53 protein-coding genes and 1 riboswitch (2 of these 54 only partly in view) are annotated in these 57,333 nt (G+C 51.8%); of the genes, 35 read left to right on the top strand and 18 right to left on the bottom strand.

The window, feature by feature from the left end; genetic code table 11:
• Together B212_RS0125140 and B212_RS0125135 are read right to left on the bottom strand one after the other, a co-directional pair.
• Positions 1-177: the 5' portion of a thiamine-binding protein gene (locus tag B212_RS0125140; RefSeq protein ID WP_019913979.1), read on the bottom strand. Its footprint begins 117 nt before the window's first position; only the first 177 of its 294 coding nucleotides appear in the window; it begins with the start codon at positions 175-177; its stop codon lies off the left edge, out of view.
• A 48-nt stretch (positions 178-225) separates the two neighbouring features.
• Positions 226-1,293, bottom strand: a complete 1,068-nt coding sequence (locus B212_RS0125135; protein WP_019913978.1) for an ABC transporter substrate-binding protein — start codon at positions 1,291-1,293, stop codon at positions 226-228.
• A 122-nt stretch (positions 1,294-1,415) separates the two neighbouring features.
• Positions 1,416-1,528, bottom strand: a riboswitch (TPP riboswitch).
• A gap of 178 nt (positions 1,529-1,706) precedes the next feature.
• Here B212_RS0125135 and B212_RS0125130 point away from each other — a divergent pair.
• From B212_RS0125130 to B212_RS0125095, 8 genes are all read left to right on the top strand, one after another.
• Positions 1,707-2,147, top strand: coding sequence for a pyridoxamine 5'-phosphate oxidase family protein (locus tag B212_RS0125130; RefSeq protein WP_019913977.1), 441 nt, complete (start codon positions 1,707-1,709; stop codon positions 2,145-2,147).
• A gap of 159 nt (positions 2,148-2,306) precedes the next feature.
• Entirely contained in the window at positions 2,307-2,981 is a 675-nt protein-coding gene (locus B212_RS0125125; RefSeq protein WP_019913976.1) for a response regulator transcription factor, read from the top strand.
• Between the two features lie 5 nt (positions 2,982-2,986).
• On the top strand, positions 2,987-4,414 hold the full coding sequence (locus B212_RS32410; protein WP_019913975.1) for a sensor histidine kinase: 1,428 nt from the start codon (positions 2,987-2,989) through the stop codon (positions 4,412-4,414).
• Positions 4,415-4,473: 59 nt separating this feature from the next.
• Complete coding sequence (locus tag B212_RS0125115; RefSeq protein WP_019913974.1) at positions 4,474-5,388, top strand: ABC transporter ATP-binding protein; 915 nt, start codon at positions 4,474-4,476, stop codon at positions 5,386-5,388.
• A complete protein-coding gene (locus B212_RS0125110; protein ID WP_019913973.1) occupies positions 5,385-6,101 on the top strand; it encodes an ABC transporter permease in 717 nt (238 codons plus the stop codon). The genes B212_RS0125115 and B212_RS0125110 overlap by 4 nt, the downstream gene beginning before the upstream one ends.
• Positions 6,102-6,103: 2 nt before the next feature.
• Positions 6,104-6,844, top strand: a complete 741-nt coding sequence (locus B212_RS0125105) for an ABC transporter permease (RefSeq protein ID WP_019913972.1) — start codon at positions 6,104-6,106, stop codon at positions 6,842-6,844.
• Positions 6,845-6,985: 141 nt separating this feature from the next.
• Positions 6,986-7,351: an ArsR/SmtB family transcription factor gene (locus B212_RS0125100; protein WP_019913970.1), complete on the top strand. Its 366-nt coding sequence runs from the start codon at positions 6,986-6,988 to the stop codon at positions 7,349-7,351.
• Positions 7,352-7,400: 49 nt separating this feature from the next.
• Entirely contained in the window at positions 7,401-8,165 is a 765-nt protein-coding gene (locus tag B212_RS0125095) for a hypothetical protein (protein ID WP_019913968.1), read from the top strand.
• A 41-nt stretch (positions 8,166-8,206) separates the two neighbouring features.
• Here B212_RS0125095 and B212_RS0125090 read toward each other — a convergent pair whose 3' ends face one another.
• Positions 8,207-9,151: a cation diffusion facilitator family transporter gene (locus B212_RS0125090; protein ID WP_028531037.1), complete on the bottom strand. Its 945-nt coding sequence runs from the start codon at positions 9,149-9,151 to the stop codon at positions 8,207-8,209.
• Between the two features lie 325 nt (positions 9,152-9,476).
• Here B212_RS0125090 and B212_RS0125085 point away from each other — a divergent pair, with 325 nt between their 5' ends.
• Positions 9,477-11,846, top strand: coding sequence for a heavy metal translocating P-type ATPase (locus B212_RS0125085; RefSeq protein WP_019913965.1), 2,370 nt, complete (start codon positions 9,477-9,479; stop codon positions 11,844-11,846).
• 197 nt (positions 11,847-12,043) lie between these two features.
• Complete coding sequence (locus tag B212_RS0125080; RefSeq protein ID WP_019913964.1) at positions 12,044-14,071, top strand: methyl-accepting chemotaxis protein; 2,028 nt, start codon at positions 12,044-12,046, stop codon at positions 14,069-14,071.
• Positions 14,072-14,152: 81 nt separating this feature from the next.
• Here the strand turns inward: B212_RS0125080 and B212_RS0125075 are convergent, their stop codons facing one another.
• The 3 genes from B212_RS0125075 to B212_RS0125065 all read right to left on the bottom strand — a co-directional run bounded on the left by B212_RS0125075 (position 14,153) and on the right by B212_RS0125065 (position 16,404).
• Positions 14,153-15,115: an L-lactate dehydrogenase gene (locus B212_RS0125075; RefSeq protein ID WP_019913963.1), complete on the bottom strand. Its 963-nt coding sequence runs from the start codon at positions 15,113-15,115 to the stop codon at positions 14,153-14,155.
• A gap of 334 nt (positions 15,116-15,449) precedes the next feature.
• Positions 15,450-15,956, bottom strand: coding sequence for a CcdC family protein (locus B212_RS0125070; protein ID WP_019913962.1), 507 nt, complete (start codon positions 15,954-15,956; stop codon positions 15,450-15,452).
• Positions 15,957-16,143: 187 nt separating this feature from the next.
• On the bottom strand, positions 16,144-16,404 hold the full coding sequence (locus B212_RS0125065; protein WP_019913961.1) for a GlsB/YeaQ/YmgE family stress response membrane protein: 261 nt from the start codon (positions 16,402-16,404) through the stop codon (positions 16,144-16,146).
• 181 nt (positions 16,405-16,585) lie between these two features.
• Here B212_RS0125065 and B212_RS0125060 point away from each other — a divergent pair, with 181 nt between their 5' ends.
• On the top strand, positions 16,586-17,635 hold the full coding sequence (locus B212_RS0125060) for a lactonase family protein (RefSeq protein WP_019913960.1): 1,050 nt from the start codon (positions 16,586-16,588) through the stop codon (positions 17,633-17,635).
• Between the two features lie 165 nt (positions 17,636-17,800).
• Here the strand turns inward: B212_RS0125060 and B212_RS0125055 are convergent, their stop codons facing one another.
• The gene (locus B212_RS0125055; protein WP_019913959.1) at positions 17,801-18,253 is read right to left on the bottom strand and encodes a DUF4362 domain-containing protein; all 453 of its coding nucleotides are present in this window, start codon (positions 18,251-18,253) and stop codon (positions 17,801-17,803) included.
• A 341-nt stretch (positions 18,254-18,594) separates the two neighbouring features.
• On the opposite strand from B212_RS0125055, the gene B212_RS34770 reads away from it, so the two are divergent.
• Positions 18,595-19,197, top strand: coding sequence for a M57 family metalloprotease (locus B212_RS34770; protein WP_156830212.1), 603 nt, complete (start codon positions 18,595-18,597; stop codon positions 19,195-19,197).
• A gap of 24 nt (positions 19,198-19,221) precedes the next feature.
• Positions 19,222-19,827, top strand: coding sequence for a hypothetical protein (locus B212_RS33445; protein ID WP_019913958.1), 606 nt, complete (start codon positions 19,222-19,224; stop codon positions 19,825-19,827).
• A gap of 394 nt (positions 19,828-20,221) precedes the next feature.
• Here B212_RS33445 and B212_RS32400 read toward each other — a convergent pair whose 3' ends face one another.
• Entirely contained in the window at positions 20,222-22,516 is a 2,295-nt protein-coding gene (locus B212_RS32400; RefSeq protein ID WP_019913956.1) for an alpha/beta hydrolase family protein, read from the bottom strand.
• Positions 22,517-22,724: 208 nt separating this feature from the next.
• On the opposite strand from B212_RS32400, the gene B212_RS0125035 reads away from it, so the two are divergent.
• Positions 22,725-23,072, top strand: a complete 348-nt coding sequence (locus B212_RS0125035) for a VOC family protein (protein WP_028531036.1) — start codon at positions 22,725-22,727, stop codon at positions 23,070-23,072.
• 132 nt (positions 23,073-23,204) lie between these two features.
• Here B212_RS0125035 and B212_RS0125030 read toward each other — a convergent pair whose 3' ends face one another.
• Positions 23,205-24,011, bottom strand: coding sequence for a class I SAM-dependent methyltransferase (locus B212_RS0125030; protein WP_019913954.1), 807 nt, complete (start codon positions 24,009-24,011; stop codon positions 23,205-23,207).
• Positions 24,012-24,394: 383 nt separating this feature from the next.
• Here B212_RS0125030 and B212_RS0125025 point away from each other — a divergent pair, with 383 nt between their 5' ends.
• Both B212_RS0125025 and cysT read left to right on the top strand, forming a co-directional pair.
• Complete coding sequence (locus B212_RS0125025; protein ID WP_019913953.1) at positions 24,395-25,510, top strand: sulfate ABC transporter substrate-binding protein; 1,116 nt, start codon at positions 24,395-24,397, stop codon at positions 25,508-25,510.
• Positions 25,511-25,610: 100 nt separating this feature from the next.
• Positions 25,611-26,453, top strand: coding sequence for a sulfate ABC transporter permease subunit CysT (cysT, locus tag B212_RS0125020; RefSeq protein ID WP_019913952.1), 843 nt, complete (start codon positions 25,611-25,613; stop codon positions 26,451-26,453).
• A 112-nt stretch (positions 26,454-26,565) separates the two neighbouring features.
• On the opposite strand, the gene B212_RS0125015 is transcribed toward cysT, so the two are convergent.
• A complete protein-coding gene (locus B212_RS0125015) occupies positions 26,566-27,426 on the bottom strand; it encodes an IS3 family transposase (protein WP_232231538.1) in 861 nt (286 codons plus the stop codon).
• Positions 27,427-27,437: 11 nt separating this feature from the next.
• Positions 27,438-27,755 (bottom strand): transposase, encoded by a 318-nt coding sequence (locus B212_RS0125010; RefSeq protein WP_019909631.1) that lies wholly within the window; start codon positions 27,753-27,755, stop codon positions 27,438-27,440.
• 287 nt (positions 27,756-28,042) lie between these two features.
• On the opposite strand from B212_RS0125010, the gene cysW reads away from it, so the two are divergent.
• The 3 genes from cysW to B212_RS0124995 all read left to right on the top strand — a co-directional run bounded on the left by cysW (position 28,043) and on the right by B212_RS0124995 (position 30,635).
• Positions 28,043-28,906 carry a sulfate ABC transporter permease subunit CysW gene (gene cysW / locus B212_RS0125005; RefSeq protein ID WP_019913951.1) on the top strand — a complete coding sequence of 288 codons (864 nt, stop codon included), beginning with the start codon at positions 28,043-28,045 and terminating at the stop codon, positions 28,904-28,906.
• A 103-nt stretch (positions 28,907-29,009) separates the two neighbouring features.
• The gene (locus B212_RS0125000; protein WP_019913948.1) at positions 29,010-29,231 is read left to right on the top strand and encodes a YezD family protein; all 222 of its coding nucleotides are present in this window, start codon (positions 29,010-29,012) and stop codon (positions 29,229-29,231) included.
• A 162-nt stretch (positions 29,232-29,393) separates the two neighbouring features.
• A complete protein-coding gene (locus tag B212_RS0124995) occupies positions 29,394-30,635 on the top strand; it encodes an ISL3 family transposase (RefSeq protein WP_019909810.1) in 1,242 nt (413 codons plus the stop codon).
• A gap of 98 nt (positions 30,636-30,733) precedes the next feature.
• Here the strand turns inward: B212_RS0124995 and B212_RS0124990 are convergent, their stop codons facing one another.
• The gene (locus tag B212_RS0124990) at positions 30,734-31,042 is read right to left on the bottom strand and encodes a hypothetical protein (RefSeq protein ID WP_019913947.1); all 309 of its coding nucleotides are present in this window, start codon (positions 31,040-31,042) and stop codon (positions 30,734-30,736) included.
• Positions 31,043-31,242: 200 nt separating this feature from the next.
• On the opposite strand from B212_RS0124990, the gene B212_RS0124985 reads away from it, so the two are divergent.
• The 4 genes from B212_RS0124985 (at position 31,243) to B212_RS0124970 (ending at position 36,290) form a co-directional block, all read left to right on the top strand.
• The gene (locus tag B212_RS0124985) at positions 31,243-31,650 is read left to right on the top strand and encodes a GNAT family N-acetyltransferase (RefSeq protein WP_019913946.1); all 408 of its coding nucleotides are present in this window, start codon (positions 31,243-31,245) and stop codon (positions 31,648-31,650) included.
• Between the two features lie 44 nt (positions 31,651-31,694).
• On the top strand, positions 31,695-32,327 hold the full coding sequence (locus B212_RS0124980; protein WP_019913945.1) for an NAD(P)-dependent oxidoreductase: 633 nt from the start codon (positions 31,695-31,697) through the stop codon (positions 32,325-32,327).
• Between the two features lie 204 nt (positions 32,328-32,531).
• Positions 32,532-34,007 carry a peptide MFS transporter gene (locus B212_RS0124975; protein ID WP_019913942.1) on the top strand — a complete coding sequence of 492 codons (1,476 nt, stop codon included), beginning with the start codon at positions 32,532-32,534 and terminating at the stop codon, positions 34,005-34,007.
• Positions 34,008-34,064: 57 nt separating this feature from the next.
• Positions 34,065-36,290 (top strand): alpha-galactosidase, encoded by a 2,226-nt coding sequence (locus B212_RS0124970; RefSeq protein WP_019913939.1) that lies wholly within the window; start codon positions 34,065-34,067, stop codon positions 36,288-36,290.
• 69 nt (positions 36,291-36,359) lie between these two features.
• Here the strand turns inward: B212_RS0124970 and B212_RS0124965 are convergent, their stop codons facing one another.
• Together B212_RS0124965 and B212_RS0124960 are read right to left on the bottom strand one after the other, a co-directional pair.
• A complete protein-coding gene (locus B212_RS0124965) occupies positions 36,360-37,412 on the bottom strand; it encodes a hypothetical protein (RefSeq protein ID WP_019913938.1) in 1,053 nt (350 codons plus the stop codon).
• A 113-nt stretch (positions 37,413-37,525) separates the two neighbouring features.
• The gene (locus B212_RS0124960; RefSeq protein WP_019913937.1) at positions 37,526-38,383 is read right to left on the bottom strand and encodes a helix-turn-helix domain-containing protein; all 858 of its coding nucleotides are present in this window, start codon (positions 38,381-38,383) and stop codon (positions 37,526-37,528) included.
• A gap of 145 nt (positions 38,384-38,528) precedes the next feature.
• On the opposite strand from B212_RS0124960, the gene B212_RS0124955 reads away from it, so the two are divergent.
• The 3 genes from B212_RS0124955 (at position 38,529) to B212_RS0124945 (ending at position 43,996) form a co-directional block, all read left to right on the top strand.
• A complete protein-coding gene (locus tag B212_RS0124955) occupies positions 38,529-40,808 on the top strand; it encodes a beta-L-arabinofuranosidase domain-containing protein (protein WP_019913936.1) in 2,280 nt (759 codons plus the stop codon).
• A gap of 124 nt (positions 40,809-40,932) precedes the next feature.
• Positions 40,933-42,006, top strand: a complete 1,074-nt coding sequence (locus tag B212_RS0124950; RefSeq protein ID WP_019913935.1) for a M24 family metallopeptidase — start codon at positions 40,933-40,935, stop codon at positions 42,004-42,006.
• A gap of 133 nt (positions 42,007-42,139) precedes the next feature.
• On the top strand, positions 42,140-43,996 hold the full coding sequence (locus B212_RS0124945; RefSeq protein ID WP_019913934.1) for a bifunctional ADP-dependent NAD(P)H-hydrate dehydratase/NAD(P)H-hydrate epimerase: 1,857 nt from the start codon (positions 42,140-42,142) through the stop codon (positions 43,994-43,996).
• A 7-nt stretch (positions 43,997-44,003) separates the two neighbouring features.
• Here the strand turns inward: B212_RS0124945 and B212_RS33440 are convergent, their stop codons facing one another.
• Positions 44,004-44,459 (bottom strand): hypothetical protein, encoded by a 456-nt coding sequence (locus B212_RS33440; RefSeq protein WP_019913933.1) that lies wholly within the window; start codon positions 44,457-44,459, stop codon positions 44,004-44,006.
• Positions 44,460-44,667: 208 nt separating this feature from the next.
• Here B212_RS33440 and B212_RS0124935 point away from each other — a divergent pair, with 208 nt between their 5' ends.
• From B212_RS0124935 to sdaAA, 4 genes are all read left to right on the top strand, one after another.
• Complete coding sequence (locus B212_RS0124935) at positions 44,668-45,252, top strand: DUF4269 domain-containing protein (protein ID WP_019913932.1); 585 nt, start codon at positions 44,668-44,670, stop codon at positions 45,250-45,252.
• A gap of 25 nt (positions 45,253-45,277) precedes the next feature.
• Positions 45,278-45,697: a GNAT family N-acetyltransferase gene (locus tag B212_RS0124930; RefSeq protein WP_019913931.1), complete on the top strand. Its 420-nt coding sequence runs from the start codon at positions 45,278-45,280 to the stop codon at positions 45,695-45,697.
• A gap of 860 nt (positions 45,698-46,557) precedes the next feature.
• A complete protein-coding gene (gene sdaAB / locus B212_RS0124920) occupies positions 46,558-47,268 on the top strand; it encodes an L-serine ammonia-lyase, iron-sulfur-dependent subunit beta (protein WP_019913929.1) in 711 nt (236 codons plus the stop codon).
• Entirely contained in the window at positions 47,265-48,143 is an 879-nt protein-coding gene (gene sdaAA / locus B212_RS0124915) for an L-serine ammonia-lyase, iron-sulfur-dependent, subunit alpha (RefSeq protein ID WP_019913928.1), read from the top strand. The genes sdaAB and sdaAA overlap by 4 nt, the downstream gene beginning before the upstream one ends.
• A gap of 53 nt (positions 48,144-48,196) precedes the next feature.
• On the opposite strand, the gene B212_RS0124910 is transcribed toward sdaAA, so the two are convergent.
• The gene (locus B212_RS0124910) at positions 48,197-48,499 is read right to left on the bottom strand and encodes a hypothetical protein (protein ID WP_019913927.1); all 303 of its coding nucleotides are present in this window, start codon (positions 48,497-48,499) and stop codon (positions 48,197-48,199) included.
• 61 nt (positions 48,500-48,560) lie between these two features.
• Here B212_RS0124910 and B212_RS0124905 point away from each other — a divergent pair, with 61 nt between their 5' ends.
• Positions 48,561-48,752, top strand: coding sequence for a YwbE family protein (locus B212_RS0124905; protein ID WP_019913926.1), 192 nt, complete (start codon positions 48,561-48,563; stop codon positions 48,750-48,752).
• A 196-nt stretch (positions 48,753-48,948) separates the two neighbouring features.
• Here B212_RS0124905 and B212_RS0124900 read toward each other — a convergent pair whose 3' ends face one another.
• Complete coding sequence (locus B212_RS0124900; protein WP_036670071.1) at positions 48,949-49,629, bottom strand: HNH endonuclease; 681 nt, start codon at positions 49,627-49,629, stop codon at positions 48,949-48,951.
• 235 nt (positions 49,630-49,864) lie between these two features.
• Between B212_RS0124900 and B212_RS0124895 the strand changes: the two genes are divergently transcribed.
• From B212_RS0124895 to B212_RS0124885, 3 genes are all read left to right on the top strand, one after another.
• The gene (locus B212_RS0124895) at positions 49,865-50,338 is read left to right on the top strand and encodes a hypothetical protein (RefSeq protein WP_028531034.1); all 474 of its coding nucleotides are present in this window, start codon (positions 49,865-49,867) and stop codon (positions 50,336-50,338) included.
• 63 nt (positions 50,339-50,401) lie between these two features.
• Entirely contained in the window at positions 50,402-51,421 is a 1,020-nt protein-coding gene (locus tag B212_RS0124890) for a LacI family DNA-binding transcriptional regulator (RefSeq protein ID WP_019913923.1), read from the top strand.
• Positions 51,422-51,495: 74 nt separating this feature from the next.
• On the top strand, positions 51,496-54,723 hold the full coding sequence (locus B212_RS0124885) for a hypothetical protein (protein ID WP_019913922.1): 3,228 nt from the start codon (positions 51,496-51,498) through the stop codon (positions 54,721-54,723).
• Positions 54,724-55,335: 612 nt separating this feature from the next.
• Here B212_RS0124885 and B212_RS33435 read toward each other — a convergent pair.
• Entirely contained in the window at positions 55,336-56,106 is a 771-nt protein-coding gene (locus tag B212_RS33435; RefSeq protein ID WP_019913921.1) for a hypothetical protein, read from the bottom strand.
• 264 nt (positions 56,107-56,370) lie between these two features.
• Between B212_RS33435 and B212_RS0124875 the strand changes: the two genes are divergently transcribed.
• Positions 56,371-57,333 carry the 5' portion of an ABC transporter permease subunit gene (locus B212_RS0124875; RefSeq protein ID WP_019913920.1) on the top strand. Its footprint extends 27 nt past the window's final position, so 963 of the gene's 990 nt are visible here — the first part of the coding sequence; it begins with the start codon at positions 56,371-56,373; its stop codon lies beyond the right edge, outside the window.

Raw genomic sequence — 57,333 nt, 5'->3', positions numbered from 1 at the left:
GCGGACCACTTCAAGCAGCTCTTCCAGCTCACCCTCCATCGTTGTCTCCAGCGGGTTCACCTGGTGTTTCACACCGGATTGCTGAATAACTTCTATGGCTTTGTCCACATAAGGGATGGAGTCCTCGTTGTTCGGAGTTTTGGGGATGACTTGAATGCTGAGCAGTGTATTTGCCATGCGGGTCAGATCCTTTCGATTTTGAAATTAAATTATAAGGTTTTTAGCCTACTTGCTCTCCGGTAAAAAATCATTCGTGAACGCCGAAGCGGCATCCAGCGGCTTATCCAGCAGCTTCAGGCCGTACATCCAGTCGGCATAATTCTGCCAGATTTCAGTCTTCTGTTCGCCCCAGCGGGCGGCATCGTCCTTGTATTTCGGGCTGAGCCATTTCTGGCTGGCGAGAACCAGCTTGGGATCAAGATCAGGCACGGCTTTGGACAAAATAGCGGCAGCCTCCTCCGGCTTGTCAATGGCGTATTGATATCCTTTCGACGTAGCTGCAAGGAATGCCTTCACCACTTCGGGGTGCTCGGCAATTTCCTTCTCGCTTGTGGTAAGTACCGGGGTGTAGTAATCCAACTGCGGCGCGTAATCCTTCAGATACAGCATATCCAGCGGTTCGCCGCGCAGCTCGGCTTCAATGCCGGTCCATGCGTAGAAAATCCAGGCGAAATCAATGTCCCGCTTCACGGCGGTGAAGAAGTCGGCTTCGCCGATATTGACCAGCTTCACTTTTTTGACATCTCCGCCTTCGGGGTCCATAATCGCCTTCATTGCCGCTTCCTCGGCAGGTGAGCCCCAGCCCCCGTAGGTTTTGCCCTCGAAATCCTTCGGCGTCTTGATATTGCGGTCCTTCGGCGCGGCAAAGCCTGAGGTATTATGCTGAATAATTGCAGCGATCGACACAAGCGGCACACCCTGCAGACGGGCCAGCGTGAGCGCCTCCTGGGCACTGATGCCAAAAGCGGCTTCGCCCGACGTTACCATCGTATCGGCTCCCGCCGATCCAGGCTGCACGATTTCTACATCGAGGCCTTCTTCCTTGTAGTATCCCAGCTCTTTAGCCGCATAGAGGCCGGTATGGTTCGTATTCGGCGTCCAGTCGAGCGCAACCTTGATTTTGGTCAGCGCCTTGGGGGTTTCCGTGCCTGCGGCCGTTGCTTCAGGGGAAGCAGTGCTGCCCTCAGACGGTGCAGCGGCATTGCCGCCATTACCGTTATTGCTGCCGCAGCCGGCCATGACGATAACCAGCATGCAACTGATGCAGAGCATGAGTGTTTTTTTGACTGCCATTTCTTCTCTCCTTCCAGCTTAGCCTCAGTCTTCCAATTACTGATGATGTTCATACCAAAAAAGCGCCCCGGAGACCGGGACGCCTATGTAACGTAAGGTGGGTTCGCTTCGGGCCGCGGGCGGCTGTAAGCAGGTGACGATTCCTACGCTGGCATTATCCAGATCAGGTATAAGGGTCAGTATCTTTAAGGGATACAATCTCAGCCGGCCAATTCCAGCACCCCTGGTACTATGAAGTTATGGGCATTGCTGTGTTCTTACGCTGTATTATAGCTGTCCCCTCCGGTGTTGTCCAGTAGCGGAACCTTTAAATGGCACGGGAAGGAATTCAAGTCCATCGGAAAGGGTACACTAACCTGACGCAAATTTTTCAGCAAAAAACAAAATGGTATTAGAAGGGAGCTATTTCAACAATGGACAACAGAGAGCTGGAGCAGGCGATCATCAAAGCGCTGGATGACAACAAATTCGGTTCCTTCGGTACGGTTGAAGCCGGCAACAAACCCAAGGTGCGGTATATGGCCGTATTTCATGACGGACTTCGTATCTATCTGGCAACGAACCGCAAGACACATAAAGTAGAGGAACTGAAGGATAACCCGCATGCTTGTCTGCTGCTTGGATATGAGCAAGGCGGCGGTAAGGATGTGCTGGAGATTGAGGCCACGGCCGACGTTACCAAGGATGAGGGGCTGCGCTCCAAAGTATGGAACAAAGAGCTGGAAAAGTGGTTCAAAGGACCGGATGATCCCGATTATGTGATCCTTGAGCTTACGCCGACACGGATAGAGTATCTGGGGAAAAACAAGGAAAACGGAGTTTGGCAGGGCTCCGCGGCACTCTCCGGGAAATAGGCATTGAAGGCAGCACAGGGCCATCTTGAACCTTAGGGTTTGAGGTGGCCTTTTTGCCGAAATAGAGCGCTGCTGCCCTGCATACGCTTCCGGCAATGGCTGGTGCTGGCTTATGGAAAATCATGCTATACTTTTTTGCAAAGAAAGGATTTGAGGCTGATGAGCGTTACATTGTTATATGTTGAAGATGACCGGGAGATTGGCAGCGCTGTCTCCGCGGATCTGCGTGAGCGGGAATATGCCGTCCGCTGGCTGGAAAGCGGTGAAGGTGCGGCAGAAGCTGCGGCTGGCTGCCAGCTTGCGATTCTCGATGTGATGCTGCCGGGTCTGGATGGCTTCACCGTCGGTCAGCGGCTGAAGCGGACCTATCCGAATCTGCCCATTCTGATGCTCTCGGCCCGGACCTCGATTGATGATAAGCTTCAGGGTCTGGAGTTCGCCGATGATTATTTAACGAAGCCGTTTCACCCCGATGAGCTGGCCGCGCGGATTGAGGTGTTGCTAAGACGGACGGGAGCAGCCGCGTCTGTGCCGCTGACACTGAAGCACCTCATGGTATACGAAGGCGACAACCGGATTATTGAGGCGGACACCGGCAAGGAAATTTTGCTTACCGGCAAGCAGTTTCAAATTTTCTCCTATTTGCTGCGCCATCTCGGCCAGATTTTAACGAAAGAGCAGATCTACGAGGCCGTCTGGGGAGAGAGCTATATAGAGGGTGACAAGACACTCATGGTGCATATCCGTTACCTGCGCGAGAAGCTGGAGCTTGATCCGGCCGCGCCGGAGATCATTGAGACGGTCCGGGGGATCGGCTACAGGGTAAGGGCATGAGGGGGATGGGCCGTTTTCGCAGGCTGCACAGTTCGCTTCTCTCCCGTTACCTGCTGATCATTATGGCAGCGCTGCTGTTTATTCCCGTTGTTCTTCCGTTGACGATAGGAATGTATGGCTTCTTCAATGTATTGACCGGGAAAGAAACGCCGAAGGACTATGCGCTGTATGACAGTATTCAAGAATTGGAGAGCATATGGCATAAGGAAGCGGAGGGGCTTCTGGGCAAACCGCCCGAGCTGATTAATGAGCGATTGCGGGCGTTAAGCAGCACCTACAGCCTGGCTTCGATGTTCTGGGTAGACGGAGCCGGGCGAACCCGGCTGTCGCTGGAGTCTGCCGATCCGAAGCTGTGGCAACAGAATGAGCGGTACTCCGTACCCCCGCAATGGACTGCTGCAGCGGCAATTTCCTTCATGAAAAAGAGTACGGACCTGGAGCCGCTTGCTATTGTAGCTTTTGTGGGAGATCAGCCCGAAGCCGGAGAAGGTTTTATGGTGATGCAGATTCCCGCCGCCGTCAGGGCCAGAAATAATTTTGAAGGGCTTGATTTGTGGTACACGGTAGGCATGATTACATTTTTTATTGGATTCATTATTGTATCGCTGCTGTTCTTTATCCAAATCCGCAAAAGGCTGCTGCGTCTGGAGACGGCTATGGTCTTCACAGGAGATGCCGGCCTGCCTGAGTCCATTCCTCCGGGAAAGCCGGATGAGATTGGCCGTCTGGATGCAGCCTTCAATACGATGGTCACGGAGCTTACTGCAAGCCGTGCGCGTGAGGCGGAAGAGGAGGGGCTGCGCAAACGTCTCGTCTCGGATTTGTCGCATGATCTGCGGACACCCCTTACCGTCATCCGCAGCCATCTTCATGTGCTGGGCAAGGAATCACTGACGTCCCGGGGCCAGGAATCGCTGAAGCTGATGGATGATCGGATTGAGGGCCTTGGCGGGCTAATCGAGAATTTGCTGTCCTATAACCTGTTAAGCAGCGGACGGATGAAGCTGAATCTGGAGCGCAAGGATGTGCTGAGACTGCTGCGGGAGATTGCTGCGGCTTGGTACCCGCTGTGGGAGAAGGAGGGGTTTCAGATTGAAATTGATCTGGAAGCTGAACCGCTGTATTGGACAGTGGATGAGAGCTGGTTCCGCCGCATTCTGGATAATCTGCTGCAAAATATTGTCCGCCATGCACGGAGCGGCCTCTATGTGCGCGTGGCAGCGGAGGTCCGGGACGGCGAGCGGGTAATTGTCATCAGCGACCACGGCAGCGGCATTGGCAGTGCCACCGACTCTAAGGGAGCGGGCTTGGGTTTGTCCATCGTTGATCTGCTGCTCAAGCGGATGAAGCTGGATTGGAGGGTGGACAGCACCAGACAAGGCACCAGCATCGTCATTGTGAACCTGGAGCAAGAAAATTTAAACAAAACTTAAACTTGCTGCCGCCGTGCTTTTAACCTCGGGACGTTATGCTGGTTACCGAGGTGAAGAGAATGAAGGAAACAGTGATCGAAACAAGGGATTTATTGAAGGAATACCGCGGCCGGGCTGCGGTGGAGCATTTGAACCTGAATATAAGCAAAGGGGAAATCTACGGTTTTCTCGGGCCGAACGGAGCGGGCAAAACTACGACCATCCGCATGCTGCTGGGACTGATTAAGCCAACCTCGGGAGGCATTGAAATTTTTGGGCAGGAGCTTCGGCGGAATAAGCTTCAAATTCTGCGCAAGGTGGGGTCGCTGGTGGAATCCCCATCCTATTACGGCCATCTGAGCGCCCTGGACAATCTGGAAGCCATCCGCCGCATTCTTGACGTACCGAAGTCGCGTATCGCTGAAGTGTTGAACATCGTTTCTCTAACAGGGGAAGAAAAGCGGCCCGTAAAGGGCTTCTCGCTCGGCATGAAGCAGCGGCTTGGCATTGCCGCTGCGCTGCTGGGCGGCCCGGAGCTGCTGATTCTCGACGAGCCAACCAACGGTCTTGACCCCTCGGGTATCCAGGAGATCCGCTCGCTGATCAAGCGGCTCCCTGAGGAAGAAGGGATAACCGTCCTTGTATCCAGCCATCTGCTGAGCGAAATTGAGCAAATGGCGGGCACCGTCGGCATTATCCGTTCGGGACGGATGGTCTATCAGGATACGATTGCCCACCTGCAGCAGCAGGCGGCGGGTGATCTCCGCCTTGCCGTATCCGAGCCGGAAGAAGCGCTGGCTCTGGCTATCCGGCGGGGCTGCGGAGGAACGCTCCAGGAAGGGCGCTTGACGCTGCCCCGGATGAGCGATACCCGGGTGGCGCTGTTAGTCAAGGAGCTGGTCGAGAACGGCCATGCGATCTACCGGGTGGAGGAACACAGACAATCCCTCGAAGAGTTCTTCCTGCAGGTGGTTGAAGGAGGGCAGTCCTTATGATGTGGCGGTCATTCTCAGCGGATTGGCTGAAAATCCGCGGCAAAGGGCTTTGGTTCCTGGTCTTCCTCGGCCCGGTTGGACTAATTGCGATGCAGGGGCTGAATTTCGGAATCCGCTTGGATTATCTGACGAAGCAATATCAGTCTGATCTATGGGGCGGACTGCTTGATAACATAGCCAGTTTTGTGCCGATCGCGCTCTATCTGGGCGGCACGCTGATCTGCTCGCTGATGGCGAATGTGGAGCATCAGACAAGCTCATGGAAGCAATTGCTGGCGCTGCCCATTTCCCGCACAGCCGTGTTTATGTCCAAGCTGCTGCTGTGTCTGCTGCTTGTCGCGGTCTCCTGCCTGCTGTTGTCAATTGGCACTGTAGGTTTGGGATATCTGCTTGGCTTCGGAGATCAGCCGGTTCCCTATGCGAAGGTGATGCAAATCGGGTTTGCCTCCTATGCTGCGGCACTGCCTGTGATCTCCTTGCAGCTATGGCTTTCCCTGTCCAGCCGCAACCAGACCCTGCCCGTTTCGTGTGGGATTGCTCTGTCGCTAGGCAGTACTTTCTCGTCATTTCTGTCCGGATGGTTTCCCTTGACCTGGCCTAATTTGGCCTGGAGTGCTCCCCGGCCCTGGCTGTTTAGCGCGGCCGGGCTGCTGCTGGGACTGCTGCTGTTGCTGCCGGGTGCCCTGCATTTCGCGCGAAAGGATGTGAATTGACCATGAGAATCTTCTGGAGGGTTCTGTCCGCAGAGAGACTGAAGATATCCAAATCCTTCGTGTGGCTGCTGGTCATTGGCAGTCCGGTGATCGCCCTGCTCATTGGTGGACTCAGCAATATGGAGGAGTATGGGGAGCCTATCACCTGGCAGGTGCTGCTTAGTGTTATGTCCGCGGTTCATGCTATTTTTTTTCTTCCGGTCCTTTCGGGCATATTTGCGGCACTGATCTGCCGGGCCGAGCATGCCGACGGCGGCTGGAAAATGCTGCTCTCGCTGCCCGTGACGCGCTCTTCTGTATATTTTGCAAAATATACTATGGTTATGGGGCTGCTAGCGGCTGTCCAGATACTGTTTCTTGCGGCACTGCTCGGCATGGGGGTGGTGCGCGGGGTGGCCGGGCCTCTACCTTGGCCGCTGATCTTGTCCAGCGTATTCGGCGGCTGGTTCGCCTGCCTGCCGCTGGCTGCATTGCAGCTCGCAGTATCGCTGAGCTGGAGCAGCTTTGGCGCTCCGCTGGCGCTGAATGTGAGCCTGACCATACCCAATATGCTGATCGTCAATTCGTCCACTTACGGACCGTATTATCCCTGGGTTCAGCCGGTGCTGGCAATGTCGCCTTTTGGAGAGGAACGCTTTGGAGCCTTTAATTTGCCTATGGAAAGTCTGCTGCTCGTCGTATCCGGCAGTCTGATTATCTTTATGGCGGCAGGTCTGGTCTCCTTTTGGCGCAAGGCAGTTTAATCCTGCCTTTTGCCGCTTCCAACTCTTTCCAGCTTGGGTCTGCCTTCATGGACATCGGGTGAAGTTTTGCTATAATTAATCGTAGAAGATACTATTAACTATCGGTAAAACTGTGATGACTATATGGAGGAGGGCGAGAGCATGGAGCCAGCAGCACTTGAAGAATGCGACAACACATGCAACGGTTCGGAGCTGGAACCGGAATCTATGGCGTTGATCCTGCCGGACCGCGGGACAACGGATAAAATGGCGGAGATGTTCAAGGCACTGGGCGACCCGACAAGGGTGCGGCTGATTTATGCCTTGTCGCAAAGAGAGCTGTGCGTACACGATCTGTCGACTATTCTCGACATGGGACAGTCGGCGGTATCCCACCAGCTCCGTTATCTGCGCAATTTGCGGATCGTCAAGCGCCGCAAGGAAGGTAAGACGGTGTATTATTCGCTGAACGATGCCCATGTGGAGCAGATTTTTCTGCAGACGCATGAGCATATCCGGCACGAATAGATGATCTGGAAGCACGTGAGCGGCTGAGAGCGTGTGAATAACGGCAGCAATGCCGTTAAATCAGGTGCAAGCACCCGAGAACGCTGAAACAACGGCAGAAACGCCGTTGTTGGGCGTGCCGAGGCTTGAAGTAGCGAGAATAACGGCAGCAATGCCGTTGTTGGGCGTGCCGAGGCTTGAAGTAGCGGGAATAACGGCAGAAACGCCGTTGTTAGGCGCGCTGATGCCGGAAGTGGCGGAATTAACGGCAGAAATGCCGTTGTTGAGTGTGCCGAGGCTTGAAGTAGCGGGAATAACGGCAGCAATGCCGTTGTTGGGCGTGCCGAGGCTTGAAGTAGCGGGAATAACGGCAGCAATGCCGTTGTTAGGCGCGCTGATGCCGGAAGCGGCGGAATTAACGGCAGAAACGCCGTTGTTAGGCGCGCTGATGCCGGAAGTGGCAGAATTAACGGCAGAAATGCCGTTGTTGAGTGTGCCGAGGCTTGAAGTAGCGGGAATAACGGCAGAAACGCCGTTGTTAGGCGCGCTGATGCCGGAAGTGGCAGAATTAACGGCAGAAATGCCGTTGTTGGGCGTGCCGAGGCTTGAAGTAGCGGGAATAACGGCAGAAACGCCGTTGTTAGGCGCGCTGATGCCGGAAGTGGCAGAATTAACGGCAGAAATGCCGTTGTTGGGCGTGCCGAGGCTTGAAGTAGCGGGAATAACGGCAGAAACGCCGTTGTTAGGCGCGCTGATGCCGGAAGTGCCGGAATTAACGGCAGAAATGCCGTTATATGCAAGAGGCTGTTCCCTTTGCAGTTTGAAATCTGCTTAGGGAACAGCCTCTTTTTTACATATCGCGCATCCCGCTCCCAGCTACACCCGCAGCTCTCCGTGCCGCAAAGCGGAATTCTCGATCTGGAGCGTGGCATGCTGGATGTTGAACTTCTCCTCCACGAGAGTGACGGCCTGCTGGAGAATGCTGTGGGGGTCCGCATGATCCTCAATCCGCACATGACCGCTGAGCGCGTCCAGTCCCGAAGTAATGGTCCATGCATGCAGGTCGTGAACATCAATCACACCCTTAATCTCCAGTAGCGCCTCCTTAACCTCATTGGTATCCATAGAGGAAGGCGTTCCCTCCATCAGAATATGAAAGGCTTGCTTCAAGACGCCCCAAGCGCCTCTAAGGATGAGCAGAGCTACAAGCACACTGATGATCGGATCGGCGATATACCAGGAGAACAGGTTCATAACCAGCCCGGCCAGCAGCGCTCCGACTGAGCCCAGGGCATCGCCTATAATGTGCAGGTAGGCGCTGCGGATGTTGAGATTGTCTTTGGTATCGCTTTTTCGCATTAAGGACCATGCACTGATCAGATTAGCCAGCAATCCGATGGAAGCTATGATCATCATTGTACCGCTGGCCACCACCGGCGGGGCGAAGAAACGCTGATACGCTTCCCAAATAATAAATCCGGCAATAACAAACAGGGTCACACCGTTAAACAATGCAGCCATAACCTCGAACCGGTGGAAGCCGTAAGAATTCTTCGAGGACGGAGGTCTGACAGCAACAATCATGGCGACGAGACTTAGCGCCAGCGAAGCTGTATCGCTCAGCATATGTCCGGAGTCGGAGAGCAAGGCCAGGCTGTCTGTGATAAGTCCTCCGAAGAACTCAAGGAACATAATGCCCCCGGTAATGATTAAGGCGATCAGCAGGCCCTTTTTGTTATTTGGCGCGTGAGAATGAGAGTGTGAATGAGAATGGGAGTGGCCGGAGTGGCTGTGCCCATGGTCATGATTATGATTATGTATATCTCCGTGCTCGTGATCATGATCTTTATGATCGTGCGCATGACCTTGATGATCCTGCGGGTTGAGGCTGCTTGGCCCTGGATGCTTTTGATTATTCATTTGAATGGCCCCTTCCAAGTAAACATATGAATGACTGCTCATATATCAATATTATCCGGGATGCTGACAAAATACAAGTACTCATTCTTATCTTTATAATTGAGAAAAAGGGGAAAAACTATGCAATCTGTGCATTGACACTCCGAGATTGAGGGACATATAATGTGTGTAAGTAAACATATGAACAAATACTCATATATAGAATTATCCAAGGGAGATGAGTCATTTGAATGCGGTTCAAGGGAATGTCAAACGCCAGTGGGTGCTGGAAGGGCTGGATTGTGCCAATTGCGCCATGAAAATTGAAAACAAGGTCAAGAAGATTGAGGGAGTATCGTCTTGTTCTGTGAACTTTGCCATGAAGATGATGACGCTGGAGACGGCGGCAGCGGATGCCGAAGCCGTATCGGAAGAAGCGCAGCGGACCGTTACGAAGTTGGAGCCGCATGTGAAGCTCAAGGAGGTCAAAGCCAAGGCTAGAGCTGTGCGGAGAAGTGTGCAGACTGGGTTAGGAGATCACCTTCATGTGGAGCATGAGCATGCAGCCGGTGACGGCCATGATACCCATGCCCATACACACAGCCACGATGAGCACGGACACGCCCATGCCCATAATGAACATAACCATGATGCGCACAGCCACGCCCACGCACATAGCCACGAAGCCCATGCCCACAGTCATGACGCAGCCGAAAGTCACAGTCACGGGGACGCACATGGCCATAGCCATGAGCATGGCGAAGGCGAGACGCGCCGGATTCTGCTGCGCCTGGGCGGCGGGGCGATCCTTGCTGCGGCCGGAATGTTCCTGCCGGTCAGCGGGATCGCGGAGCTGCTGATCTTCCTGGCCGCCTACCTGGTGGTCGGCGGCGAAGTGGTCTGGTCGGCGGCACGGAATATTGTCCGGGGGCAGGTTTTTGATGAGAACTTCCTGATGGCGCTGGCGACAATAGGCGCGTTTGCCATTGGGGAGTACCCGGAAGGCGTTGCCGTTATGCTGTTTTATCAGATCGGGGAGCTGTTCCAGGGGATGGCTGTCAACCGTTCGCGCCGCTCCATCACGGCGCTGATGGACATTCGCCCTGAATTTGCCTATCTGAAGGAAGGCGGGAACCTGAGACAGGTCTCGCCGGAAGAGGTGGAGATTGGCGATCACATTGTGGTTAGACCAGGCGAGAAGGTTCCGCTGGACGGAACGATTCTGGAGGGCAGCGCGATGATGGATACCTCGGCGCTTACCGGAGAATCGGTGCCGCGTTCCTCCGAGCCGGGCAGCAAGGTGCTGAGCGGTTTTATTAACCGGAATGGTGTAGTTACGATTGAGGTCACCCAGACCTTCGGGGAATCGGCGGTATCCAAAATTCTGGAGCTGGTACAGAACGCCTCCAACAATAAAGCGAAAACAGAGAACTTCATTACCAAGTTTGCCAGGGGCTATACACCTGTAGTGGTTATTACCGCGCTGCTGCTGGCCGTTATCCCGCCGCTTGTGCTCAGCGGTGCAACGTTCTCGGACTGGATCTACCGTGCACTGGTATTTCTCGTAATCTCCTGCCCTTGTGCGCTTGTCGTTTCGATTCCGCTCGGCTTCTTCGGCGGTATCGGCGCAGCCTCCAAGAACGGGATTCTCGTCAAAGGCAGCAACTTCCTTGAAGCGCTCAACGATGTAAAGGTTGTTGTGTTCGATAAGACAGGTACCTTGACCAAAGGCCAGTTCAAAGTAACGGGCATCTATCCTTCCCAAGGAATCGGGGAGAGCGAGCTGCTGCGGACGGCTGCCTATGCGGAGAGTCATTCCAGCCATCCGATTGCCGAATCTATCCGGGCGGCCTACGGTGAGGAGATTTCCGCCGAAGCTGTCTCGGACTATAACGAAATTTCCGGCCACGGCATCGCGGTTACTGTAGAAGGTAAATCTGTACTGGCCGGGAATGCTCGGCTGATGGAACGTGAAGGCATTGCCAGCCGGACGCCGGAGCAGAGCGGAACAGTGGTCCATGTTGCCATAGATAAGCGGTATGCGGGCTATCTGGTCATCGCTGATGAAGTGAAAGAGGATTCCCTTCAGGCGGTTCAAGCCCTTGGACGGCTTGGCGTTCATAGAACGGTGATGCTGACCGGTGATGCAGGAGCAGTTGCGGAAGCGGTTGGTAAGGAGCTGGGCATTACGGAGGTTCATGCGGAGCTCCTGCCCCAGCACAAGGTGGAGGCTATTGAGAAGCTGGCGCGGGAGAAATCACAGAAGGAGAAAATCATTTTTGTCGGCGACGGCATTAATGATACGCCGGTGCTGGCGAGAGCGGATGTCGGTATTGCTATGGGTGGACTGGGTTCGGATGCGGCAATTGAAGCGGCGGATATTGTAATTATGACCGACGAGCCTTCAAAAATTGCTACAGCCATCGGGATTGCCAAGCGCACGCGGGTAATCGTCTGGCAGAATATTATTTTTGCCCTGGCAGTGAAGGCTATCTTCTTGGGGCTGGGCGCATTCGGAATCGCCACAATGTGGGAAGCTGTTTTCTCCGATGTGGGGGTAACCGTGCTTGCGGTACTGAATAGTGTCCGGGCTTTGCAGGTGCCAAAATTAGACTAAAGTAGGGAATCTGTAAACAGTTTATCCGCAAATTATACGAAAAAGTAAGTCTCAACCTCCTAAAAAGTGGGTCTTGAGGCTTATTTTTTATGACTATTGTATGAAATATATATGTCAATTGTCTGTTCTTGCCGATATAACACTATAGATTTACAGCATATGGAAGCTCATATTTAGCTTTGCTGGGAGGAAATAAGGTGGATAACACAGAATTGCCTGAAGTTGTGAAAATGAAAGCAAAAGGAAGAAAATCAGCATCCGTACAAACCAAATGGTCGCTTGTGATTCTTGCCATTTCCATTGTGCCCTTGCTGGGAGTGACGATCTTTTTTATGCAGTATTTCGGCGGTGTGACAAGGTCGGACAGTGAGGAACTGGCGCAAAAAATCCTCGATATGAACACCACAAGGATTGATGAGTGGCTGAAGACCAGAACCTCGGCGGTGCAGGAGCTTATCACACAGCACCCGGAATTTGACACTACCCAGCCGAAGAGTATTTTTCCGGTCGTTGCGGTACTGGAGGAGAGCGACAAGCAATCAGAAGGCTACAGCGTAATCAATAAAGATGGCCTGCTGACCAATGCGATGGATCTGACGGCTGACATGGGGAAATCTGCTTATTTTCTGAAAGCTAAAGAAACCCTGAAGCCGGCTGTTTCCGACATGTCTTATCTGGAGCCGCTGAAAAAGTACATCATCCCGATTCTTGTTCCTGTCGTGGACAAGCAGAAGCAATTCTCCGGGGGAATCGCCTTTTCGGTTACGCCCGACATTCTGATGGAAATGGCGAAGAACATCCATGTCGCTGACTCAGGATACGGCTATGTAGTCTCGGGTAAAGGCGATTATTATGCCTATTCGGATAAGAGCCGGATCGGTAAAAATATGGCCGACTACGCTAAGAAGCCGGAATTGAAGGCGGCAGTCAAAGCCATACTGGGCCGGGAAAGCGGCTCTGAGATCTACAAGGGCGAAGATGGAAAGGAAGTCATTACATACTTCAAGACAATCCCGGATACGGATTGGAAGCTGCTGATTACGGTTCCGAAAAGCGAAATTTTCGCCAAGGTGAATTCCGCTCAGAACTTCGCAACTTTTTTAATCATCGGTATCATTCTGCTTGTTATCATTATTTCCCTGTACCTTACCCGTTTGGCGGTTAAGCCGCTTGTGGCGGTCTCCAGTGTAATGAAAAGAGTGGCTGCAGGCCATCTGAGTGAGAGAGTGGCCGTCCGCTCGGGCGACGAAATCGGTCAAATGAGCGAGAGCATCAATGATATGATTACCTCCTTATCCGGCATTGTCGGCACAATCGACGAGACCGTGCTGCAGGTAGCCAGCTCCGCTGAAGGCCTGCTGGAATACGCCAATGAATCCTCCGCTACCTCTGCGGAAATTGCAATCGTGATCGAAGAGGTGGCGCAAGGCATGGGGGAACAATTCAAAAGCTCAGAGCAGTCGGCGCGGGCAACGGAAGAGATGGCCGTAGGACTGCAGAGAATTGCGGAATCCTCAGTGAATGTGTCCGACCAGGCAGAGTCGGTCAGCGCGGAGGTCGACAATGGCTATCTCGAAATTCAATCCACGCTTGAGCAGATGACGGTCATCAGCACGACTGCGGGCCAGACTGCGGAGCTGATCGGCACACTGACGCATCAATCGGTACAGATCGGTCAAATTGTCGACGTAATTTCGGAGATTTCCAACCAGACCGGGCTGCTGTCGCTTAATGCTTCCATAGAGGCTGCCAGAGCAGGCGAGCATGGCCGGGGCTTCGGAGTCGTGGCGAATGAAGTGAAGAAGCTGGCGGAGCGGACCAATACGTCTATCGTTCATATTGTGGAGCTGATCAAAGAAATACAAGCCTCCACAACCAATGCGGCGGTATCTATGGAAAAGAGTATTGCTGAAATCGGCGACGGAATGGACAAAATGAAGAAGGTCGGAGTTTCTTTTGACCATATCCGTACTTCGATACGTGAGGTTTCCATGCAAATTCAGGACGTCTCCGCGATCAACGAAGAGATGTCTGCTGGAACGGAAGAGATTACAGCCTCAGTAACGGATATGCTGACGATTGCCAAGGATTCGGCCGACAATGCCAATATGGTATCGGAAGCTTCCGGTGATCAGATGGAGCTGATGAAGAAGGTCGTAACCTCGGCACAATCACTGAATGATATGATGTCCACCCTGAAGGGCGAGATCGAGAAATTCCGCTAATTCACTAATTGGCATAAAAAAACACCCCTCTATTTCACGCGTATCAGCGCGAAGAATAGAGGGGTGTTTCTACTTGGAGTTTTATACCTTCTCCCCGAGGCGAAGGCTGTCTATGCCGCGGCGGATGATGCTGCAGGAGGCATCCAGCTTGGCGGCTTCCTCGGCGTTCAGGTTCAGCTCCAGCAGCTCCTGAATGCCGCCGCTGCCGATGATGGCAGGCGCTCCGATACATACGCCCCTTTGCCCGTACTCGCCGTCCAGAATGGAGGAGACTGCAATAATCTTGTGCTCATCATTCAGAATGGAGCGGGTAATGAAGGCCAGCGCGCTTCCGATGCCGAAATGCGTCGAGCCTTTGCGGGTAAAAATTTCCCATCCCGCATCCTTGGTCTTGCGGGCGATATCCTCCAGATCGAGCGTGCTGAACCGCTCGCGGTGCTGCTCCATAATCTGCAGAATCGGCTTGCCGCCGATGGTGACATGGGACCAGGCGACAAATTGCGATTCGCCATGTTCACCCAGAGCGTAGCCGTTGACGCTGCGGGGATCTATAGTGAATACCTCCGACAGCAGCGTTTTCAGGCGCGCGGAGTCGATGGAGGTTCCGGTGCCGATGACTCGGTGGCGCGGCAGGCCGGATATTTTCCATACCATATAGGTGACAATATCAACAGGATTGGCGGCAACCACAAAGATGCCATCAAATCCGCCGGCCATAATCTCTGTAATGATCTCTTTAGTTATAACTGCAGCGGCATCCAGAACGTCCAGCCTGCTCTGTCCCGGCTTGGGATTGGCGCCCGCTGTCAGAATGACAACATCCATTCCTGCGCAATCGCTCGCGGTGCCGGCATATACTTTGGTGCGTGTTCCGGCGAAGTCCATGCAGTGGGAGAGATCAAGCGCTTGTGCCATTGCACGGTCATAGGTGCGGTCAATCATCATGATTTCGTCGCATATGGCCTGATTGACCATAGAATAGGCACAACTGGAGCCGACCATGCCTGAGCCGACGATCGCCACTTTTCTTGATTTACTTTTCAATTACCTTGTCCTCACTCTCTAAAAGTAATACCAGCCTTTACTCCCGTGAGAAGTCTCAAGGGTAGCCAAAGGTTAAGTATGCTTATATTCTAACTGATCTCATCGTAAGTTACCTGACATGAGAAGCAAAAAAAGGCTGTTATCCTGTTCGAATTCTGTCACAAATGACATGAGCAGTTAGAAATGGCTGATCTGGTTCTCTACTATTGTATGCAGACCGGGCAAAAAGGAGTAGCTGCGGGACAGGCAAGGCATTATAAAAAGAGCATTCAGGCACCTGCGAAGGTCTCAAATGCTCTTTGTGTATAGCTCACATGAATGGTCCTGTCCGTGGTTACCCCCGGGGCTGGGACAAGGTTACCTGCGGCGGAGCCATAAGGGTGTAGCGCTTATACATGAATAACCTCCAGTGCACAATCATGCCGAAGGCCAGGATGAAGAATAAGCCGCCTGACTGCGGAATGGTGACATACTGATTGATAAATTCATGCAGCACGGTACGGATCAGCAGCAGCCCTAGCAGGATGAAGGCAAAGCTTTTGGAGCGCTGGGCATAAATTAGCCCGTTCCGTTCTTCAAATTTGGTGCTGCGCATCAGCGGATACGCAAAAATAAACCAGCCGACCAGGAAAGCCGCAGCCGCCCACCACCAGGGAAATCTGACTTCAGGTACAACGAACATGGCAAAACCTGTAGACATGCCGAGCGGGGGAATCCATATTTTGCGGATCGTCACGGGGCGTGCGCTTGCCTTCAGACGGATAAAAATAACCATCAGCGCCATGAAAATAGCCCCTACAGTGGAACCGATATGCAGAAATGAAGGGTTGAAATTAGCCATGACTCACTTTCCTTTCTGTGATTTGCGTCACTTATTTTTCCATTATAGCAGAAAAATAAAGGCAAAACATTGAACGGTTTCCGCCATAATTCATCGAGCCGGCTTCCTGTAACGCTGACAAACGCACATCAACCCGCCATGGAGGAGCTTGGCGGGTTGATGAGAATATCTATTATAGGCTAACCGCTTAAGAGCGGCTGCGTCCACCGGCTGAACGAAGAATCAGGCTGATGATAAAGATTAGAACAATAGCCCCGATTAGCGAAGGGAAGACGTAGAAATCGCTGACCTTGGGTCCCCAGTTTCCCAGCAGCATGCCGCCGAGCCATGAACCGAGAATACCGGCGATAATGTTGCCGATTACGCCGCCTGGAATATCCCTGCCCATAATCAGGCCTGCCAGCCAGCCAATTACGCCGCCTACAATCAACATCCATAATAAACTCATCGTGAATCAGCTCCTTTGTGTTTACTATCTCCGATGGTTACTATTAACCTTATGATTGATGTTTCAACCAGAATACAATAATATCGGTCACCTGATATTCACAATTTCAGTGTGTTATAGTGAAAAATATACGGGTGCTGCAGGACAACCCGTTAATATACAATTCAAAGGAGCCGCTGCCATGCATCAGCCTAATGAAGTACTGTTCTATGTGGGGACCTACAATACCGCAGACCGAAATTCGATTCTGCTTGCCGCTTTGAACAAGGATACAGGGGAAATGAGAATAATGAACAGCACGAAGGGCATTGAGAATCCGTCATATCTGGCTGTGAACAGCCCGGGAACTGTGCTGTATGCTGTGAGTGAGAAGGATGAAGGCGAGATCCATGCTTTTGCCATTGAGCCAGGCAGCAAAGCTCTGCGTCCGCTGGGCGGCAGACAGACGCATGGGGGCGCCCCTTGCTACGTCTCGGTCTCTCCGCAGGGGGATTACGTATTCGTCGCCAATTATATGGGGGGCAATGTCAATATGTTCCCGGTAAATGCCGACGGTTCACTTCAGGAGAGGTCCTCCCAGGTGCAGCATGAAGGCTCGGGAATCCGCGAGGACCGGCAGGAAGCGCCGCATCCCCATTCCGTCATTCCGGACAGCAGCGGAGAGCGGGTGCTGGTCTGCGATCTTGGCCTGGATCAGATTGTGTTCTACCATGCTCAGGACGGCAAGCTGATCCCTCACCGCGAAGTGCCGCTGCCGCCAGGATCAGGGCCGCGTCATTTGGCCTGCCATCCGTCAGGGCAATGGCTCTATCTGATAAATGAGCTGAACAGCACGATCACTGTGTTCGTGAATGATGAGCAGGCTGGAAATCTGCAAATCCTGCAGAATCTAAGTTCCCTGCCTGACCATTATGCGGCAGGAAGCGATGATACCGCCGCCGATATCCATGTCTCTCCATGCGGACGGTTTCTGTATGCCTCCAACCGCGGGCATGACAGCATTGCGCTGTTCCATATTGAGGCATCCACCGGCCTGCTGAAGCCGGTCGATTGGGTAATGTCCGGCGGCCGCACGCCGCGAAATTTCGCCATAATCGGCGGGATGCTGCTCGCAGCCAATCAGAACAGCGATAACATTGTTTCCTTTAGAATTGATAGCGAGAGCGGCAGGCTGATTCCTACAGGGAATGAGCTGGCGGTTCCGTCACCGGTCTGCCTGAAGGTTGTGTAAAAATATAAGAAATAAGAAGTGCCTCCCATTCGCCCAATTCGCAGCGGGGTGGGAGGCACTTTTATAATAATGCTGTATAATTAGCTCGGTTAGCAATTTAGACTCACACATTGGACCTTACAGTGAATTGGACAGAGATTCGTCAATTATTTAGAAAAAATAGTCCTAATCTTTCTTTTCAATATTTAATATTTTCAACTTTTCATCGGGATCGAAATCGACACAATTACTAAGCAATATGTTGTAAAATTCATTAGTTTCTACTTTCTCGATTTTCTGACAATAATAATTCGTTGTTTTTGCTGTACTTAATGCGTCTCTGCTGTTGTCAATGCTCCAAGTGATTGTCTTACCGTCCGTATATACATCGTTGATCACAAAACCACTATCAATTGGACGAGGGATTAACATTAAGTAATCAGATTTTCTATGGTTAAAGTTATCTATAAAATGATCTATTTTTTTCAAATCATTATTATCAAAATTCAATAAAATAGGAAGATTACTTGACACGTAAGTGTTTTTTACTTTTTCTTTATGAGTATTCACCAACAAAAAAAATAATAAAACTACCAATAAAATATTTATTAATAGTAATATTCGGTTTGATTTATTCATATTATCTCTCCTTGGAGGATTTAGGTCTGATACTATTCAATAAAAATCTGCAGATCATAATTTGTTGATCTTTAAAGTTATTTCAAGAATAGAAAGAATTTCACATTCTTGATTTACAATCATAGCATACTTTTATACACAAAGCTTATTTTATCCCCAAAATTAATATAGCTATTTATAAAATTGTACATGTGTTAATATATGTAATATATAATACAGAAATTTCCTCTTAGATGATAGTATCTTGCTAGATGAGGAAAATAAAAAGGAGATGACAGCCATCCAAAAAAACATCCACAACTTACCGATTTAAAATCTTCTAAAAAACAGGAGGCGTATTTATGAGAAAAAGAATTTGTATAATAAGTTTATGCAGCATTATTTCCTTTACTTTATTTTCATTTTTAGCTCATGCGGAGCCTTTTGGTTGGAAATGGAATAGTTCAAAAATATCTAATGGTAAATTAATACTCAATATAAACGGTGATTATGTTTCCAGTTCATACAATGATAAAGTTCAATCTGCTATAAGTGCTTGGAATGGATCTGGAGCTCATGTGACTCTTACTGGAACTGGTTTTTCGAGCTCATATGTTGATATGACTTCTGTTTCCTCCTCAACATGGAACAGTAATGGTTGGGGTAGTTCTGTAAATGCATGGACACAACCTAGAAGAATTGACGGGACAGCTTGTGCTACAAATTATAGTAACAATAATTGTGGAACAGGTGACACGATTAATTACGCAGCCATCTACCTTAATGAGGGATTAGTACCTTCTACATCAGCTAAAAGAGAAGCTGTACTAAAACACGAGATGGGACATGCAATAGGTCTAGGACATTCATCCTACATCAATGGTACTATTATGGAGGCAGCTTTGCAGTATGGATATAACATAACTACATTTGATGCACAACAAGTTAATTCGATATATCCTTAACCTTTGAATGGAGGTAGAACAAGTATGAAAAATAATAAAACTTTTCTATTTACTCTTATTTCTTCTGTGCTTTTTTTCGGAATCTTGGGCACTTTCGTAGGACCAACGATATTTAGTGAAAAAACAACAAAAGAAAACCATGAAAACCATAACTTAGGAGCGGAAATAGCTCAACCAACAAATCTCCAAGAGGCCCTTTATGGAGTTGATGTGATCATTCAAGGCACAGTAAAACGAATTGATCCCGTCGAAAAAAGAGATAACGGACTTCAAGGGAAATTCAATGACAAATATGATGTTACACCAGCAATAATTACCGTATCCGATACAGTATATGGAAACAACCCGGAATCAGATGAAATTATTTTCCTACAACATGGAATTGAAAATGAAGTGAATGCCGACGAATTCGTACATGAAGGAGATACGCTATTATTAATGTTAACAAAGACAACAGATGGTAAGTATTGGTCTTATAACTTTGATGATGGTATCTGGAAATTAAAGAATGGCAGTTTGCAGTCCAATACCGAGAATCCTATTCTTGAAAAATTCAATAATTCAGATTTGAAAAAATTTAAAGCTAAAATCATGCCAGCTACAGAATCACAAATGAAAGTTGTTCAATAGCCGTCCATGTAATCCAGTATATCGAATGTAGTAAGCGTAATTAAGGAACAGAACGGTGACTTTGTCGAGGAGGAGCAGCAGCGAGATCAGGCGTAGTTCCGATATTGTTGAGCAGCTTCAGATTCTCTTGAAGGAGAATAGTATTCGGATCGGTGACGGTGAGGGGTATCGTCACGATATTCTGACGCTGATCGAGCTGTTACCGCTTCACAGGACTTTCCCGAGCAGGAATGGGAAGAGGTAGCTACGTATTTGAGTTCCCTGCATTTGCTGGTCGATGAGCCCATGATAACCGGATATGCAACATTTCAACTGCTGCTGGCTTCCGGTGTATTGTAGTTGCCACCTTCGGACGTTGAAGCGACGCTGCATCCCGTGATGTTGGCGGTTTGTGTTAGTCTAGCTGTAAATCTTCACTTCCGGTGGCCTTGCCGTAGAAGCCGATATCATCCAGCATGATTTGGTCGCCTGCTTGCTGCAAATAAAAGGTGATTTCCGTCAGTTTATCCGGTTCAAGCTCCGGCTCCTCTTCCAGAAAACGCTCGAAAGGCAGCTCGTAGGTCTGGAATACCGCTTCCGACAGCTCTCCGTATTTACCGTCGCTTACCCGCTCCTCCAGCCAAGGGATCAGGGTGAACCGGGTCTGCGGCAGCGGCAGAATGTCCATCACCTCATCCAGTGACAAAAGCGCCGTAATATCATTGCTGTCTGTAAGCTCAACCTCTACATCAGGAGATACAGAGGGAAATTCCTCATCGTCAACGTCAGTATCCTCATTGTCATCGGCGTTGCGGTTAGCCATTGAGAACGTTAGACCTTCAGCTTCTGAAAGGGCAAGATTGCGGGATACACTGTCTTTCAGCTTGATATGGTAGAAGGCGTCCTTCCCCTCTTCGGCAGTTCGCTTCAGCAGGATGCCGTGGGTAGCTTTGCTTTTGGACTCCCGGTCCTTGGCTACCTCCTCAACCCAGGTGACTCCTTGTGCGTCTGCAGTTCCGCCTGTCACCGTGTTCCTGTTGCGGTCTTCGTCGAAGGTAGCCACAGGGATATAATCACCGCTCTGAAAGCGGCTATAGTAGGCGGTATCCGGCAGCCATTGCAATCCGCTGCGGTAATCGCGGAACAGATCCCGGTATTCTTCCTTTTTCTGCAGCGTTGTCTCCAGAAAGGCCGAAACATATACCTTGGCGATCTGTCTCTGCTCTTCTCCGTCCATAATATCCGAGCGGCTCAAGAATAAGCCTGCCGGAAACGTCTGGTCATACAGTCCCCAATCGGTGTTGAACTGGCTGTGATTGGCGTCGGCGATATACAGAGAGCTTTTAAAGGCGGATGTATCGCCTGTATAGGTAGAACGGATATACTGGCGGTCACCGTAAAAGTCATGCACATCGCCATCGCGCGCACCCTGCAGGGTCAGGTAATTGACGTCAAGCAGACGGGCCTGCTGGTCATCAATGGCTTTATCCGTAGGAGCAAGGGCGATGACTGACTTGATGTGGAACTGCTTGGTTGCGGCAAGCGCGGGATCGTTCTTGAACCAGCGTCCCGCATCAGCGGCCATAGCAACGGCTTGCCCGCCGCGGCTGTGGCCCAGCAGGGCGGTTCGGGTATAATCAACCTTGTGGTAGAACGGGCTGCCGGATTGCTCCGCGAATTGGCCAATCTGCTGCAGATGCTTCAGAATCATCCAGGTTCGCACCTTGAAGTCGTTGTCCGGGATGCCGGACCAGGCCGAATAGTTCAGAAAGTTCTCATCCAGGGAGACGGCAATAAATCCCCGGCTGGCGAGCTGTTCGCCCAGGTAGGCATAACCCCCCTCTGAATACTTCTCCATCATATGATTGCCATGTACCATTAGCACAAGCGGGTAGGGGCCAGTGCCTTCCGGCATCCAGACCCGGGCATTTAAAGGGAGCGAGCTGGAATTGAAGCCCCAGAACACGGTTCGCAGCGTCGGCCAGCTTGTAATGTAGGCGGAAGCATCCACTGCCGAAGAGATGAGGCTTGCTTCAGAGCTATACTCTTTACGGTGCAGATCCCGGCCGCTGCCATAAGTAAAGCTGTAATAGGCGTAGTCTCCCGGTTCTCCGGGATTTGCCGCCTGTATGGCGGAAGCATTTCCGCTGTCTGCCGGCTCTTCCGGCACTGCGTCGCCATTGCCCTGAATCGAGAAAGCAAGCGGAGAAGCGATGACGAGTGCCGCAAGCAGCAGCCCTGGCGCAATCCGGCGGCTGCGCAGAAGTCCAACCGCCAGTCCGCCAAGCCCTCCGAGCAGGGCGGCGAGCACGGCTACAGCCGCTGCGGCTTCAAGCTCCAAATCGGCGTAATACAGGATAAATAGAATGATGCCGAGAGCGGTCAATAAAGAGCCTGCATACAGGCGCGGGACACGTAATCCTATTAGGGATAGAAGTACGGCCAGAATATTGCCGGCGAGCGCCAGCATGGTGGTCGCAGCTACGGTAGCCAGGAGGATATCTGCGGCTGTTCCGAATCCCGTCGGGATGCCCAGAACAACTGCTGTAAAAGCCAAAAAGCATAATACCCAAGGACCGGAGAGTGCCGTCCTCCATATCTGTGTGTCATATCGGTACGTTTCCCGGATGCGCCGTGCGAGCACTCCCAGGAGGCGCTTATGCAGGCTTCGACGCTGCGGCGCAGGAGCATACTCCAGTTCCATTCCCATGATCGTTCTTCCCCTGACATTTACAGTTATTTCTTCTTAACCTATAAGATGTAGCAATAATATTACTTTACGGCCTTAATAACAAGTGGATCTTGCAGGAACAGTCTTCATTTGCCGGCGCGAACAGCAGGGATACTGCTGTTGAAAAAATATGGGCAGGATAGTTGAAAAGGAACTCAAATTTGAGGACAGACAGGAGTCAGAGACGATGATCAAAGGTTTCGGAGGAATATTTTGGAGAACTAAGAAGCTTGAAGCAATAAAAAAATGGTACAGTGAAGTGTTGGAGATTGAAATAGACAATTGGAATGGGACTGTGATACAACCCCAAGCAGGAAATGAGACTATCCTTTCTTTTTTTGCGGAGGATGACAATTATTTTCCAGCCGAGCAACAAGTGATGTTAAATTTCGAGGTGTTTAATCTAGAGGAGACTATTAAGCATCTTGAACAGATAGGTGTCCCTCTTGCAAAGAACAAAGAGATTACTGAATATGGAAAGTTTATTTGGATTGAAGATCCTGAAGGCCGGCTGGTCGAGCTTTGGGAGAAATAACGAGGTGTAGTTCCTTCAATAATTCCAAGACTAGGCTGCCGCAGATCCATCCGGCAGCCTTTGCTTGCCGCTATTCAAATAATGAGCAGTTATCTAAGAGGGGATAGGACTATGGGAAATGTTGAGTTTGAACTATAGTTTTCTTGCTTTAATTACAAAAGTTACAGGAAGCATCTTTGCCTTTTTGGCAAAATCACTGTTCTGCGATTGCATGATTTCTTCATCAGATTGCTCAATCATCTCCTCAATGACAAATCCCGCCTTTGAGAGCGCATTCACATAGGTTGATAGTTTACGGTCCGATAATGACAGCGTACTGTCGCCAAGGGATACCGAATACCAGGATTCGTCAAAATAACATTTTTTAAAGACGAGCATGTCATTTTCTGCAACAACACATTTGTGTATAGGATGAGACCAACTGAAAATAAAGGCGCCGTCTTTTTTCAGATAAGAAGCGATCATGCTAAAAGTACCCTCAAGGTCGGTGGTCCAGCCTATGGCATAAACCGAATAAACGAAGTCAAAATAATCCTCCGGTATCCCGCATGCTTCCTCCATGGGAGAACAGATCAACTTTGCGGAAAGACCGTTCGACGTCAACAGTTGTGTGGTCTTTTCGATTTGTTTTTCTGATATATCTGTACCCCATAGTTCAGAGGCTTGGCGTTCCCCTAGATATTGTAAGGAATGACCGCTTCCACAGCCGATTTCCAGCACCTTTTTTCCTGAGACATCGCCAAAAAGCTGGCATTTTTCCTCGGAGACAAAGGCTCCATATAAAGGAAGCGCGGTTGCTCCTAAGACGTCATTTCCTTTTGTATCCCAAAAGCTGCTGTTTGTTTTATGTATAGAGCTCTTATCCATGTCAACTGTGATAGCGCTCCCAACCTCGCCAGCGCCTATAACGTTCGTTCTATAAACTGAATGCTTGTCCATGCCTGTACCCTCTCCTTAGTTAAATAATATGAACCTAAACGTATATCGCGACTTGCGCGCCCAAATAATGTACCATTTCCCCATGATTAATTCTACCTAAAATATTCCATTTCGCGTCCTTGAATTAAGGGGGAGGTAACTTTATTTTATTTTGAAAAAAAGATTTGACAGGGGAGAAAGCTTTCAGTATTATGTCTGTATAAACCTACTAAACGGGTAGGAATAATTAAATAATCGTTCTTACCGTACAGACGGAGGAACGCCCGCATCAGGCTCGCAGATACGTGTCCCAGGACCGGTTTGACCTGCCTTAAGTGGGCCTTCCTCCGTCATTTTTTTGAACTAATGAATGTAATAGGAGAAAACAAGGGGAGTGGTGTGTGATGAGAAAAGGGATCAAGAAGGGGCTTATCGCCGGGTTCACATTAATGCTGACGGCAGGGCTTACAGCTTGCGGAAACAACAGTAATGCAGGCAATGGAGCGGCTGCGGCCACGGATGCACCGAAAGCAGGCAATGCGGCGGCAACCGCCGAAGCCACCAAAGCCCCGGCTAAAGATCCGGTAGAGCTGCTGAATGTATCCTATGACCCCACACGTGAGCTGTACGAGAATTATAACAAGGCTTTCGCTGCTTATTGGGAGAAGGAAACCGGCCAGAAGGTAACGATCAAGCAATCCCACGGCGGTTCCGGCGCACAAAGCCGTGCGGTGCAGGAGGGACTGGAGGCCGACGTTGTGACGCTTGCCCTGGGCTACGACATTGATGCTCTGAAGAATAAGGGACTGATCAATGAAGGCTGGGAAAGCAAATTCGAGCATAACAGCTCACCGTACACCTCAACCATTGTGTTCCTTGTGCGCAAGGGCAACCCGAAAGGCATCAAGAACTGGCCGGATCTGTTAAAAGAAGGCGTAGAGGTCATCACTCCGAATCCGAAAACCTCCGGCGGGGCCCGCTGGAACTATCTGGCGGCTTGGGGTTATGCGCTTGACCATAACAACAATGATGAAGCCAAGGCGCAGGAATTTGTGCAGGAGCTGTTCAAGCATGTGCCGGTGCTGGATACCGGGGCGCGCGGAGCAACGACAACCTTTGTGGAACGGGGAATCGGGGATGTGCTGATTGCCTGGGAGAACGAGGCCTATCTGTCCATCAAGGAGCTGGGACCGGACAAATTCGAAATCGTCAACCCTTCCGAGAGCATTCTGGCCGAACCGCCGGTTGCTGTAGTTGACAAAGTTGTGGATAAAAGAGGGACACGCGAAGTTGCGGAGGCTTATCTGAAGTATCTGTACACCGAAGAAGGACAAAAAATCGCTGCAGACAACTATTACCGCCCAACGCTGGAAAGTGTGAAAGAGCAATACAAGGATAAATTCCCGGACATCAAGCTGTTCACACTTGCGGATAAATTCGGAACCTGGAAAGAAGCGCAGGAGAAGCATTTCAACGACGGCGGAATCTTCGACAAAATTTATGTGCCTGGGGCTAAATAATGCCGGCTCCTAAGGGCAGCGGGAAGGCAGAGGGCGAGATGGCCCGTGGAGGAAAGCTGATCTGCCTATAGGCCGAAGGCGGGAAAGGGATGAATAGTCAATGAGTGTCACCACTATAGCTGCGGGGCGGCGGCGCAGGGTGCTGCCCGGCTTTGGGCTTACGATGGGTTACAGTGTGCTGTATCTGAGTCTCGTTGTGCTGCTGCCGCTGTCGGCGCTGCTGTTCAATTCGACAGGACTGAGCTGGGCTAAATTCTGGGATATTGCTACAGACCCTCGGGTGCTGGCCTCCTACCGTGTCAGTCTAAGCACAGCGGCAGCGGCTGCTCTGGTGGATGCGTTTCTGGGGCTGCTGCTGGCCTGGGTGCTGGTGCGTTATGAGTTTCCGGGTAAAAGGGTATTTGACGCTCTGATCGACCTCCCGTTTGCCCTGCCGACGGCTGTCGCGGGTGTCTCCCTGACGGCACTCTATTCCCAGAATGGCTGGATCGGCTCCCTGCTGGAGCCGCTGGGTCTCAAGATTGCCTTCACGCCGCTCGGTATAACACTGGCGCTGATGTTCATCGGCATCCCCTTTGTGGTCCGCACCGTTCAGCCCGTGCTGGAGGAGCTGGACCGCAACATGGAGGAAGCCGCAGCGACGCTGGGGGCGGGCCGTCTCAGAACCTTCCGCAGCATCGTGCTTCCTGAGCTGATTCCTCCGCTGCTTACCGGCTTCGCGCTGGCGTTCGCCCGGGGCATCGGGGAATATGGCTCCGTTGTGTTTATCTCCGGCAACATGCCCATGCGGACAGAAATCGCTCCGCTGCTCATCATGTCCAAGCTGGAGCAGTTTGACTATGCCGGGGCTACAGCGGTGGCACTGCTGCTGCTGCTGATCTCTTTTCTGCTCCTGCTTGTCATTAACACACTGCAGCGCTGGGCCCGCAAGAGTTCGCGGTAGCTCGAACAGTATAATTGTATTTGCTGCAATTAAAAGGATGCGCCAGACCATATTTTTCGCGCTAACTGTAGTGTTGGACCTCCGTCAAGAAAGTGGACACAAAAAAAGTGGATTATGCGGTTTTTCTCGTTTGGAACTTGGCCGCAAACTGGACAGGGGAAACATAACCCAGCGCACTGTGGATTCGCTTGCGGTTATAAAAAAATTCAATATACTGGAACATCTCGTCCTGCGCTTGCTGCTTCGTTTTGAACTTGGTGCAATAGACAAACTCTTTCTTTAGCACGCTATGAAAGGATTCGATGCAGGCATTGTCATAGCAATTCCCTTTGCGGCTCATGCTCGCCTTCATGCGGTACTTTTTTAGACGTTTACGGTAGTCGGCAGAGGCATACTGCGATCCCCGATCCGAGTGATGGATGAGTCCCTTCTTGGGCCGCTTTGCCTTGTAGGCATCGTCCAGTGCACCTAGTACCAGATCGGTCGTCATTCGCTCTCCGAGCCTCCAGCCTACGATCTCCCTCGTACAGAGGTCGAGTACACTGGCCAGATACAGCCTTCCTTCCCGGCAGGGGATGTAAGTGATGTCCGTAACCCAGACTTTGTTGGGTTCAGCGGTCTTAAAGTCTTGGTTCAGCAGGTTCGGGGCGATGGGCAAATCGTGATTGGAATCGGTCGTCATCACGCGAAAGCGTTTGGCGACACACGAGCGTAACCCCAGCTCTTGCATGTACTTTCCTACCGTCCGCTCACTAACGGTGTAGCCTTCTTTCTGTAGAAGCTTGGTGATCTTGGGGCTGCCGTAACGTCTCTGGTTATCCTTGAAATGATAGGTGATTCGCTGGAGCAATAGTGCCTTACGCTCCGCTTGGGGGTTGGTCGTCGTGTCGCGCCATTTGTAAAACCCGCTCCGGGAGACTTCGAGAACTCTGCACATCTTCTCCATTCGAAACTCGGAGCGATGGTTTTCGATGAACTGAAATCTCAGTTCTTTGGTTTGCTGAAGATGTGCACGGCTTTTTTTACGATGGCAAGCTCTTCTTCGACGTCTGCAATTCGCTGCTCTCTTGCCCGTAATTCTTTTTCTTGTTCAGCCAGCCGCTGCTCGAGTTCGCGAACCTTTTCCGCATGGTTTACAGGTTCATTGCCGAACTCCCGATACTTCGCCAACCAGCTATGCAGCACGCCAGGGGAGACGCCTAGCTCCTCACCAATCTCCACCACCGTCTTTGTCTGTTGCTGAATATACTTGACGGCTTCTCTTTTAAACTTTTCATTGTACCGTTTCCGTTGTTCACCCATGTGAACACCTCCTCGTTAAGTTCATTATTCATACGTTCTTAACGGGTGTCCACTTTTTATTCTAATTGCATGTGTACACTTAAAAATGGCGGATGGCTTACTTTTAGCGAAATAACAAATATTTAATTGCAGGAGTACATTTAAAACTGTTTTAGCTTCAATTGCTGGCCTTTTAATTGTAAGAAGTACAGTTAAGTCCTTGAAATTCGGCGGATGCATCCAAAGCGAGTTTGGTTCGAAGGAAATCAAGGGAGCAGAGGCTTACAAAACTTTCAGGAGGGAAAATCATGGCGGGTACTGTCCCGATGTTTGCCCCCAGGCCGCAGAAGAGTGAGGCTTCACCCGCGACGACCGAAACGAAGGCCGTTAAATGGGTGCTGATCACCGCCGCCGGGCTGGTGCTGTTCTGGCTGATTGCCCTGCCGCTGCTTGTCGTGCTGACGGAGGCGCTGAAGAAGGGCTGGGATGTTTTTTTGGCTGCATTGACCGACCCGGATGCCGCTTCCGCCCTCCGGCTTACGCTTCTGGTCGCAGCAGTCACCGTTCCGCTGAATACGCTGTTCGGGGTGATGGCGGCCTGGGCGGTGACCAAATTCCGTTTTCGCGGGAAAGGGTTTCTCATTACACTGATTGATCTGCCCTTTGCCGTATCTCCGGTCATTGGGGGCCTGATCTTTGTACTTGTGTTCGGCTCGAACGGCTGGTTCGGGTCCTGGCTCAGCGACCATGACATTAAGATTGTGTTTGCCCTTCCGGGCATTGTGCTTGCCACCTTGTTCGTAACCTTCCCGTTTGTTGCCCGCGAGCTGATTCCGCTGATGGAGGATCAGGGGACGCAGGAGGAGGAAGCAGCGGTAACGCTCGGTGCGCATGGCTGGCAGATCTTCTGGCGTGTCACGCTGCCTAATATTAAATGGGGCCTGCTGTACGGAATTATTCTGTGCAATGCACGGGCGATGGGAGAGTTCGGCGCGGTATCCGTAGTCTCCGGGCACATTCGCGGAGAGACGAACACGCTGCCGCTGCATGTTGAAATTTTGTACAATGAATATCAGTTCTCCGCTTCCTTTGCTGTGGCCTCACTGCTGCTGCTGCTGGCGCTTGTTACAATGCTCTTAAAAAGCTGGCTAACACGCAAAAATGCGCATTGACAGCCCTTTTACTTCCGTGCTATTTTAAATCATAGTATACAGGTTGGTGATTGAGGAATTGGGGTGCAGATCATCCCCTGTCCGGGGAAAGGGAGGCTGGAGAATGGCTAAGCCATTAAAAGTGGATGAGGTATGGCTTACACGGATTGCGGAGCTTCTGGACAATATGGAGTTTGGCTCCCTGCACATCGTCGTACATGAAGGACAAATTGTACAGATGGAGCGGACGGAGCGCAAACGCTTTGAGAACGGCACTGCGAATGCGCGCTATAGCGGAGAGGCCGGAAGCCGGCGGACCGATGTCCGTTCTACGGGGCGGGGATGAAGCGTATTGCCGCCGCTTATATAGATAGTTCTTTTTTGGCATAAAGAAAGGGCTCAAAACAGAAATCAGTGCTTGACGAAATGAATATCGGATAAAATTGGAAAAACATCTGCTAATCCTGTATTGTTGTAAGTCCCCACCCACAACAAAAGGAATAGACAGATGCCAACTCAGTATATCAACGAACTGCTCGACATACCAGAGCTAAAGATTCACCAACTGTTATCCGTTCATGAGGATGAAGTTCACATAGAAGCCGTGCCGTTAGATGACAAGCAAATCTGCCCATGCTGCGCTTCGGATCAAGAAGTCATTCGGAAGGGAAGCAATGGTATGCGAACCGTCCGACATCTATCCGTTTTTGAAAAGAAAACCTATCTGCACGTGCCGACTATTCGCATGTTTTGTAATAGCTGCGAAGCCGGGTTCGTATGGATATATGATTTCGTTGGTCCCAAACAACGTTACAGCAGGCTTCTTCGCTCCCACACGGTCGAACAGGCTCTTGGATCCACGGCCGCGCATAGCGCCAGGATGCAGCAAGCGCCGGCAAGTACCGTACAACGTATGCATAACGAGGCGGTTCCTGACGTTAGCGATGCGCTCTACGAACAAGTGTGGGAAGAAGCCAAAGGAACGTCTGAATTGGTTCTGGGTGTCGATGACTTCGCGATCAAGAAAGGTCATACGTATAACACCGGCATTCACAACCTTAAAGGCGAGACGATGCTGGACCTGCTGCCGGGCCGAAAGCTGGAAGCCCTGCGGGCGTATGCCCAGGCACATCCGGAGTTCCTTCTGCTTCACCCGAAGGCAGTGGTTATGGATCTGGCTCAGGCCTACCACACTTGGATTGGCGAGTGTTTTCCGAAAGCGATTCGCATCGCAGATCGGTTTCATGTTCACGGTTATGTAATTGAAAGCGTGCAAGAAGTTCGGAAAACCGTTCAGCCTACACTGTCGCCGCGTGCCAAAGCATACCTGAAAGCGAACCATCGCCTCCTGAATCCGCCTGCCGAAGCGCTGAACGAGGAAAGCAAAAAGAAGTTGGACGCCATACTGAGCTACTCCCCGCTGCTGCGCAGCGTGTGGGAATGGAAAGAAGCGTTCACGACTTGGTATGATTGCTCGCCTAGCTATGTCGTTGCCATGCTGGGATTTGAGCGTTGGTGTAAGCAAGGCGATCAGATCGACCACGCCGCCGTCCAAAGTGCGCTAAAGACCATGCGTAATTGGCAAGAGGAGATCGTAAATTACCATCTATGCCGATGGACAAACGCAACCGTAGAGGGCCGCCACAATCGAATTAAAGCCTTTCAACGCCGCCATTATTTTACAAGGAATCGCAGTCGCTATAAGGCGGGTATTCTGATCGAATGTAACCGCCATCGGATGTTGTGCTAATAATCAAGCACTGATTCTGAGGTTGAACCAAAGAAAGACCTTCATTCGTTTACGTGTGAAGGTCTCTTTCTTTTTGTACCACCCGGTATGCCTCTCTTCTAGTAGCGTGGTCTGCGCCGCGAATCGGCCAATCCCTCCACGAGCAGGATGATCGCAGTAAGAGTATGCATAATCCAGCCGACCACTGGAATTAAAGCGACTACCGAGGTGATGATCCCGACAATGTTGCCGAGGATATGCCCGCGTTCTCCTGCCAATATTACAACCGCAACGATGTGCAGCAGGAAGGCCACACCTAGCGGCACCCAGGCATTGGCTACAACAAAGGCTCCCCCGAGAAAGGGGATTGCAAGAAAAGCCTCATAAGCAAAGGTTCCCCATTTGAACAGCTTCCCTATTGGAGACATGTGTGCTTCACCCAACCCTTCAGCATAATATTATCAGTATCTCTAAGGTGTTGTACGTCCGGCAGCATCTAATGTTTCAATTCCAATATACGCGTGGTAAAGCCGGGGCGCTCCTTGCTTGGCAAGGTGCGGTCATATATATTGGTAACAGTTAATACAGGCAAGCAGGTTGGAGACAGTGGGGGAGAGGGGATAGGAAAATGATTGATAAACTGGAAATCCGCCATGAACAGCCGACGATAGAGCAGTATTTGGCCCTGCGGGTGGAAGCCGGACTGAGTCCGATGAGTGCCGAAGGAGCGGAAATTGGGCTGCCCAGATCATCTTTTGCAGTGACTCTTTATGAAGAGGGCTTGCTTGTAGGCATGGGACGCGTAATCGGGGATGGGGGCTGCTTCTTTCAGGTGACGGATATCGCCGTTAAGCCTTCCTGCCAAGGGCGCGGGCTGGGGAAGATTATTATGCGGGAAATCAGGAGCTTTCTGGATACCGTACCGGAGAGAGCCTATGTCAGTCTTATTGCTGACGGTGAAGCTTCAAGACTCTATACGCAGTACGGGTTCAAGCCGGTGATGCCGGATTCGCAGGGGATGTTTCTGCCGAGATAATGCAGGGGGTTCGTACATACAGTTCGTGAAAGTGAGGAATTTATATGGATGTTGTAGTCTTTGGAGCTACAGGAACGATTGGCAGAGCCATTGTACAGGAAGCGTTAAAAAGAAAACATGAGGTCACCGCAGTTGTCCGTAATCCGGCTTCACTGCAGTTCCAGCATGAGCGCCTGCAGGTTGCAACCGCTGATATTCTGGACCCGGAGCAGGTAGCTGCGGCTGTGCGCGGGCACGAAGAGGTAATCAGCGCGTTTGGGCCGGCTGCCGGACGGGAGGATGATCTGCTGCGCGCGGCGGAGAGTCTGCTGGAAGGACTGCAGGAAGCCGGGCTTGCGCGGCTGCTCATTGTTGGCGGCGCAGGCAGCTTGAAGACGGAATCTGGCGAGTGGCTGATGGACACACCGGATTTCCCCGAGAAGTTCCGGCCGCTGGCCGCAGCGCATGGACATGCCTATGAAATTTATCGGGGCTCGGCTCTGGACTACACGTACATTAGTCCGCCTGCCGTGATCCGGCCTGGCCGCCGGACAGGGCAGTTCCGCATCGGCCTGGACCGGCTGGTTGTGGATGAATACGGGGAGAGCAGCATCAGCGTCGAGGATTTTGCCGTGGCTGTCATTGATGAACTGGAAGAGGGGAACTTCAGCCGGGCCCGGTTCACGGTGGGTTATTAAGCGGGTTTCAATCGGCTTCAGAGGAGAAGCAGTGAGTCTTATCTTGGACTCGCTGCTTTTTTTATTTTCTGTTCATATAAGCCAAATACACTAGGTAACAAATGTCCACCTATCCCAACTTTTCGCTACCGTTTTAGAAAAGGTTATCTGATATATTTTAAAGGGAAAACTTGAACAGAAATACTGATGAAGGAAGGAATCGCTATGAATCCAGAGGAAGTGCTTGACGACAAGAAATTTTTGGGGCATCCACGAGGGGTAGGGGCGCTGGCAGCAGGTAATTTTTTCAACTCCTTTGCTTGGGGAGCTTTGTATGCGATTTTAATCTTTTATCTCTATACTCCGTATACGAAAGGATTAGGCTTCACAGAAGGTCAGGCTGCCTCCATGATTACGGCGATGGCCGCGTGCAATTCCATCTTCGGAATTCTGGGAAGCTGGCTGGCGGACCGCGTATTGGGGATGCGGAAAGCCTTGATAATAGGGAATATAGTAAAAGGGACGGCGTTTGGGATTCTGGCCATTCCGGCTTTTTCGCTGACGCAGGGAAGAATTTTTGCGTTGATCGCCTTATTTTTGATGGCGCTTCCAATTATGGGTGCGAGCAACGCTTCGCTGACGGGCCAATTGTACCGCAAATCCGATAACGGCAGACGTGATGCTGCATTTACCATTCATGGCATTGCGAATAATATTGCCGGTCTTGTGGCTCCGGTGCTGGTCGGTCAAATTGGTATGCAGAACTACCATATTGGCTTCCTAATCGCTTCCATTGCTGCTTTTCTGTATGGCGCGGTTATTTTTGTAACGCAGCACAAGTATTTTGGCACCCTGGGCGAGAAGCCGGTCAAGCCGCTCGAAGAGGGGAAATTTGCTAAATTATTCATCCGGTTTATGTCCATTATGGTTGTTTTTATCGGCACAATTGTAGTGTTGGTCCTGAATAAAGTGATGTCCTTCCAGGGAGTACTAAATATCATAACTTCGGCGACTTTTATTATTCCGATAGTTTTCTTGACCAACCTTATGAGCAAGAAAGACTTGACGGCGACGGACAGAAGAAGAATGAAGCCTTTCCTGAAGCTATTCTCGGCCCAAATCGTGATGGCGCTGTGCGGAACCATGCTGACCTCGACGGTGGCTATTTTTATAGACCAGAAAATTAACCGCAATATCTTTGGCTTTGAACTTGCCCCCGGATCGGTGGGAACCATCTATACGGTTCTAGGGTTGGCGCTGGCGCCTGTGTTTGTATGGCTCTGGACCAAAACCCGTGCAACGAATATCCGAACCACCTATAAATACGGCTGGGGTATTCTCTTCTCCGCTCTTGGCTATGGCCTGCTGACTATTCCGATTATTATGTTCAAGGACTCGGCGCCGTATAACTTGCTCTGGATGGTGTTCTACTACCTGTTCCTCACGTTCTCGGATAATCTGGTCTGGCCGATCGGTTCATCGCTTGTAGCCAAATTGTCGCCGGACGCTTATGATACCCAGATGCAGACGGCTTGGGGGCAAGCGGGCACGATCGGGAACGGGATTGCCCTGATTCTGTTCAACTTCTATCAGACGGCGGATGAGCAAGTCAATCTGTTTCCGATTATGACCGCACTTCTGCTGATTACGGCTGTGTTCATCTTTATGTTTTCGAAAAATATCGAGAAGGATATGGTATAAGAGCAAAAGTGCTGGCAGAGCCATTTGTCGGCGCTTTGTTGAAAGGAGCTTAGGGTCATGCCAATAGTATTTCATGAAACAACGAGACAATTTCACTTGCACAATGATGAGATCAGTTATATTTTTTGCATCATGGCGAATCATCAGCCGGGACATTTATATTATGGCAAAAGAATCCGCGATCAGGGGGACTTCTCGCATCTTCTGGAGCTGGGCTTCCGCGATATGTCTCCCTGTGTGTTCGAGGGCAATGCGAAATTTTCGCTTGAGCAGGTCAAACAAGAGATTTCTGTATACGGAGCAGGGGACCTGCGAAATTGTGGACTGCATATTCTTCAGGAGGATGGCAGTCACACAACCCATTTGGAGTACGTGAGTCATGAGATTGTCTCCGGCAAGCCTGATCTTGAAGGACTCCCTGCGACGTATGTCGAGAATGAGGATGAAGCACAGACTCTCCGAGTTTTTTTACTCGATAAATGGCTGGATTGCCAGGTGGAATTGCAGTATACCCTCTATAACAGCCTGCCTGTCCTGACCAGAAATATAAAGATAAGCAACCTGGGTCAGCAGACGATCCGGCTTGAATCTGCCATGAGCCTGAATCTGGATCTTCCGGATCAGGATTATGAAATGATTGATCTAACGGGCGCATGGGGCAGAGAGCGGCATATTCAGACCCATCCGCTGCATCACGGCATCCAGAGCATCTATAGTCTGCGGGGGCACAGCAGCCATAATTATAATCCGTTTATCGGCTTGAAGCGGAAGGAAACGACGGAGTTTCTCGGAGAAGCTATCGGACTCAGTCTGGTCTACAGCGGCAATTTCCTGGCTCAGGTGGAGGCGGATACATATGGTGTCACGCGTGTGATGATGGGGATTCACCCGAGCGGCTTCGATTGGAGCTTGCTTCCGGGCGAGGGCTTCCAGACCCCTGAAGCGGTCATGGTATATTCGGATAAAGGGCTGAACTATATGAGCCAGACCTTCCATGAGCTGTACCGGACCCGATTGGTGCGGGGCTTCTGGAGGGACCGGTCCCGCCCCATTCTGATTAATAACTGGGAAGCCACGTATATGAATTTTAATGAAGAGAAAATTACGGGAATTGCCCGTTCAGCCGCCAAATTGGGGATTGAATTATTTGTTCTGGATGACGGATGGTTCGGCAAGCGCAATACAGATACGACTTCGCTCGGAGACTGGCATCCCAATACGGATAAGTTACCGAACGGAATTTCCGGTCTGGCCCGTAAAATAACGGACATGGGCTTGAAATTCGGCCTGTGGTTCGAGCCGGAGATGATCAGTAAGGAAAGCGAGCTGTACCAGAAGCACAGCGATTGGATTCTGTCGGTTCCTTACCGTTCCATGAGCCCGGGCAGAAATCAATACGTGCTGGATTTGACGAAGGCTGAAGTTATTGATTATTTGGATGCCACCATCAGCAAGATATTGTCTGAGTCGGATATTTCCTATGTAAAATGGGATATGAACCGCTCCATGTCGGAGGCGTTTTCCGCCGGGAGAGACAGCGATTCTCAAGGGAAGGTGTATCATCAATATATCTTGGGCTTGTATGAGCTGTTCGCGCGTCTGACTGGGAAGTTCCCGGAGGTGCTGTTTGAATTCTGCGCCAGCGGCGGGGGAAGGTTCGATCCGGGCATGTTGTATTACTGTCCGCAGGGCTGGATTTCGGATGATACGGATGCCGTCGAGCGGCTGAAAATCCAATACGGGACCTCTATGTTATATCCGCTTGGCAGCATGGGCTCCCATGTGTCAGCGGTCCCTAATCATCAGACCCACCGCAGCACCCCGCTTGCCACAAGGGGGGATGTAGCGTATTTTGGCACCTTTGGCTATGAGCTGGACCTGAGTCTGCTGTCAGAGGCTGAAGAAGAAATGGTCCGGGAGCAAGTGCAATTTATGAAAGCGAACCGCGAGCTTATTCATCAGGGCACGTTCTACCGGCTGGCTAGTCCGTTTGAGGGGAACATAACATCATGGATGGTGCTGTCCAAGGATAAAACCCGCGGAATTGTGGGGTATTACCGGACTCTTACCGCAGTAAACGGCGGGTATACGCGCTTGAGGCTCGCCGGGCTGGATCAAGGCAGGAAGTACCGCATCACCGAAAATAATTACGAGCATTCCGGCTATGGCGACGAATGGATGCAAATTGGAATCCTGCTGAATGACAGCACCTCCGGCGATTATCATTCCAAAGTTCCGCGGGGAGATTTCCTGTCCAGATTATTCATACTGGAAGCCGAATAACCGCAGCGCCAAGCAAATGCCCCCGGACCTTCACCAACTGAAGGAACGGGGGTTGTTTGTGTAGAGCGATCAGGCCACTGGAACGGGGAAGTTATTCGGCGTGCGGCTCCAGGGCTCAGGGAAGGAGCGGTCAGGATAAATCGACGCAAAAAAGGCATAACCTACAGGATCATACGCTTTCAATTCCTCACGGGTATTGACCGGGCCACGGACGCCATCCCAGGTACCGTCGCTGCTCTCGGCCATAACGTTAAACCAGATGGCCGTTAGCGTTGCGAAGTATTCCTCGTAATTTGAGATGGCATAGGTTCCGGGCCAAAGGTTATTTGCAACAGCGTGTTCGTAGGCAGCAACAAGCTGCTTGGCTAGTGTCTGGTCCTCCAGATTATTAATTCCGATCAGATGGACGGCATGCCCGAATTCATGGGCCACAATGGATTCATTTTTATATTTGGTCCGGGAGGGCCCATCTACATAACGCATAACATTCTTTTCCGATACCGAGGTCACGGGGATGGCTGGTGTTCCGCCGAAGCCCTCTACGGGATATTGCAGGAAATCTGTTCCGCCGCGGTGCTCCGGGATATCATAGGCGTCCTCCTGCAATCCATAAATAGCGAGAGCGGCATGATGCTCCGCCAATTTCTCGGCAATCTCAGGTCTTAGAGATAACATGATTTCAAGCATCGCACATGCCTTCTCATGTACAGCATAGTCGACTTGAGCCGAGGATTTAATGAGAATTCCTGATGTAGTGCGGGTAAACCGGGTATAGAAGTGCTCCAGATTCTTGATAGGATAGGAGGGCTGAAGCGATGGCTGGTTCCCCTGCGCACTGCGTACGGGCCCAACGACCGACAGCGTAATTTTACCCAAATCGCTAAATTGTATAGGGTTCTGCAGACTTAGGGTGGTTCTCCGTTTAGTCTTCTCGTACACACATCGGGTATCCCAGGCTTCCGGATCATCGTTGTTGCACAGTGGCTGGCTCACTCCATTAAGCTCCACTGAAAAAGACTGCGGATCATTGGCCCCTTCTGCATCGGCATTCCAATAAATTTCGATTCTTTGGAGATCAATAAATCGGACGGCTGAAATTTTGAGCTCGGCATGCTCTGTCATAGAATCCCCCTGTAAGGTTGTTTTGCGGTAACCGCTTACTTTTAAGGATAACATCAATTTCCCTGAAAAACGGTAGCGCAAACCTAACTTAAGGTGGACTATGCGGCATCCCATTATTTTTTATTAAAATGCTTGTAGAAAAAGGTTTTTCGATACTCGGTGGGGGTGACGCTCTCATATTTCTTGAAGAGACGCATGAAATATTTCGAGTCCTCATATCCGGCTTCCGAGGCGATTTCGTTAATGCTTAGATCGGTTTCGGTCAACAGCTCTTTGGCGTGCTTCAGCCTGAATTTGATAATCTGCTCCGAAATGCCGATTCCCGTATTTTTCTTATAAATTCTGGACAGGTAGTTTTTGTTGTATTTGAAATGATCGGCAATGTGTTCCAGCGTAATATCCTCAAAGGCGTGGATTCTGATCCAGTCCTGGATGGGCTGCAGCCGGTTGCCGTTAAATTCCTTCTGGATAAGATAGTCCATGATTTCCGAGGTCAATTCGTGCAGAAGACAGGTCAGATAAGCATTCAGGTAGTTCTTTCTTTTATTTTTCTGATACAGGTCGAGAAGTTGGTTGAACATGATGTGGAAGCGTTTGGAGTCGATCTTGTTGGTGTACACGGGCAGAACAATCATCTCATCGGGATTATTGTCGTTAATTTCCTGGAGAACATCCGCTTCCGTCCTAAGCTGAAGATTGCTTGCTGCGAAGTGCAGCCAGTGGAATTTGATCCGGCCTTCACAATATTTAAGCCCCCGGTGAGGCGTGTGCGGAGGAATGACAAGAATCTCGCCAGATTCAATAGCATAGGGAATATTGTTGCAGTCAATGTGCAGGGTGGAGTCTATCGGACTGATGATCTCATAGCTGTCGATAATCCTTTCTTTATGAATCCAGGGCCGATCCGAAATAAAAGTTCCGGCAGAAATGAGGGTTGCTTGCCCCTGAAATTCCTTATCAACGAAGTACATAGCTCAAGCTCCTCCCATAATCGAAATTGCCATATAGTAACTATAATCCACCTATTCTTTTTTTCAACTACCGACAGTAAATTTTATTTCTTGTAACATGGATGTTGTGAAAGCGATTAATAAAGTAAGCGTAGGAGGAAAGCCGATGTCGAATACATTGACTGATCTGGAAATCGTTCAAAGGGACATTGAGGCCTTGCATCTTGGAAATCTCAAAACCGTAGAGTTTGATATTACCTTGCCGGCGGAAGGCAAAAATGGCTCGCAAATTACCTGGGTCTCGAAGGATGACCGCTGGATTGACGGCTCCGGGAAGGTGCACCAGCCTGAGTATGGAAAAGGAGACCGGGTCGTTCCGGTAACCGCCACCTTCAGCTACGGAGAGGCAAGTCTGCACAAGGTTTTTGAGGTGAAGATCCTGGAGGAGAAGAATAAAATCCGGGTGGAGAAGATTTTTCCGGTGTACATCCGGCGGGAAGTGAACAAGGAGTTTCATCTGCCTTCCGTTGTCTCTATCCAAACCGTAAGCGGCGATGTGCTGGCTCATTCCGTGACATGGCGCGGCGGCGACAAACGAAATTATGCCGATATCGGGGAGCAAAGTGCACTTGGCAATCTGACGGATACCATCTATGAGGTAGAAGCCGTTATTTTGATAGAGGACAGTACTCCCGTTACGGGCGATAGAAAGCAATTGCTGAATGCGGTCCCGAATAAAAAAGTACGCTTGGAAGGCTCTTCCTTGCTCAAAACGGCGCAGGACCGGAGACTTGAGTTTTTGCTGACGGTGGACGATGATCAAATGCTGTACAATTTCAGAAAAGCCGCCGGTCTGGACACGTTGAATGCTCCGGCCATGATCGGCTGGGACTCGGAGGACAGCCTGCTGAAAGGGCATACCACCGGGCATTACCTCTCTGCCCTCGCTTTATGTTATGCCTCAACCGGCAATGAGCAGATCTGCACGAAATTGAACTACATGATTGAAAAGCTGAACAAGGTGCAGTTGGCCTTTGAGGCAGATGACCGTTACCATTACGGATTTATCAGCGCGTATTCCGAAGAGCAATTCGATCTCCTTGAGGTTTATACACGTTATCCGGAAATCTGGGCTCCGTATTATACCCTGCACAAAATTCTGGCCGGTCTATTGGATGGCTATAACATTGCGGGCATCGGGCTGGCGCTGACCATCGCTGACAAGCTGGGAGACTGGGTCTACAACCGCTTAAGCGCGCTGCCGCAGGGGCAATTGAAGAAAATGTGGAGCATGTATATTGCCGGAGAATACGGCGGCATCAATGAATCTCTGGCCGAGCTTTTTACTTATACCCATAAGGAACCTCATATTCTGGCGGCAAAGCTGTTCGATAATGACCGCCTGTTCTTTCCGATGACGCAGCAGGTGGACGCTCTGGGTGCGATGCATGCCAATCAGCACATTCCGCAAATCGTCGGAGCCTTCAAAATCTTCGAAGCTACAAGAGAAGATCAATATTATGAGCTCTCCAGGTTCTTCTGGGAATCGGTTGTGGATGCCCATATCTACTCGATTGGCGGAACCGGCGAAGGGGAAATGTTCAAGCAGCCGCATAAAATAGGCGCACACCTTACCGGCCATACGGCTGAAACCTGTGCCTCGTACAATATGCTGAAGCTGACCAAGCAGCTATATATGTATGAGAAGGATGTAAAATATATGGATTATTACGAGCGGACCATGCTCAACCATATTCTTTCTTCCACGGATCATGAATGCCTGGGTGCCAGCACCTACTTCATGCCGACTCTTCCAGGCGGGCAAAAAGGGTTCGATGAGGAGAACTCCTGCTGTCATGGAACGGGGCTGGAGAACCACTTCAAGTATGGCGAGGCGATTTTCTTCGAAGACGCGGATGCCTTATACGTCAATTTGTTTGTCTCGTCTGCTCTGGAGGATGCCGGGAAGGGGCTGCAGGTGGTACAATCCGTTCCTGAGGTATTCACCGGTGAACTGGAGCTTAACATCGGGACACTCGCGAGAACCAGCCTGAGAATCCGCAAGCCTTATTGGCATCAGGGAAAAGTATTGGCTTATGTGAACGGTACAGAAGTACATGCTGCTGAAGAGGACGGATACCTCGTGCTGTCCCGGAAATGGAGCCAGGGCGATAAAGTGAATATCAAGTTCAGCCCGGAGCTGCGTTTGGAATATACGCCGGATAAAGCCGACCTTGCTTCGGTAGCCTTCGGCCCTTATATCCTTGCTGCTGTGTCACCTCAGAAGGTGTACTATGAACTGCCGGTCCATGAGGGAGATATTGCTGGGCAATTTGAGCGGGTTGCAGACTCCAACCGCTTTGTCTATAAAGCGCTGAAGCTTGAATTTGCCCCGCTGGCTGAATTGAACCATGAGGAGTATCATTTATATATTAAGACTATATAAAATTATAAGACAAGACGCTGGGAGGGATTAATACATTCCTCCCTTCTGTCCTGAAATACCATCGTCTGAAATGCCGCGAAAGAGCGGCACGGATGTCTGTTATGGAAAAGGAGAGTAATGCAAGATGAAGCGGATTGAACGTTTGTTGAAAAAGATGTCAGATGAGCACCTTCCGGCCCTGTATGTAAGTAATCCTAAAAATGTCCGCTATTTATGCGGGTTTACAGGAGAAGATTCAGCACTGCTGCTTACAGAAAATGAAATCTATTTTATTACCGACAGCCGTTATGTGGAGCAGGCCCGCGAGGAGCTGAGCGACCTGCTTCAGATTGTATGCTGGAAGCAATCACTACTGGATGAAGCGGCGGACATTATCTGCAAACACAACATTCAAGAGATTGGATTTGAAGGGGGGCATTTGAGCTACAGTGATGGAGAGCATTTCAAAGCTCTGGTTCAGGTGAAATCCAGAACAGCAGACGGCTGGGTGGAGGAGTTCCGCGCTGTAAAGGACGAGGATGAAATCCGCAAGACGATAGAGGCGGTAAAAATCGTTGATCAGACGTTTATTCACATTCTGAATTTCATCCGTCCGGGCCTTTCGGAGAAGCAGGTGGCTGCCGAAATGGAGTATTTCATGAAGCAGAAGGGATCGGAGAAAACCTCCTTCGAAACGATCGTTGCCTCGGGTATCCGCTCCTCCTATCCTCACGGTGAAGCCAGTGATAAGGTCATCGAGCAGGGAGATATGGTCATCCTGGATTTTGGCGCAACCTTCCAAGGGTATGCCTCAGATATAACCAGAACCATTGCGGTAGGACAGCCCCATCCGCGTCTTGAGGAAATTTATGATTTGGTGCTTGAAGCGGAGGTCGCGGGCTTAAACGCCATTCGCCACGGCATGATAAGCAAAGAGCTGGATTCGATTATCCGCAGCCCTTTTATAAGAGAAAACGTAAATGATCTGTTCAATCACGGCGCCGGACACAGCATCGGGCTGGATATCCATGAAGCGCCTTATATCAGCTATCGGTCGGAATACGCGTTTGTTGAGAATACGATCATGACGGTTGAGCCGGGTCTGTACTTGCCGGGCATTGGCGGAGTGCGGATTGAGGATGATGTCCTGGTCGGGGCCGGGAAGAGCCGGGTGTTGACGAGAGCACCCAAGAGTGATTTAATCGTGTTGCCGTTTTAGTGAACCCGGGTTAAGTTCTGGTCGCCACTGGCGTTGCCTATGGCGATTTGCGGACGGATACAGAAGGCATCCAAATTTCCGCAGCAGGCTCGGCGAATATCTAGGTCTGTAACGGCGGAGAGGGGACGGAACTATGTATTTGGTTACTGCGGAGCAGATGCGGGAGCTGGACCGCGAGACCATCGGGCGGCTGGGCATTCCGGCGGTTGCGCTGATGGAGAATGCCGGACGGGCAATCGCTGAAGAGATCGTCCGCTTTTGCCGTGAGCGGGGGCGTGTGTTCGCGGGAGGTGGCGCGGGCTTTGGGCATCCGGCGGGAGGTTTCCGGGCTGGTAATGGCCCGGGTGGAGTCAATCCGGCGGCTGGCCGGTATGTGAGAGGCGCGGATAGGGCTGGAGATGCTCTGGGGGCTGAAAGCCTGATCGGTTCGGGTGGATCTGGAAGTGTTCAGGAGGCTGAAAGCCTGACTGGCGCGGGTGGAGCTGGAGGTGTTCAGGAGGCTGGGCATCCGGCGGGTGCGGGTGGAGCCGGGAACGGGCGCACCGTGTTCCCCGGTGCGCTGTTCGCGGTCAGCGGCGATGCCGCGCTGACCTTAGAGCATGCCGATGCCGAGCACTGGCTCGTGCTGGTCGGCAAAGGCAACAACGGCGGCGACGGCCTAGCCGCCGCCAGGCATCTGCGTGAGGCGGGCATCGCCGTCACGCTGGTGTACGCGGCCGCGCCGGAGTCGCTGGCCGGTGAAGCTGCGCTGCAGCGGGACGCCGCTGCAGCAATGGGCCTGCCCGCCGTAGTCTACGGGCGGGACCGGGTGGACTTTGCCGCATGCAGTGGCATCGTGGATGCACTGCTCGGCACCGGCAGCGCGGGGGCCCCGCGCGGTGCCTATGCGGAGCTGATTGCCGCCGCGAACGGCAGCGGCAAACCCATTGTGTCCGCAGACATCCCGAGCGGGCTGGATGCGGACACGGGCTGGACGCATGAGCCTTGCGTTCATGCGGCGGTGACGGTGAGCCTCGCGTTTCTCAAACGCGGGCTGGTGCAGTACCCCGGCGCGGGCTGCGCCGGGCGTGTGGTGGTCCGCTCCATCGGCATCCCGGCTGCCTTGGCGCGGGAGAACGGCGTGGCGGCGAGCCTGCTGACGCCGGAAGTGCTGCGGACACGTCTGGGAGTTGACGTGTCGCGCCGCCGTTCGCCCGAGGGCCACAAGGGCACCTACGGGCATGTCCTGCTGGCGGCGGGAACCCTGAGCATGAGCGGCGCGGGCCTGCTCGCTTCCCGCGCCGCGCTGCGCGCCGGCTGCGGACTCGTCACCTGGGCGCTGCCGGATAAGCTGCTGCCCTATGTCATCGGCGCAGCCCCGGAGCTGATGCTGGCGGCAGTCGGGGAAGAGAGCGGCACATGGAGCGGCGCCACTGCCGCAGAAGTGCTGCGGCTGAGTGCCAGCCGGGACGTTGCCGCCATCGGTCCCGGCCTTGGCCGGTTCGAGGGCGATCAGGAATGGCTGCGTACACTGTGGGAAGGCATCGAAGCACCGCTTGTGATTGATGCCGATGCCCTGAATATTCTGGCAGACAGCGGCTACAGCGCGTGGGCCGACCGCCGCCATCCGGTGATTCTGACACCTCACCCGGGAGAAATGTCCCGCCTGGCGGGAATGTCTACAGCCGAGGTGCAGCGGGACCGGATCGGTCTTGCGCTGGATTATGCCTGCAAGCACGGAGTGACCCTTGTGCTGAAGGGAGCGCATACCGTGATTGCAACGCCGGAAGGCGAGGCTTATGTGAACATCACGGGCCATCCGGGCATGGGCACCGGCGGTGCGGGCGATGTGCTGACCGGGGTCATTGCCGGGCTGCTCGCGCAGGGGCTGAATGCCACGCAGGCAGCGGCTTTTGGCGTATACCTGCACGGTTTGGCAGGAGAACGCGCCGCCCGCTTGCGGCATGATCCGGCGGCTGTGATCGCCGGGGATATCATTGAGGCGCTCTGAGATCAGCTCAGAACAGCACCAGACAGAGCAGCGGGACGAACAAAGCGAACACGGGAAGCAGAAGCGGCTGGCGTTCGCCGGCTAACTGCGCAAGCCGGAAGAGGAGCAGTACACAGATCCCGGCAATGCCGCAGCTTAGGGTATCGCCCCCTTGCTCCGAGGCCAGCCACAAGCCTGCACCAAAGCCGGCCGCGGCGTACAGGACCAGGGCCGGGACAAGGGAAGAGGAACGGAATATGCGCAGGAGCGCATCTGCCGCCAGCGCCGCCGGTAAGCCGTAGGCATAAATGGCATAGGGCACGGAGGTCGGCCAGCCCTCGGGTACGCCATCCGTATGCGGGATTCCCAGCGTCAGCAGGGAGATCAGCATAAAGGTCAGCCCGGCGGCGGACAGCTTGGTTAATGCGTACATGCCTGCGTTTAGCCTGACGGACGGAAGATCGTACTCTTTGTGTTTGTTCATGGGTCTACATCCTTTCAGGGATTGTTAACCTGAATACAGGTTCCCGTGACATATGGGGATAAGCAAGGTATATTGGGCGGTGCTGCTTATGTACACCGGCCTTTCCGTATATTGTTATGCATCCGCCTAGAAAAGCGTGCGCAGCCAGTTGTCCATAAGCCGCCATATGACTCAAGGGCTAAGTTAGATGAAGGAGAGGGTATCCGGCATGCTGAATTTGAGCAAGCTGCAGGCTCTGGACTATTTAGACCGGGGAACCGAGGCGCAAAGAGAAGCAGGCCGCCTGCTGCGGGAGCTGCAGATTATGGAGCTGCTGGGGGAATACCGGCCGCTGCTGGTTGGAACAGTTCCCTTGGGGATTCAGGTGGAGGGCAGCGATCTGGATATCATATGCGAGGTCCATGATTCGGCGCGGTTCAGCGCAGAGGCCAGCGGATATTTCGGGCACAGGGAGGGCTTTTGCGCGGTGAACCGGACGGTAGCGGGACTCCCCCGCACCAAAATCAATTTTGTGGCGGGCGGCTGGCCGGTGGAACTGTTCGGCCAGCCTTTGACGACAGAAAAGCAGAACGGATATATACACCTTTTGGTGGAGGACCGGATACTGAATCTGCTGGGACCGGGCTTCCGCCAAGAGGTGATCTCGCTGAAGATTCAGGGAATGAAGACAGAGCCGGCTTTTGCCAAGCTGCTGGGACTTGCGGGCGATCCCTATGAAGCACTGTTGTTCTTGGCCGGGCTGTCCCCGGCAGAACTGGAAGCGCTCTGCACAAGAGCTTATCCATACATATGAAAATGATAGAAAAAGGAGAGAACCCATGAACTACAGGTCAATGACCGCCGATGATTACGAAGCTGCCTACCGGTTATGGGAGAATACAGCAGGCATGGGCCTCAGCTCGGCGGATTCCCGGGAAGAGATTGTCCGGTATCTGGAACGAAATCCCGGAATGAGCCAGATTTGTGAGAACGAGGACGGCACACTTGCCGGTACTGCAATGTGCGGACATGACGGGCGCAGAGGGTACATGTATCATGTTGCCGTCAGTGAAGCCGGCCGCGGCAAGGGAGTCGGACGGAAATTGGTATCCCTTTGTCTGGAAAAGCTGCGGGAGTCCGGGATTGTGAAGTGCCATTTGATGGTCATAGAGGACAATGGTCTTGGCCAAAGCTTCTGGGCAGGCATCGGCTGGCAGAAGCGGGATGGAATCGTCCTGTTCTCTCAGGATACCCGCTAATGCGCTGGAAGACGTACTAGGTACAGGGCATCGCATTCGGCTGTTTTCTTTAGCCCCTGCACTCAAAGTTTCAGGAATAAATGAATTTGGACGTGTTTACCCTACATGCCGGGTGACTGGGGTGGAATTTCCTAACTTAACTCCCCCCTCCACGCTCCGGCAACAGCAGTTCTGCCGTTGTTCCAGATGGAACGGTCCAGCCACGCTCCAGCAACGGCATTTCTGCCGTTGTTCCAGATGGAACGGTCCAGACACGCTCCAGCAACGGCATTTCTGCCGTTGTTCCAGATGGAACGGTCTAATCTCGCTCGAGCAACGGCATTTCTGCCGTTGTTCCAGATGGAACGGTCCAGACACGCTCCAGCAACGGCAATTCTGCCGTTGTTCCAGATGNAACGGTCCAGNCACGCTCCAGCAACGGCAATTCTGCCGTTGTTCCAGATGAAACGGTCCAGCCACGCTCCAGCAACGGCATTTCTGCCGTTGTTCCAGATGGAACGGTCTAATCTCGCTCGAGCAACGGCATTTCTGCCGTTGTTCCAGATGAAACGGTCCAGCCACGCTCCAGCAACGGCATTTCTGCCGTTATTCCAGATCGAACCGTCCAATCACGCTCCAGCAACGGCATTTCTGCCGTTATTCCAGATCGAACCGTCCAATCACGCTCCAACAACAGCATTTCTGCCGTTGTTCCAGATGGAGCCAGCTTACCTTACGGTTTTTCCTGTTTTTGGTTTATTTCGTAAGCGGTAGCGCTCGTACTAGGTAACAGTTGATGTCACGGTGTAGCTTTTATGCTGCTGCTGTATAATATACAGGAAGAATAGATTGTAGAATTTTGATAGCGGGTGATTTGAACAATGCGGTTTAAAGATGTATTCTCAATTATTGGCCCGGCTATGGTCGGGCCTTCCAGTTCGCATACAGCGGGCGCGGCGCGGATTGGCAGAGCGGCCCGGCAGGTGCTGGGCGAGCAGCCCCGTGAGGCCGAGGTGACCTTCTTTGGCTCCTTTGCCGCTACGTATCAAGGGCATGGCACGGACCGGGCGATTGCCGGGGGCCTGCTGGATTTCGCTACGGATGATCCCCGTCTGCCCGATTCTATACAGCTTGCAGCCGAAGCCGGGATGGAGATATCCTTCCGGCAGGGAACAGGCCTGTTCCCCCATCCCAATACGGTCCGCCTGCGGCTTGTCGGCGTGGAGACAGGAGCGGAGCTGACGCTTACCGGCACCTCCATCGGCGGCGGAAATATAGAAATCGTCGATATTGACGGCTTCGGGGTGAAGCTCACAGGGATGTATCCGACAGTGCTGATCCAGCACATGGACTATCTTGGCGTGCTTGCCAGTGTAACGGATGTAATGCGCAAGGGAGAGTTCAATATCGGACATATGTCGCTTGACCGCAAGAACCGCAGCGGTGCTGCACTGACGGTGCTGGAGCTGGACGAGTCGGCGACCCCGGAGCTGCTTCGGGACCTGATGGCCTTAGCGGCTGTGAAATCAGTAAAAATTGTGGATTTGAATGAGAATGGGCAAGAACAGAAAGGGAAGGAAAGTACAAAATGAATTTTCAAACGTTAAGCCAGCTAGCAGTATTATGTGAAGAACGGGGACTTACCATCGGTGCGCTTATGCTGGAGGAGCAGAGCGAAGAGTCCGGGCGGCCGAAGGAGCAGGAATTCGCTACGATGAGCCAGTATTATGGCGTTATGAAAGAGGCGGTACACCGCGGCATGACGGAGGATACCACCTCGCGCAGCGGTCTGACGGGCCTTGACGCCCAGCGGGTTGCTGCCTATAACACAGCGGATGAGCCTTGTCTTGGCGGGCCTGCCGGCCAGGCCATGGCATATGCTCTGGCTGTCTCGGAGGTCAACGCCTCCATGGGCCGCATTATCGCCACGCCGACAGCGGGCTCCTGCGGAATTATCCCCGGTGTCTTCCTAAGCTGTCAGGAACGTTTCGGCTGGGATGATGATTATATGGTATCCGGTCTGTTTGCTGCCGGCGCAATAGGTTATGTGATTGCCAATAATTCGTTTGTATCCGGGGCGGAGGGCGGCTGCCAGGCTGAGGTCGGCTCGGCTATCGGGATGGCGGCGGGGGCACTGACCGAGCTGCGCGGCGGAACACCGGCGCAGGCGGTTCATGCCGTGGGTCTTGCGCTGAAAAATACCCTTGGGCTGATCTGCGATCCTGTAGGCGGGCTTGTGGAAATTCCCTGCATCGTGCGCAACGGCTTCGGTGCGGTTACGGCACTCGCCGCCGCAGATATGGCGCTGGCCGGAGTGCGCAGTGTAATTCCATCCGATGAGGTGATCAAGGTTATGCTGGAGGTCGGCTCCGCCATGCCGGAGAAACACCGCGAGACGGCAGGAGGCGGCTTGGCCCAGACCCCTACCGGGCGGAAGATTATGAAGGAGCTGCGGAATACTAAATAGTCCGAGGCCCTCATGACTCTGTTGAACCGACGGAGCAGAGCATGTCTGCCTGATCAGAGCATATGGAACCTTTCGAGCTGCTCCCATTGCTCTTCCTGCCGCAGAATCTCAGGCTGTTTCGGTCCCAGGAGATCGAAATGCGGGAAAGGCTCGCGGTTATGAATATAGCGGGCCGGCAGCCCGTTCTGCTCGCACCAGCTTCTCAGCCGGGAGAGATCGCTGCAGCCGACTTTGGTTACTGTGGTTATCCCCGGAAAACGCGGGTCCAGCCAATAATGTGTCAGGAAAGCAATCTCCCCTGCGGAGACTGCCTGCTTCCAGCGGGTTAATTCTTCTCTGCTTATTCCGAAGGCCATTGCTGTACCATCCTTATCCGTAATTGTAGCTCTATTATAACTCATGAAAGGGGAGAACATCATGAACGGTCAAGTCAGAGCAGATATCCGCCCCGGACTTGAGGTGGATATTGTGCTGAAGCAGGATCAGGCTACAGGCAAACTCACACACGGCGTAGTTAAAGACATTCTGACCAACTCGCCCCGCCACCCGCACGGTATTAAGGTACGGCTGGCGGACGGCCAAGTCGGCCGGGTCAAGAATATTACATGAATTCCGCGAAGCGCTCCCAACCCAGGCCGCTGTTCATTTTGAACAGTGTATCTCTGAGGCGGGGAGCGCTTTTGTAGATATAGGGTCCCGAAATACATAAGTCCAAATCAGAGGAATAAGCCCCTCATCTTCGCATAGAATCCCCTATTGTCAGCTTAAGCCGTATGCTTGATCAATAATGCTCCGTTCCTTGGAGCTACCGGCCCATAAACTCCTCCACATACTGATCGGCCTTGGTCTGGTTGCACAGATTGCAGGCGCAGACGCAATTGTCCGGCGTGGTATGGCCGCCCTTGGCGCGCGGCAGCAGATGGTCGATGGTGTCGCCGTACAAGCCGCAAAAGTGGCAGGTGTAATTGTCTCTGGTCAGAATGTAGGCCCGGAAATCCTTGTTGCTGTAAATGCGGCGGATCGTCCGGCGGTTCACTACCAGGGCGGCATGCTCTTTGACGAGCGTCACTGCAAGCTCAAGATCAATTTCCTGATGCCAGCGGCGGCCCTTGTCGCTGTGGCCGCGCATCAGAATCATACCTTTGGCGGACGGAACCAGGGCCGAGACATCCTGGGGATCAGGCTTCGGCCCCCGGATCGGCGGAGTCTTCCGGCGGGGATCGGCTGCGCGCGGACGCGTCTTCCCCTTGCTCCCGGATGAGGTATGGGGCATCTTGGCTTCCTTGAGTGCCGGGAGCCCTTTTACCTGCAACTGCATCTGGGCATTCCCGGCCTCGCGCAGCTTGCGGCATTCCCGGCAGGCCCCCCGGCGCGACTGGCCCTTGGAACGCTTGCCCGTGCGTCTGCGGAATTCGGTGAGCGGTTTATATTGCTTGCAGTAAGCGCATTGTTTGGATAATAGCAGATTGGTATCGGTCATAAGCATATTTGGAAGGACGCATGCAGCACGCCAGTCCGTTCCCTTCTTTTTTTTGGTAACTTTAGTATAGCGCAAAGTGCAGGGGTTCACACAGTAGCCGGAATAAGCTGATGGTCTCCTAATTTGTGACATCTGTCTTTGGCAGGCAGGCGGGAATACCTGTAAGCTATACTTATGAGGCTTACGGATGCGGATTATGGGACGCTCTAAGCTATCTTTTTTGGGGAATGGGGGAGCAGGAATGGACAATCATAAGAAGAGGCCGGGGGCTGTCATTTGTTTGTATGTTCTACAGGCTTTTTTGGGGCTTGGAGCGATAGGGGGAGGGCTGATGCTGCTGTCTGATCCCAGCGGAGAAATGATGGGAATGCCCGCTTCTGTACTGGAAAGATCTCCTTTTGTGAATTTTGCAATCCCGGGCGTGCTGCTGCTGGTGATCTTTGGCGTGCTGCCCTTGCTGGTGCTGTATGGTCTGGTCAAGAAACCGCAGTGGACATGGGCGGCCGTACTAACTCCGTTCAAAACGCTGCACAGCGCGTGGTCCCTCTCCCTGTACATCGGCTTTGGGCAGATCATTTGGATCATGGTCCAGACCTATATGATGAACGCCGTTTCTTTGATCCATGTGTGCTACATGAGCCTTGGAATGCTGATACAGATTGTTACGCTGCTGCCTTCGGTGCAGAGATATTTTGTGCTGGACGGCCGCGCTTAAAGACGTTAGAATGGCAGTGAACAATAGAGGGCTTACATTTTTGGCCGGCGGGAGGGAACCGGATTGACAACGATTTATGATATTGCCAAAAAAACCGGCTACTCTCCAACCACGGTATCCAAAGCGTTCAATAACTACTCCGACGTTCGGGAGAAGACACGCCAGGAGATTCTGCGGACAGCTCAAGAGATGGGATATTTGCCTAATGCGCATGCCCGTACGTTGACCACCAAGAAATCCTGGACGATCGGTGTGCTGTTTGTCGAAGGCTCAGGAGTGGGCATCCGCCATCCCTTTTTCAGCTCAGTTATTGAGAGCTTCAAGCAGGTTGCTGTAGCCAAGGGTTACGCCCTGATGTTTATTTCGAAGGATGTCGGCGGCAAGCAAAGCGGATATTTGGAAAATTGCCGGATTCGCGGTGTGGACGGAGTCGTTGTGTTCTTGTCGGATTATGAGGACCCGTATTTCCGGGAACTGCTGGAGAGTGACATTCCCACAGTAATTCTGGACTATGCTACGGCAGAGTCGCATACGGTCTGCTCGGATAACGTGGGCGGAGCGCAGCAGGCAGTAGAATATCTGGCCTCGTTGGGACACCGGGGAATCGCTCATATTTCGGGGGGCGGGCATACCTTTCCGGGAAGCCAGCGGGAGCTGGGTTACAGAGCGGCAATGAAGCAGCGGGGGCTTGAGGTCAGGGAGGATTATATCGTCGAGGGCGTTTTTTATTCCCGTGAGGGAGGCTATAGCGCGATGGTGCAACTGCTTGAGCGGCCGGAGCGTCCAACCGCCGTATTCGCTGCGGGTGACCTGCTGGCACTGGGAGCGGTAATGGCCGCCAAAGACAAAGGGCTCTCTGTACCAGGCGATATTTCGGTGATGGGCTTTGACGACATTGAGCTTGCCGGGTACGTTACTCCGGCGTTGACAACGGTTCGGCAGGACACGGAGCTGCTTGGCACACGGGCGGCGGAGATTCTGCTGGCTTCAATTGACGGCAATCGGGAGAAAAAGGAGACGCTGACGCTTCCTGTGGAAGTGGTCGTGCGCGAATCCTGCGCGCCGCCGGGCGGGAATACATAAGTCCGCCTGGAGCGCAAATTTTTTTTGATAAAATCGAAACCGGTTTCGATTTTTAATTATGAGGAGGCTATCGCATGAGCAATTATTATTTTAACTCGGGCGCATTTGTGATGGAGCAGTTTCATGAGGGCAAGCCGTTCGCCAGCTTTCTGCCCGGACTTGCCGGAGTGAAGGGTATTCCGATGTGGACCTTTTATGTCAACCGGGGCCAGGGGATATGCAGCTTAGGGGTGCGCGACAAAAACTCGCCGATCATGGAGTTTGCACCGGCGAACATTTCTTACAAGAACGTGGCCTCGTCCGGTTTCCGCACCTTTATTAAGATCAAAGGATTACCGGACATCTATGAGCCGTTCCAGTCGGCACGGCCTGATTCCGCAGCGAAGCGGATGATGACGATCCTGCCAAACGGACTGACGATTGAGGAGTCTCATACGGGGATCGGGCTGAAGACAACCGTGCATTATTTCAATCTGCCGAATGACGACTATGCGGCATTGGTCCGGCGGGTGGAGCTGGAGAATATCAGCGGCGGGGAGCTTGAGCTTGAGCTGCTGGACGGTCTGCCGGAGATTCTGCCTTACGGCGTAGCGAACAGCGGGTACAAGGAGATGGGCAACCTGCTGCGGAGCTGGATGGAGGTCTACAATCTGGAGAACGGAATCCCGTTCTACAAGCTGCGCTCCAGCACGAATGACGATGCCCAGATTAGTGAAATCATGAACGGCCATTTCTATCTGTCCTTCACGTCAGAGGGGGAAAGGCTTTCGCCCATTGTGGATTTCGAGACGGTATTCGGTGGCAATACTTCGCTGGCCTACCCGGATTGTTTCGCTGAATTGGAGCTTACTGAGCTGCTTGCACAGCCGCAGTATCCGGTCAACAAGGTTCCCTGCGGCTTCAGTGGTACAGAACGGACGCTTGCACCCGGGAGCAAGGTGATCCTGAACACCATCATCGGGCATGTCAGCGATATCGGCAGAATCAACCAGAGGGCTGCGGAGTTATGCCAAGATGAATATATTACTGCCAAGGCGCAGGAGGCGGCGAAGCTGACGGAAGAGCTGACAGCAGATATTGCCACCCGGACCTCCTCGCCGCTGTTCGATGCCTACTGCCGGCAGTCTTATCTCGACAACCTCCTGCGCGGCGGATATCCCTTCATCTTCGACAACGGAGGAGACGGCTTTGTTGTGCATCTGTTCTCGCGCAAGCATGGCGACATGGAGCGCGACTACAACTTTTTCTCGCTGGCCCCGGAATACTATTCGCAGGGGAACGGAAATTTCCGTGATATGAACCAGAACCGGCGCAATGATGTGTTTTTCCATCCCCGGGTCGGAAGCTTCAATATCAAGATGTTCTATAGCCTGATTCAGGCGGACGGCTATAATCCGCTGAGTGTGCAGGGGACCAGCTTCGAGATCCGGCCGGACCGGACGCAGAGGCTTGCCGACTGGCTCGCAGAAGCTGTAGCAGATCATCAGGAGGAGCTGGGCAAGCTCTGTGCCGCCCGATTCACACCGGGAAGGCTGATTAATTATATCTCCGATCATAATGTCACCTTGCGGGTGAGCGAGCAGGAATTCCTTAGCGGTGTGCTGTCGCTGTCGCAACAGAATTTTGAAGCCGCTTTCGGCGAAGGCTTCTGGTCCGACCATTGGACCTATAACCTCGATCTGGTGGAGGGTTATCTGGATGTATACCCAGACCACAGGCAGGAGCTTCTGTTCGGAGATAAAGACTATGCGTTCTATGACAGTCCGGCCTACGTGCTGCCGCGCAGCGGGAAATACGTGCTCAGCGGCGGCAAGGTCCGGCAATACGGTGCGCTTCTGGAGGATGAGGAGAAGCTGCACCAGTTGAAGCGGAAGGCTTCGGAGACCTGCTGGCTCCGCACCGGAGGCGGACATGGGGAGGTTTACCGTACCAGCCTGTTCGTGAAGCTGTTATCCTTGGCCTTGAACAAATTCGCCACCCTGGACCCTTACGGCATGGGGGTGGAGATGGAAGGCAACAAGCCGGGCTGGAACGATGCCATGAACGGCCTGCCGGGATTATTCGGTTCAGGGATGAGCGAGACCTTTGAGCTGAAACGGATGATCGTCTTTATGCTGAAGGCACTGGAGAGTGAAGAGAGTAGCACCGGCGTTGTAGAGCTTCCGGAAGAAATGTTCCTGCTGCTTGAGCAGGTGCATTCCGTAGTAGCGGCTATGCTGGCAGGGGAAATAGCCCAGTTCGGATACTGGGATACCGTAGCTTCGGCGCGTGAAGCTTACCGGGAGAGCATCCGCTTTGGCATCACCGGAGAGCAACGTACAGTAACTTTTGCCTTTATTCGTGAGGCGCTTGGCAAATTCCTGATCAAAATTGACTCAGGCATCGAACGGGCGATAGAGATGGGCGGCGGTCTGGTTCCAACCTATTTCCGGTTTGAGGCGACGCGTTTTCAGGCGGTTACAGATGAGGCGGGCCAACCGGTGATCAGCGGCTACGGTCTGCCTAAGGCGGTAGTGGAGGAATTCGAAGCCTATGCCCTGCCATATTTCCTGGAGGGACCGACCCGCTGGCTGAAGACGCTGGACAGTCCGGTCATGGCCCGGCAAATCTATGCTCGGATCAAGCAAACAGAGCTGTACGATCCCGTCACCTCGATGTATCGCACATCGGTCTCACTGGAGCAGGAGTCGGGTGAAATCGGACGGATACGTGCATTCACGCCGGGCTGGCAGGAACGGGAGTCGAACTTCCTGCACATGTCCTACAAATATTTGCTGGAGCTGCTGAAAGCCGGACTATATGATGAGTTCTACAGTGAGATGAAGACTTCACTCATTCCTTTCCTTGATCCGGCGGTATACGGACGCAGCACCCTGGAGAATTCCTCTTTCATCTCCACCGGCGGCAATCCTGATCCGGGGACACATGGCAGAGGGTTCGTAGCCAGATTGAGCGGCTCCACCGCGGAGTTCCTGAGCATGTGGCGGACGATGATGGCCGGAAGCCGCCTCTTCTCGGTAGTAGGCGGAGAACTTACATTGTCGCTTGCTCCGGCGCTGCCGGGCTGGCTGTTTGATGAAGCTGGCGAGCTGTCTTTTACCTTATTGGGAAACACGGAGGTAACATACTACAATCCGCAGCGGAAGGATACCTTTGGCGAAGGGAAGGCCGTTATCCGGCAAATGACCCTTGTCTACTCTGATGGAACTACCACGTCTGTTGCAAGTGCTCTAGTGCAGGGAAAAGCTGCGGAAGCCTTGCGGCAAGGAGAGATTACAGCAATCCGGGCGATAATGGCGTAAGGTTAGGGTATGGGGAGGAGAAATACTTGAGCTGAAGATAGCATCACACAATGGGCCAATCATTATTGCGTGGAGCCATCCTTTGCAATCTATGTACTTTGCAAGAGATGGCTAAACGCATTCTGCTGTAATTTACAATGCTGGCGAAGAGGCAGTGAACGTCGCATATTATAAAGGTATTTTCATCATATCTGCATGTGAAAATGGAAGTAACACCTCGTATCCCCCTGCATTCGCAAACGTTATTGGAGTGCAATGCGATTACTCTTTACGGGGAGAAGCATATTACGTTCGTAAGCCCAATAATAATGGTATAGACTTTTCTGCCAGTGCCTTACATGAACTCAATGGATCGACACCTAGATGCAACAGTTATGTTGAATCAACTTAATCTATTGAGTACGATATATATACTTGACCACCAACCCACTGTATATAAACATACAGATTGGGTTGATCATCCTGATTTGCTGGTTATCGGAGAGGTTCCTTTAACCCAGTTAGAGTGCGACTTGTTGATTGCACACACAAATTTGGAAAGCCTGGATATTATCAAACCGAATATTCAGAAAACCAAGAATCCGCCGATTATTGAATTCAACCCGTTTTACTTTAAGAATAACCATTATCTTTTGATCTGCGTTTTGAAGTAATGCCATACGCGTACCTGTAGTCATATTGTATTGAACCAGCCATTACCTTCCCCAAAGGGAGGGGTAACGATGTCTCCTGTAGTTGTTTTAAAGTCCGCTGTTCGTTACCCTCTGTTTTGGCGGTCGATTCTTCGTCATCGGATGGTTTGGCAGAAGGTCCATCACAAACTGTTACATGCATTCCAATTTGTCCATCTTCTGTAATTGTAACTGCTTGTGACATATGTTTAACGGATTCTGGATCAATCGCTTTATTGATTTTTATATCGTTTTCGAAATATTTTTCGATTTTATCTACAATTAGTTTCGCGTATTCGGGATCTTTATCCATCTTTTCCTGTGTAGTAGGATGAACAAAGACTACATGAAGCCCCTTTTGTATTTTCTCCAGATCACGCTGCACCCAAGGTTCATAGCCTGTGGCAGTGGGGGTATTTGGTTTCCAGGATTTCAAAGCTTCAACATCAATAAGATCTTCAAAGAGCTTGGAGTCCGGAAAATCCAGCCTGTTCCAATAGGTAAATTGAGACGAATCCAATACATGATACTTCAAATCGGGATATTTCTCCTGGAGACTACTCTTCGCACTAATAACTGCGGTTGTCTTCTCCACTTTTTGTTTTGTTGTGTCTAATATCTTATCGAAATCAGACGCACCTGCTTTGTTGTAGTAATGATTACTATTTAAATCAAGTGTTCTGGAATAATCCAATGGCGTAACTCCCTGCATAACCATCGCTCCTCCTCTTCTATTTCAATATAGTACCATTTTATTGAAATTTATTCCCACTACTATTATCTCATAGAATAAAAGATGAATTTATCTTCATGTCATATATTTGGTGAGAGCTTTCCATTTATCTAATCCGAAAAATGGACCCCTCAATACAAAATTTGATGCCTTACGGCGACAGGAAAAAGAATATACAATAAATTTATAGCTGATGTAAGCGCTTAAATTTAAGGATTTTAGAAATGCCTGGAGGTCCATAAGATGGAGAACAAACGAAGCACCGGTGCAAGCCCGGTGATGAAGCCGCTGCTGCCGTCGGAAATCGAAACCGGTTCAGGTGCGAAAAGCACATTGTGGAGGAGGCTGCTGGCCCAGCGTCACCTGCAAACCATGGCGCTGCTCGGCGTGGTCTGGATGATTATTTTCAACTACATTCCGATGTACGGGCTGATCATTTCCTTCAAGGAATATAACATCGTGAAGTCGATTGCCGAAGCGCCCTGGGTGGGGCTGGAGCACTTCAGGGAGTTCCTGGATGATGAGGACCTGGTCAACGTGATCAAGAATACGCTGGGCATCAGCTTAATCAAGCTGCTGATCGGGTTCCCGCTGCCGATTATTTTCGCGCTTTTTCTGAATGAGGTCCGTTCACTCCGGTACAAGAAGGCGATCCAGACCATTTCGTATCTGCCGCATTTTCTCTCCTGGGTCGTGCTGGGCGGAATTCTCGCCACTTGGCTGGCCGATGTCGGGATCATCAACAATATTCTGCTGTCGCTCCATCTGATTGACCAGCCGATTACTTATCTGGCAGAGCCGAGCTATTTCTGGACGATTATCATTTCCTCGGATATTTGGAAGGAGCTTGGCTGGTCAGCGATTATCTACCTGGCGGCGATCTCCGGGGTATCCCCCGAAATGTATGAAGCCGCGACGATAGACGGGGCCGGACGATTTCAGAAAATGTGGTTCGTCACCCTGCCGGCGATTAAATCGACGATCAGCATCCTGTTTATTCTGGCGGTCAGCGGTGTGCTGAACTCCAATTTCGATCAGATTCTGGTGCTCCGCAATTCGCTTAACGACAGCGCCAGCAACGTAATTGACTATTACATCTACTATACAGGGATTGTCTCGAACCGCTTCTCCTACTCTGCGGCGGTCACTCTGATCAAGGCGGTCATTGCGCTGATTCTGCTGCTGATTGCCAATCAGGTATCCAAA

The sequence above is a fragment of the Paenibacillus sp. HW567 genome, assembly GCF_000374185.1.
Lineage (GTDB): Bacteria > Bacillota > Bacilli > Paenibacillales > Paenibacillaceae > Paenibacillus_AQ.
This window is presented reverse-complemented; position numbering and strand designations above follow the sequence as displayed.

Bases quoted from the DNA above. Each gene is read 5' to 3' on its own strand.
- B212_RS0124910 (WP_019913927.1), bottom strand. From the start codon at position 48,499: ATGGCCTTCGGAATAAGCAGAGAAGAATTAACCCGCTGGAAGCAGGCA.
- B212_RS0124990 (WP_019913947.1), bottom strand. From the start codon at position 31,042: ATGTCTCCAATAGGGAAGCTGTTCAAATGGGGAACCTTTGCTTATGAG.
- B212_RS0125035 (WP_028531036.1), top strand. From the start codon at position 22,725: ATGATCAAAGGTTTCGGAGGAATATTTTGGAGAACTAAGAAGCTTGAA.
- B212_RS0124965 (WP_019913938.1), bottom strand. From the start codon at position 37,412: ATGACAGAGCATGCCGAGCTCAAAATTTCAGCCGTCCGATTTATTGAT.
- cysT (WP_019913952.1), top strand. From the start codon at position 25,611: ATGAGTGTCACCACTATAGCTGCGGGGCGGCGGCGCAGGGTGCTGCCC.
- B212_RS0124950 (WP_019913935.1), top strand. From the start codon at position 40,933: ATGAAGCGGATTGAACGTTTGTTGAAAAAGATGTCAGATGAGCACCTT.
- B212_RS0125105 (WP_019913972.1), top strand. From the start codon at position 6,104: ATGAGAATCTTCTGGAGGGTTCTGTCCGCAGAGAGACTGAAGATATCC.
- B212_RS0124935 (WP_019913932.1), top strand. From the start codon at position 44,668: ATGCTGAATTTGAGCAAGCTGCAGGCTCTGGACTATTTAGACCGGGGA.
- B212_RS0125030 (WP_019913954.1), bottom strand. From the start codon at position 24,011: ATGGACAAGCATTCAGTTTATAGAACGAACGTTATAGGCGCTGGCGAG.
- sdaAB (WP_019913929.1), top strand. From the start codon at position 46,558: ATGCGGTTTAAAGATGTATTCTCAATTATTGGCCCGGCTATGGTCGGG.
- B212_RS0124930 (WP_019913931.1), top strand. From the start codon at position 45,278: ATGAACTACAGGTCAATGACCGCCGATGATTACGAAGCTGCCTACCGG.
- B212_RS0125135 (WP_019913978.1), bottom strand. From the start codon at position 1,293: ATGGCAGTCAAAAAAACACTCATGCTCTGCATCAGTTGCATGCTGGTT.
- B212_RS0124995 (WP_019909810.1), top strand. From the start codon at position 29,394: ATGCCAACTCAGTATATCAACGAACTGCTCGACATACCAGAGCTAAAG.
- B212_RS0125065 (WP_019913961.1), bottom strand. From the start codon at position 16,404: ATGAGTTTATTATGGATGTTGATTGTAGGCGGCGTAATTGGCTGGCTG.
- B212_RS0124905 (WP_019913926.1), top strand. From the start codon at position 48,561: ATGAACGGTCAAGTCAGAGCAGATATCCGCCCCGGACTTGAGGTGGAT.
- B212_RS0124980 (WP_019913945.1), top strand. From the start codon at position 31,695: ATGGATGTTGTAGTCTTTGGAGCTACAGGAACGATTGGCAGAGCCATT.
- sdaAA (WP_019913928.1), top strand. From the start codon at position 47,265: ATGAATTTTCAAACGTTAAGCCAGCTAGCAGTATTATGTGAAGAACGG.
- B212_RS0124885 (WP_019913922.1), top strand. From the start codon at position 51,496: ATGAGCAATTATTATTTTAACTCGGGCGCATTTGTGATGGAGCAGTTT.
- B212_RS0124960 (WP_019913937.1), bottom strand. From the start codon at position 38,383: ATGTACTTCGTTGATAAGGAATTTCAGGGGCAAGCAACCCTCATTTCT.
- B212_RS33435 (WP_019913921.1), bottom strand. From the start codon at position 56,106: ATGCAGGGAGTTACGCCATTGGATTATTCCAGAACACTTGATTTAAAT.
- B212_RS0124985 (WP_019913946.1), top strand. From the start codon at position 31,243: ATGATTGATAAACTGGAAATCCGCCATGAACAGCCGACGATAGAGCAG.
- B212_RS0124970 (WP_019913939.1), top strand. From the start codon at position 34,065: ATGCCAATAGTATTTCATGAAACAACGAGACAATTTCACTTGCACAAT.
- B212_RS0125055 (WP_019913959.1), bottom strand. From the start codon at position 18,253: ATGAATAAATCAAACCGAATATTACTATTAATAAATATTTTATTGGTA.
- B212_RS0125010 (WP_019909631.1), bottom strand. From the start codon at position 27,755: ATGGGTGAACAACGGAAACGGTACAATGAAAAGTTTAAAAGAGAAGCC.
- B212_RS33440 (WP_019913933.1), bottom strand. From the start codon at position 44,459: ATGAACAAACACAAAGAGTACGATCTTCCGTCCGTCAGGCTAAACGCA.
- B212_RS0125025 (WP_019913953.1), top strand. From the start codon at position 24,395: ATGAGAAAAGGGATCAAGAAGGGGCTTATCGCCGGGTTCACATTAATG.
- B212_RS0125110 (WP_019913973.1), top strand. From the start codon at position 5,385: ATGATGTGGCGGTCATTCTCAGCGGATTGGCTGAAAATCCGCGGCAAA.
- B212_RS0125000 (WP_019913948.1), top strand. From the start codon at position 29,010: ATGGCTAAGCCATTAAAAGTGGATGAGGTATGGCTTACACGGATTGCG.
- B212_RS0125125 (WP_019913976.1), top strand. From the start codon at position 2,307: ATGAGCGTTACATTGTTATATGTTGAAGATGACCGGGAGATTGGCAGC.
- B212_RS32400 (WP_019913956.1), bottom strand. From the start codon at position 22,516: ATGGGAATGGAACTGGAGTATGCTCCTGCGCCGCAGCGTCGAAGCCTG.
- B212_RS0125070 (WP_019913962.1), bottom strand. From the start codon at position 15,956: ATGGCTAATTTCAACCCTTCATTTCTGCATATCGGTTCCACTGTAGGG.
- B212_RS0125100 (WP_019913970.1), top strand. From the start codon at position 6,986: ATGGAGCCAGCAGCACTTGAAGAATGCGACAACACATGCAACGGTTCG.
- B212_RS0124895 (WP_028531034.1), top strand. From the start codon at position 49,865: ATGGACAATCATAAGAAGAGGCCGGGGGCTGTCATTTGTTTGTATGTT.
- B212_RS0125130 (WP_019913977.1), top strand. From the start codon at position 1,707: ATGGACAACAGAGAGCTGGAGCAGGCGATCATCAAAGCGCTGGATGAC.
- B212_RS0125095 (WP_019913968.1), top strand. From the start codon at position 7,401: ATGCCGTTAAATCAGGTGCAAGCACCCGAGAACGCTGAAACAACGGCA.
- cysW (WP_019913951.1), top strand. From the start codon at position 28,043: ATGGCGGGTACTGTCCCGATGTTTGCCCCCAGGCCGCAGAAGAGTGAG.
- B212_RS0124955 (WP_019913936.1), top strand. From the start codon at position 38,529: ATGTCGAATACATTGACTGATCTGGAAATCGTTCAAAGGGACATTGAG.
- B212_RS0125060 (WP_019913960.1), top strand. From the start codon at position 16,586: ATGCATCAGCCTAATGAAGTACTGTTCTATGTGGGGACCTACAATACC.
- B212_RS0124975 (WP_019913942.1), top strand. From the start codon at position 32,532: ATGAATCCAGAGGAAGTGCTTGACGACAAGAAATTTTTGGGGCATCCA.
- B212_RS33445 (WP_019913958.1), top strand. From the start codon at position 19,222: ATGAAAAATAATAAAACTTTTCTATTTACTCTTATTTCTTCTGTGCTT.
- B212_RS0124945 (WP_019913934.1), top strand. From the start codon at position 42,140: ATGTATTTGGTTACTGCGGAGCAGATGCGGGAGCTGGACCGCGAGACC.
- B212_RS34770 (WP_156830212.1), top strand. From the start codon at position 18,595: ATGAGAAAAAGAATTTGTATAATAAGTTTATGCAGCATTATTTCCTTT.
- B212_RS0124900 (WP_036670071.1), bottom strand. From the start codon at position 49,629: ATGCTTATGACCGATACCAATCTGCTATTATCCAAACAATGCGCTTAC.
- B212_RS0125115 (WP_019913974.1), top strand. From the start codon at position 4,474: ATGAAGGAAACAGTGATCGAAACAAGGGATTTATTGAAGGAATACCGC.
- B212_RS32410 (WP_019913975.1), top strand. From the start codon at position 2,987: ATGGGCCGTTTTCGCAGGCTGCACAGTTCGCTTCTCTCCCGTTACCTG.